The following is a 42,922-nucleotide window of genomic DNA, read 5'->3' on the forward strand; positions in this document are numbered from 1 at the left end:
AGGAGCAATTAACGACCTTGCCTACAGCATGTTGAATTCCCGCTGAAAGATCACTTATATAATAGAATTGGTATAAAACGGTATAGAGCTAAATGGGAGCTGTGATCGCCCATTTTTCAACTGGCATTCCCAAAACCCCATGGGATCATCACTTTACAGTTTAATTCTTTTCCTTTGCCTTTTTCTTGTTGATGGAGCAAAAAGAGGGGGACTCAAGCATGTGTCTTTTATGTTAACACCTATAATCAATGGAGTCGCTCATTGTTAAGTGAAATAACATGCTTGATATTCATCACCTTGCTCGTAGTGGTTTTATTTTGGCTCTGCTTGCCTTGGCTCTTCTTATTTTGGCTTTTTGCTGTGTGCCAGTGGCTCAGGGGGCATGGATCAGTTTTTTTGCCGTTTCCGATCCCCAATTTACCTTTGGTAATGATCGTCGTGCATTTCGCACATTAGCCGATGTGGCTATGTTAACTAAGCAGTGCCAAGATTGCTCAAAAGTGTTACCCATAGCGGGGGATTTAACCATGGATGGTCATGGCAAGGCATTGTATGCTAAGGCTTATCAGTTTATTGAACAGCAAGGGGTCAAGCCGTTAGATGGGCTAGGAAATCATGATACTCAATTCTTTTCAGCAGATACCACTAGTTTTAATGGACTATCAAACCTATTGAAAGGTGAAAGTCTCACCCAAAAAGGGTGGAATATTTTTCATTTTTCTAAAAAAATGATGAAATTGGATGGTGGGGATTGCGATATTCATAATGCGTATTGCCAGCAAGCAAAAGCCTATTATTATACGGTAAGGCTACAAAACCCAATGGATCCCAGTGGTGAGGTTTTTTTAGTGCAATTGCATAATCATCTTTACTCAAACAGTGTCATAGATTATCTGACGGCGTTATTAAAAGATAAAGGTGATGAAATAGGCCAAAGCCCGATAATATTTGTTGTCCATCAGCTGAGTGAACCTCCCTTAGAGAAGAAGATGATAGACAGGAAAAAGATGAGCTTACAATCCACAATTAAGAATAGGCTTATTGAATGGGTGCGTCAGCGCAATGTGGTGGCCGTTATTCATGGTCATTATGCCTGCCAACCAGTAGATAAACAATATTATCATTGTAATGCTAAACACAATGAGCTTTTGCAAACGGTGAATGCTCAAGGTGATAAACTGATGAACCGATATGGTGCTGCGGTGCCAAGGTTTAATGTGAGCGCCGCCTTTAATGGAATATTTTGGGCATTCCGCATTAATACGCAAACGGATCAATTGTGTTACAAGCGGATGGATCAAGCCTATCTTGACAATGTGCAAGATTATCGAGGAAAACTTGACGATATGCTCGCCACGTTTCCTCCTTTAGTGAACAACATGCCTTTTAAACATTCATCGTTCTTATGCTATGAAGATTTTTCAACGCAGAAGACACGTTTGACTCATAATGAGTGATTTATGATTAAGTGCTAATTTATGCTGGATTTTATTGTGTTAATATTCATTGATGCGCTGTTTGCTGTAATCAATGAGGAATGAATGAACAGCTTGAGCTCTGCTCATTTGGTTGGACATTGATGATATGCCCGCCACGGTTCCTCCTTTTGTGAATAAACACTGAAAGTAAATTTTTATTATTGCAGCATTTATTTGAAAACCATCAGGCAATAGCTGTGGAGTTTAGAACTCACTTTTTTAACCATGACTCAAGAAAAGCCATTGAGCGACTCGGCGCAAAACAAGATGGTATTTTACGTTGTGATCAAATTATGCAAGATGGCTCCATAAGAGATACTGTAGTGTATTCCATTTTAGGAACAGAATGGCCTGCGGTGAGAAATCACTTGTGCAGTAAGCTCAATCGATAATCTTATTGGATGAGATCAGCTATGCATTTCTTTATATTGTATTCGACGTGAGCACTATTCATTTAAGGATATGCTAGCATATTCTTCCCATGAGGCGACGCAGGTATAAGTTTCATTAGCGCAGTCTGACATGAGCCTGATTTGATTAAAGGTGAGGCTATTTAAATGAGGCGCTGCGAGGACTTTATTCTCTGGAATGTCGCTGTCATTGCCATAAAATAAACTGATATGGGGATCAAAACTGTATGTCGCGTCGCTATCTAAGGTACTTTTTGATGTATTTGACAAGTTTTGAAGCTGAGTATTGTTCTCCATTTGGTAATAAAAACGTTTGAAGAAGTCAGTGCCCCATTGCGTGCCAATAATGTCTGCTTGAGTTGAGTCATTGTTAGCAAAGGCAGTAGTAAATTGATTTATGAGAGCTTGCTTGGGTAAATGGGTATTGCCGCAAAAAAGGGTGATATGGGCATCGAAAAAGGGGCAACTCGTTTCCTCAATGTTTTCTTTGACTATGGCATCGAGTGTGGCTTGACCTTCAGTATCGGGTGACAGCCAGACACAAAAAGGCAAAGCTGTTTCAGTGGGGAAAAACTCAGGATGATTTAAATAACGGCTAATTCTTGTTCCACTAAATAAAGTGAGCTGTGTTGAGCCAGCGCTGGCTAAGGTTTTAGCCGTTAGTGTGGGGGTAAAATACTGAGATTCAGTTTCCTGAATTTTATCAATAGGTGAAGTGCTACTTTCGCCACAGGATGTCACACAGATGAATATCAAAAATAGGCAATAATATTGAATGATTTTGATTAACTTCTTTATGTTAGCGCAAATAACGTGAGCGATTTTTGGGTTTATAAAAAGCGTTATAGGCATATGCGTGTCTTTGAAGGTGAAATATTCATAATAAAATGAGTATAGTGAAGGCAATTAAAACGAGAGATAAATTTTAGAAATTACATTCACTTTTAAGTGATTTAGTTGCTTGAATAAATGAATGAGATATGATGCTTGTTTAGTGATATAAAGAACTTTTATTGGAGCACTAATATCTATCATGTATTAGTGATTATTAAGGAAAAGAATGCAATATTTATTTAAGATTTTATTGGTGACAGTAAGCCTTTTTTCAACACTGAGTTACTCTGCCCAGACTCACACTGATTTATCATTGACAGCCCCTAAGAAAATATTAATTATCACATCTAATCGACTTGATATGGGGGATAAGGAGAAACACGATGCCCGTAATAATTTATGGGAAGTGGCGCCGCCTTTTCATGTTTTTAATAGCCATGGTATTGAAGTCGTTTTTGTTTCGCCTAAAGGTGGAAAAGTGGAGTTTATGATGGATCCCGTCGGGATCAGCAGTTATGCCATTAAGTATGAAGGTTTTTTGGATAAAACGGCGGTGACGTTTTCACCCCATTTGATTAACCCTAATGATTATTGGGGTGTGTATATTGGTGGAGGTTATGGCCCTTTATTTGATGTCGCATTCAATCAAAAGTTGCAACATATCATTCGCGACATTTATGAGTCTGGAGGCATTATAGGTGCTGGTGGCCATGGCGCTGGCGCCTTTGCTAATGTGAAATTGTCTAATAATACTTTTCTTGTAAAAGGCAAGAAAGTCGCTGGTTTTCCTAATAGCACAGAAGTGAGTAAGTCATGGGCTAAGCAAGGAACTTTGTTGCCTTTTATGGTTGAAGATCAACTGAATAAAAATGGTGCGCTTGCACAAAATAAGCAGACGTTAACGGACAAACATCAAGTCGTGATTGATGAGCGGATCGTCTCGACAATGTTTTTACCATCAGCGGCATTAGTCGCAAAAGAAATGATCTTACTTCATGTTCAAAACTTAATACCTCAAACTTCAACGCTTAAATAATATAATCGTTGAACTTTATTTAAGTGTTCATTATTCAAGCGTTCATTTCATCCTTTTTTATATATTAAAACTCAATGATATGGGCATTCATTTTAAGCTATGAATGCCTATCTTCTATTGTTTGCTCTTGATGTTTTCCACTCTTTAGCTGGGTTATACTGCTTTATGCTTAGTAATAGTTATTGGTGTTCTTGGTGATAGCTCTTTGCTATTACTCTTTAATAATGCCGTTAAGCTTGTGTAATGCTTTGGTGTGAAATACTGCAAAAAAAATGAGTGATGACATTTTATTGTGCACTGAATGTGTTGGTGTGTAAGTCGCTGGTTTTTTTTATGGTATGAAAGTGTATTGCAATAACAAGATGATAATAATATATAGAAGGAATGATGTGTGAAACAATTCAAATATTCCCTGTTTAGCTGTTTGATTCTACTTTTGACAGCTTGTGGTGATACCTCTGATCCTGAGCTTAGCGCGAGCGACACGACCGAATCTCAATCTGGTACCACTCAACCGAATCCTGATCCTATTGGTGATGAAGAGGATGAGTCAAATTCCGCCTCGCTAACGGTACCCAGACAATTAATTGCTAATGCTTTTTCTGGCACGAGTATTGGACTGTCTTGGTTATCAACGGGAGGAAGTGTCACAATTTATCGTGATAATAAGAAAATCGCTGAGACCATGGAACATTTCTATGTAGATGAAAATTTAGAAGTGAATACACGCTATCGTTACAAAGTGACGACAGGAAATGTAAGAGATCCGCAAGAAACGGCTCATGTTGTGGCCAAAACATTAGTCAATGAGACCAATGAGGGCATGACAAATGGCGCTGGCACAGAGATCCTTAATGATCTCTTGATGAACTTCCCTGCTTGTCATATCAATAATGATCAACAAACGGCTATGGATGTTGCCGACAGTGATTTAGATGCATGTTTGAGTGAAATGCTCACTTTTAATAATATGGCGATACAATTAGAAGACTTAAAAGCATTTGCAGCTCGCGTGAGAAGTGAGCAGTCGCCAGAGCTGGTCGAGTTAGGGAAGCGCTTATTCCATAATAAATCCTTAAGTGCCAATAAAGATACGGCTTGCTCTTCTTGCCATCATCCGGCCATTGGCTGTGGTAGTGATAATTTGTCCATGCCTATCGGGGTTAACGCGGTTATGTCAGATTTATTGGGTATTGGCCGTCAGGATGTGAGTAATGCAATCCCCATTGTTGCTCGTAACTCGCCTGCGACTTGTAATACTGGGCTGTGGAGTAAAGGTTTGTTCTGGGATAGTCGAGTCGCGATGGTTGAAGGCGCTTTACAGACAGATTCACAAGATGTGACCGATAAAACGATAGCAAGAGTTGGGAATAATAATACGTTAACCTTATTAATGGCTCAGGCACATTTTCCGGTGACTAATGCCGAAGAAATGGGCAATATCGCTGATTTTGGTTATGATGAAACGGATCTTGCTCAGCACACTGCTTACAGAGAGAGTGAGCTGGTTTCAGCATTAGATCCTCAAGCATGGGGGACATTATTTACCTCTGCTTTTGGTGATCCTAGCATTGATTTTTCCCGTGTGTCAGCAGCGTTAGCCGCTTATCAATCTGTTCAACTGTTTATCGATAATCCTTTTTTTGATTATGTGGAAGGTGACTTATCGGCGATAGACAATGATGAGAAGCGTGGTGCAATTACTTTTATGTCAAATCGTTCCGGTTGTACATTTTGTCATTCAGGCGCGCTATTTAGTAATGAAGAAGTGTCGGCGGGAAATTACCCACAGATCGGTGTTGGCATTGAATCGACTGGGGCGGATCTTGGTGCTGAAGGGCCAATTCCCAGTGCTGATTTAGCGGTAGAACCTAATAATGTAGGCTTCTTTCGAACGCCTTCGCTATTAAACGTGGCAATCACAGGCCCTTGGGGACACAATGGGCAATTTGGTTCGTTAAAGCGCAATATCGAGCATTATCGGAATAATGCAGCCTCTATTACACAATACTTTGACAATGAAGAAATGTGTCAACTAGAGCAATTTAAAACATTAGCCAATTGCGCTGAACGATTGGCACCCAATGGTTTGATGCATTCGATGGCCATTTTTAATGGTAATGAGAGCTTCATTCAGGAGATTGATGATGCTGAAGTGGCGTTGATAGTGAAATTTTTAAAGACCTTAACGGATCCCGACGCAGCCAATACACAGTCTAATGCTATTCAAGGATTAATTCCTGTTCGTGATGGTGGGCCGGATGGTCACCAACTCGATGCCATTGATATCAATGGTAATGCACTATGAGTGTGTGAATGCCAATAATAATGCTTGAATTTGGCTGTGATGCCTAATCAATACCGTAATGCATGTATTGAATATGTTTACGGTATTGATGTCATCTAATAGACTTATAGCCATATATATTGACAAAGAAAGAGGCAGTTTTCATTTGGCTTATTTAAAAGAAACTATCATTGGCTCGAAACAAGCCTGTATTAGGCCGAGTACTCGCGGTTCAAGAGGCAAGTTAGATGCTCTGCTTTATGATGAACTTTTTGAAATACCCACCACTGCGTTTGATATTGAAAAGGGAAATGAATGATGAAGCTTTATCAAATCAGTGATTGCCATTTAAGCCTTACAGATAAACAGATTGAAGCGAATTTAATACGTGTATTACAGCACATAGAAGGTCAAGGTGACGGTGATATGCTGCTGATCACCGGGGATCTTGTGTCTGAACCCTCGGTTGAAGTGTATATGAAATTTAAAGCTGTCATCGAAGCCCATGTCACGATAGACCAAATTTATGCCATTGCCGGAAATCATGATGATTTATCACTCATGCAACGAGTGTTTCATCACAGCAAGATTCGAATTCAACCTAAGGTGAAATTGATTAATGGCATTTGGCTGTTAATGCTTGATTCGAGTTTAAAACCGATAACTGGTATGCCTTTGGGAGCAGGTCGAGTATCAAAACAAGCTTTAGCTCAGCTTAAAAAAGAGACCCGCAAGCATCCAAGTGTGGTTATTGTTCATCACCCAGTACTCAATGTGGGGGCACAGTGGTTTGCTCACATCGGCATTGAAAACCACCAAGCTGTCATTGATGCGGTACACCCGCAAACATTGGCAGTGATCAGTGGTCATGCGCATCGCTATTTTCTTGAAAATATCAAAGGCTCAGTGCCACAAATTGTCTGCCCAGCAACCTCATATGGGTTTAATCATGATTGTGATGAGTATGAAAGAGAAGCTGTGATTGGTTATATGGGTTATCGATTTGATCCCATAAGTTGTCAATTGAATAGCCAAGTGTATATTGTCGACTGATTGTACTCGATGATTCTACAAGTGTTTATACTATGTTTATAACAGGCTGATTTTGACATTTGAGCTTCATTCATATCCTAATTTGAATCACTTTTTACATTTTTCAGGCATGTTTCTCATGCCGCCCTACTAATTTTACCTATACTTGTTTTTTGTCTTTCTTTTTAAGGATTGATTGACAGTATGAATGATTTTCGAGTTGAAAAAGACAGTATGGGAGAGGTGAGAGTCAATAAAACGGCACTTTATGGTGCGCAAACCCAAAGAGCCATCGATAATTTTCAAATCAGCGATTTAATGATGCCCCGTGCTTTTATTCGTAGTATGGCCCTCATCAAGCAGATCAGCGCGCAGACTAATCTCACATTAAAGCTCATTGAACCTCACATTGCGAAGGCGATAGTGGAAGCGAGCCAAATGATCATTGATGGGCAATATGATGCTTCTGATACCCATTTTCCTGTGGATGTGTTTCAAACCGGCTCAGGTACCAGCTCAAATATGAACGTGAATGAGGTGATTGCGGCATTGGCCAGTCAACAGGCTCATTGTCCTGTGGATCCGAACGATCATGTTAATATGAGTCAAAGCAGTAATGATGTTGTTCCAACGGCAATTCATATCAGTGCTGCGCTTGCAATCAATAATGATTTATTACCCGCTTTAGCGCATTTAGATTCCTGTATTATCAATAAAGCTCAGAGTGTGAAGGAACATATTAAAACGGGACGAACCCATTTAATGGATGCGATGCCTGTGAGTTTAAATCAGTCGCTTTTATCTTGGTCGGGGCAATTACAGCATGGTAAAAGGGGATTGGCTTCGGGGCTCATTGAATTATTGCAATTGGCGCAAGGTGGAACCGCTGTGGGAACAGGCGTTAATGCCCATGTTGATTTTGCGCCGCTATTTTGCCAGCTTTTGACAAAAAAAACGTCTTTAGATTTTATGCCCAGTGCTAATAAATTTGCGTTAATGGCAAGCCAAGATGTGGCGGTCACTGTCTCTGGCCATTTAAAAACCTTAGCGGTGGCCTTATTGAAAATTGCCAATGATTTACGTTGGATGAATTCAGGTCCTTTATCGGGCCTGGGAGAGATCTCGCTAACAGCAGTACAACCGGGTTCGTCCATTATGCCGGGAAAAGTCAATCCTGTGATCCCAGAATCGGTGGCAATGGTGGCAGCGCAGGTGATAGGTAATGACACGAGTATTACAATTGGTGGGCAATCGGGTAATTTTGAACTGAATGTAATGTTACCTATGATTGCATATAACTTATTGCAAAGTATAGGGCTATTGAGTAATGGCATGCGCTCTTTAGCCGATAAAGCCATTGCCGATTTTACTGTTAACAGTGGCAGGCTCAATGAGCAATTGGCAAAGAACCCCATTTTGGTAACGGCATTAAACCCTATTATTGGTTATCAAAAAGCGGCCAATATCGCCAAGAAAGCTTATGCTGAAAAAAGGCCTATTATTGATGTTGCTGAAGAAGAAACCAGTTTGTCACGCACTGAACTAGAGAAGTTACTCGATCCAGCTAAGCTGATACGAGGTGGCCTTTAGACAAGTAGTGACCATACCTCAAGAAATACCTCAAGAAATACCTCAATAAGAGCGTACGTAAAAAGGATTGAATATGAAATTACAACGTATTTATGATCCCGAGATTGAAGCAATTGCAAAAACGCTACCTTGTTTTGACTTTTCTGATCCTAAAAAGGTCAGGGAAATGTATTCTCAAATGAAGCAAATGCTTCAAGATCAAGGTATAGAGCGGCCGACAGATGAAAATATTGAGGAAATAGAACGCACTATTCCTGGGGCTAAAGGCGCACCTGACATACCTATTCGTTTATATCGACCAAAGGCGGTACAAGCCCCTATGCCAGTGTTGATTCATTTTCACGGTGGAGGCTTTATATTAGGTGATTTGGAATCCGATCATCCTCGCAGTTTAGTCATGGCCGCTAAAACACAATCTATGGGGGTGCTGGTGGATTATCGACTTGCGCCAGAGCATCCTTTTCCAGCTGCGGTTGAAGATTGTTATGCCACTCTAGAATGGGTATTTAACAATGCCAAATCATTAAATATCGATCCCAATCGCATTGTCATTAGCGGCGGGAGTGCGGGAGGAACGCTAGCAACTGCTGTGTCCTTAATGGCACGAGATAGAAAAGGGCCTAATATATTATTGCAAATGTTGCTGTATCCAGCGTTAGATAATCAAGCAGAAACCGAGTCGATGAAAAAGGGAGAAGGACTGTATATTTGTGATAATAGCAGTGTGCGAGCCGTTTGGGAGCATTATTTGGGAATGTCACATTTAAAAGCCGATAGATTAGAGAAAACTCATAATGGTGTTAATTATAATGGAGTGAGTGGTCATTGCTTAGGTGGAAGAGATTTAGAAGATGATTTAACGCATATATCGCCTTATGCCGCGCCAGCCAAGGCGAAAGATCTGTCAAATCTGCCTCCTGTTTATATGATGACTTGTGAGCATGATGCGTTAAGAGATGAAGCCATCTTATATGCCATGCGGTTAATGAATGCCGGAGTGCCCGTTGAGTTACACAATTATGCTGGAACGGTACATGGATTCGATTTTCTCACGCCATCATCTTTATCCGATGAAGCGATCGAGGATTGTGTGAGGGCATTTAAGCGTGCGTGTCAATAAGGAATGAGCGAGTGCTGAGTAAGCATTGAGTGGTATAATCTTGAGTTGATGAATATTATTGATGGTTAAGGAGGGGGCTGTTTACTTTCCTTTTTTATTCGATAATTCGTCGCTGTTCACATGTGTGCGATTGAGATAATATATTGTTTTATAAATAAACTACTTAGATTATAAAGAGTTGATTATAAAAAGCTGATTATAAATTGCCCGCAAGCATTTTTCATACCTTCTATTGTCGAATGAGAGGTATTTAAAATGGGCACAATAGACACTGATTTTTGTTGTTTTAGAAATTGCACATGGCTGTGAAAGATTTTGAATTCATTGTTGATGGCTGGGCATCTAAAAGTGTGTAAGTTAGTGTGACAGTCAATATTAGGCTGGTTACTGGTAAGATTAAGTTGCATTAATTGATGCTTATTTTTATGGAGAGATCCAGTAGGTGTGCGTGCCGTGTTTTTGATGGTTTGATTATCATAAGTGGCACAATTTAATGCTGATTGCTTTATATTATGCGGTGTAAAGTGTCCCTTTCGTATTATTTGTTCCATCTCGCTATGCTCTTTACTGGGCCTTCTTTTAAAGTCATAGCAAAGTCCTGTAAACATGATGGTAATCGACAGATTAACAATAGCATAACGACTTTGTTTGAGATCCACACTGAGTGCTGGAAATAACTCTCTTCCTCCACCTTTTAAAGTATTAAGCTGTTGATTAGTGATGATTGGCATAATATTGTCCAACTGATTTATTCAATAAATTTTATAGGGTAAAAATGGATGACGATGCTTTACCAAGGTACTTGTTCAGAGCCAATGTCGAAAGTTATTAATCTTCATTAGATAGGAGAAAGTTAATGTTTGTGTTAACCATAACTCTTTTTATTCAATAAAAATATTACACTCTATTACAGAGATATAAGTAAAGAGATATAAGCAAGGTGTTATTTAACAATAGGCCGTTCAGCTTTTGGCGTGGCGTACCAGTATCCCAGTCCCATAAAGATAACGCCTGATAGCAGATTCCCGAGGGAGACCCAAAATAAGTTTCGCACTATGCCGAAAAGTGTAAAACCGGTTTGATGCTCACCAAAATACGATAGGGCAAAGAGACTCATATTGGCAATGGAATGTTCATATCCACAGCTGATAAAGGCCAGTAAGCACCACCAGATGGCAATAAACTTGCCAGTGCCTTCGGTGCGTTGACACATCCAAATGGCCAGGCAGACCAGCCAATTACATAAAATGCCTTTAAAAAAGAGCACTGTGATAGGAGAAGTGGTTTTTGTCAGTGCGACATGGTGAATGAGGCTTTCTGAATTGACGAGTAACTCCCCTCCGCCAGATAAGTAAAATAGCCCTGCTACTGCAATCGATCCCAGTAAATTATAAATCCAAGTTTTTGGTAAAATGCGAATACTATCTTTCCAATGGATAGCACCCGTTTTTACTCCAAAGGTTAAAAACATGGTATGGCCAGTAAAAAGTTCAGAGCCTGCAATAATGACTAAGGTTAATGCCAGCCCAAAAGTGGCCCCCATGACAAGCGGCCGAAGGGGTGGGGAAAGGGGATCGCCTAAAGTAAATACTAAGATAATTGCGAGCCCAATGTAGGCACCTGCCATGGCGCTACTTACCATGAAACTAAAGGGAGACGTCTTGTTTAATGCCACAATACGAACGGCATTGGTTGAACATTTTTCTATCGTGTTGGCGTACATACGCAAGATCCGTCATTAAAATGCAGCGGGTTAATGATTTAATTATATACCCCTATTTTGCAATGTATGGGGAGCTGGAAAGTCTGCCGGAACGTTTGCCAAATAATGATGATATTAATCAACGTCTCATTAGATACTATGAGCAAAAACGGTGCGCTAAAATGTCATGTTTATTCACTTATTGTGACTCTGGTACCGCAGTTATTGTGGTGTGACTTTGTAAATGTGTTAACTGCCTGACTAACAAATATAAGACAGCGAATAAGGATAAATAAATCCAGCCTAGTGAATGCAGTGATGACCATTGTAGCTTAGCCAAGGTGGCAGTAATGATAGCGGTACCCACCATTTGAAACATTCCCGATAGTGCAGCCGCCGCGCCAGCTTGATGTGAAAATAACGCCAGCGCTCCTGCCATTGCATTGATGAAAATGAGAGAAACGGCGAGTCCATTTAATGCCAAGGTTAATAATATGGCACTCAGCGACTGGATATGAAAGGTATTTTGTAATAACAATGACAAGCCAACCATGGCTAAAATGATCATGCCGACTTGAATGAATGTGTTACCTCTTACATGGGTGGATAATCTATTTTGAATAAGATTACCCACTAAGAAAAAACTGGGCTGAACCAGCATGAAATAACCGACGGCTTTGGGGCTGAAACCAAATTCATTAGTGAGTAAAAAGGGCGTGTTTGCCAAGCAGAGTATCATGGCAAGATAGCCGATAAGCGTGGTGATAGCATAGCAAATGAAAGGTTTATTTTTTAACACATGCGCATAATCGGCCAGTATAGTCCACAAGGAGAGTGTCGATTTGGGTTTACATTTGGCTTGTGGGGTATGATGGGGGGGAACATTTTTGTTGGTTTCTGCCATTTTAAAAAAAATGAGCAGTAATAAAATACCGCTATATAAGGTGAGAAGCATGAAATTACTGCGCCAGTCAAAGGCTTCTTGCATATATCCACCCAATGTTGGTGCAATGACAGGGGTAAAAGAAGCGGCAATGGCCAGCATATTGATGGCTTTTCGTAATGCTAGCCCTTGAAAAAGATCCCTTAATATTGCACGGCCGAGTACTGAAAGCCCACCACCTCCAAGCCCTTGTAATAATCTAGCAAGCAGTAATTGATCGAAATGATCTGCACAGACGGCGAGAATACTACCACAAGTTAAAATACTGATACTCACTAGCAACAATGGCTTTCGACCAATGTGATCGGATAAGGATCCGTAAAATAACTGTGATAGACCAAAGGTTAAAAAGAAAACGCTCAATGTGAGTTGAGTGTTACCCACGCTTAAATGCCATTGGCTTGAGATGGCAGGTAGGGAAGGAAGGTAAAGGCTCACGGCAAGCTGTGAGGCGACAACGCCTAATATGACTAAGATAAAGTTGAGGTTTCCAAAAGTTTGCTTCACATTGCGAACCTTATGTTGGGCCTGTTTTTACGTTAATAAAGGAAAGTGCGTATGCTAGAAAACGAAAGAACAGGTTTAATGTTTTTGAAGATGGGGTTATTATAATTTATTTCCTTTTGGATGATAATAAGGTGTTTAGGAAACTCATTGCGTCTTACTGGGAATTAATAATTCAAGAGTTATATCTTAATTGAGTTAATATTTGGCATAGGGTGATGAAATGGATTGGCACAAGTGTTCACAGAGTTTTATTCAAATTGTAGATGATCAAAGCTTTACCAAAGCGGCGAGCCATCTCTACACTTCTAGCTCCGCATTAAGTAAGCATATTAATTGGTTAGAAGAGCAACTTGGCGTACAACTTTTACAGCGAACGACACGGCGATTGGATCTAACCCTTGAAGGGGAATATTTTTATGAGCAAGCTAAGTCCTTATTAAATGACTGGCAAGCGTTAAAAGAAACAGTACGTAACCAAAGTGATGAACCTCGTGGAGTATTAACTATAGGTATTTCAGTTATCTTTAGTAGCTTATACATTGCCCCTTTATTACCTAGGTTACTGGAGCAATATCCAGATCTGACGATCAATGTCAAAACATTAACTTATCCCTTGCTATATCAAGTCGAAAACCTTGATTTATATTTTAGTCATAAATCCCCTGATTTTTTTTCGGTGAACATGGATCATCATGTGATAGGTCAGGCACATTTAAAGCTGTTTGCTGCACCGAGTTATTTACAGAAAAATGGAGCGCCGAAAACCTTAGCTGATTTATCTGAGCATAATTGTTTGATGAGTATGGGCAATGATACTCCTCAAGTTTGGGAATTTGACAATGGTGAAACGGTCGCCATAGGGGGGAATTTAATTTCCGATAATAGTACGACGTTAATTAAGGCAGCTGTTGCGGGCTTAGGGATAGTGTTTGCCAGTCCCATGGCATTTAATGATGAAGTGAAAGGGTCTTTAGTGCCAGTATTAGCGGATCATCAGTCCAAAACTTGGACGATTTATGCATATTATCCAAAATTAAAGGTATTGCCTTTTAAAACCCAATCTTTTTTAGATTACGTAGAAGATAAATTGAGAAGTGTTTTAAGCTAGGCTTGTCCTTATGTTAATGTCTAATCTTATTGGCATACTGAGTCAAAGAATTAAAAAGGAAGCAGCAAAATGGAATTAATACACTATCTCAACACTCACTTTTTAACGGAGGAAGTCCTGTTAGAAAAGGTGAATGTGAATTATTCAGTGCTGGAACAGTACCAATTAATGGGGGTTATGCCTAAGGCGTCATATCAATTGAAACTTGCTATACAGTGTGATTCATTTTTTGGTCAACGGGATGAAACACGCACTTTGCGTTATTACGCCAAAGGGTATGTTTCTTGGTTTCAGTTAGTGCAGACACTATTAAATAGTGAGGGAGGTGATAAAGAGGCGGTATATAGCGTCTTTTTTAAACGTTATGTGCAAGCCATTGATAAACTAAAGGGCTTAGGTCATGGCTTGGAACAGGGCAAAGTCGCACAGGATCTTCATTTGCACGTGGAACAAGAGTGGGTTCATTTCTTAGAGGGGACTTATGGTTTATGTACGCTTTCTGGTTTACCGGAAGATATTGCGGCAAAAGAGTTAGCCATAAGCCAAATCAATGGGTTGTCTCAATTAACATCACTCACCTCAGAGCAGCGTATTCAACTGACCAGAGCGGTTAATTTATTAGATGATGTCAGCGCACTCTTTGCGCCTCATGAAAGAGCAAGCAGCTCACGTAAGCGGTTAGTGGATGATATTCGAGAGGCCTATCAATTATCTGCTTAAGTTTACAGCTTGACCGACTCGCTTAAGAGAAGGCTTTTTTATTAATTTAAAACTTGTTGATACAAGAAGCTAAGAGAAACCTTTATCGGCAATATCAACAAAGTATGCTTATGTTTGTCCTTTTATCTTTTAAAAACGAGTCCTTCAAGTATCGGTGGCATTAGTGACGATATTGTGCAACGTTTGACTCAATAACTGGGGGTTTGACAGCATGACACAATGATCTGTGTCTAAGGTATGGATCTGACCCTTAGTGCGACTGGCAAAGCGTTTAGCTTGTTCTTCAAGGAGTCGTTGATCATATTTGCAAATAATGTAGTCTTGCTTGACAGACAATTGACTGGGGCTCATTTTGACTTTTTCTTCATAGGGCCCAATGGGTTCTGGAGTGATTTTCTGATAGTAAAATTGGGCTTGAGTCAGACTTAAGTTATTGAAATAGTATTTATACATAGTATCAAAATCCAGAGCAATACAGCGGGTGCTAGATGTTGAAGCCATGGTTTGATATTGAATTTGCCTGTCAGGTGGTAGTTGATCTAGCATAGACTCATTTTGATTTGGAATATAGGCCGCGAGATAGATGAGCCGATGGATCTCAGCGTGTTTTGCACTTAAATCCGCCAATAGTATTCCCGCTGCTGAATGCCCAACAAGGGTAATGTTTTCCCATTCTAATGCTTCTATGGCATGAGAAACGGCATTGAGATAATCTTGCCGAGTAATTCGCGCTCTAGGGGTTTGATCATTGCCATGGCCAGGCAGATCGATGCTGTAGCATTCATGTCCCAGTTGGCAGAGGAGTGAGGTGACTTGTTGCCAACACCATGCGCCGTGACAAGCGCCGTGAATGAACAAGAAATGAGCCATGTTACCCCCCTTAAACTATTGTGGCCGTCTAAGTTTAAGCGTTTAGGTTTAAGTGCTTAGGCTGAAGCGCTTTTTAAGTGACGGCCAACTCTTTGATTAAGCATAAGCCTTAGCGAGCAAAATGCCAATTGACTTCACTGGCTAAAATGCGCTCTGACGCGATATAGTGAATAAAGTGTCCAGATGCGAGTTGTCTTTCTGCGGGGGGATTGAGCTCGACGTCATCCCCTGAGAGCATAGTTGAAATGGCGATGAGCGTCGCATTATTGTCATTTTTCATTTGTTGCCAGAGTTGCCCAACGGTAAAAGGGGGAACATTATCGGGGATCATCAATGAAAATTGTGTGGCGCCTGTTTGTGGGCTGAGTAGGTGATTAATGACTCTAGAGGAGCCTGGATCTTGCATTGAGCGAGCAAGTAACTCAGCTGAACGATTGCTGCCAGATTCAATATTTGGACAGTGTTTATTGAGTAAGACAGCATTTTGTTCATCATTGAAATACGCCACAATATGACAATCTGGTTTGACTCTAGGAGAAATGGCTAAGGCTGCCATTAACGTTTGATCGTCACTTTCGCCATAAATAATCACTCGATTCGCACCATTAACGCTGATCCGATTAAGTGCATCGTCATTAGAGAATGAGGACAGTTTGGCAAAATCTACTTGATCATTGTCTGGATAAGGATGGGTTTGTTCATCATCATTGACACAAATTAAGATTTGTCCATTTTGTCTGCGTTTATCTGATAAAATACAATCGACGAGCTTTCTTGTCCCTTTAGGGTGCCAACCGATAATAATGACATGATTGCTATAATGTGAAAAATTTCTCATACCTTTGATATTCCGTTCAATGAGTGTTTTTGTTGTGGCGATGATTTTGGCCAAAACGGAACCAAAAATGCCAATGCTTGCAGGAATTTGGTACCAAGCAACAAATTGTTGTCCGCCTAAGGTAACAGGTGACATATCGCCGAACCCTACTGTGCTGCCAACAACTGACATAAAGTAGAAAAATTGAGGTAATTGTACTAGCTGTGTTTCGCCTAATGCACTGAGCGCTAACCAACAAATAGCATAATGTGCAATGGAACCCAATAACAGTGACGGCCAACTGATTTTATGTAAATGCACTGAGCATAAGAGGTAGATCCGCCTAAATAAGTACATAGCGAATGTTCCCTATGGCATGTATTGAAAATCTAATATCCATTATTCTTGAGTATCCTTTTAGCTTAGATAGGCGAGCAGTTTAAATAAATTTCATTGAGATTGAAAGGGTTATAAAATAGCCTAGCAGCAGATGATATTAGCACCAAAGTATAAGGCCACCTTTGCTGATTTTTGATAAAGACCAACATTTTCGGAAGTCTAGCCTGATCCTGATTTGTTAATCTAGTCCTATTATAGAAAGTGAATAGGAGTTATAACGTGGGATTTGCCGATTTAGCATTAACATCAGGTGGCAATATCAGTGCCAGCGCATTGGATTGGGCCGCAAGTGACAGTAGCTTAAAACAAAATGTTCAAACGCTGGTATATAAAATGGATAAATTATTATTGAGCATATGTCCAGCCTTTGCTTGGCATACTCAAGAGTTTCATGAGACCATGGATGCCTTTAAGACTATGGTGCAATTTAAGCACTCAAATCCAGAACAGCTCGCTCAACAACAGCTTACTGATGCCGACTTAGTGAAAGCGTCGTTAACTTTCATGAAAAATATTCACTTTTTTGATTTACAAGCACAAGCGCCTGCTTTGATGAAGAATGGTGAAATGAGGGAGCTAGAAGAAGCGGGTAAGCAAGGACAAACTCAACATAAGTCACAAATGGCGATGGCGGTTAAGGCCAATGAGATGAGTGAGGATAATAAACTGACCTTTAGTTTAACCTTAGTGCCGGGAAAGGGTTCTGAGGAAGGGTTTGAATTTGCTGTCACCACAAAAGCGGCGTATTTGCTGATGCCTTCTCAATTAACCCAGTTAAAATCGCTCTCTTGTGACGATAATTCTAATGGCAGCGTTAATCTTATATTGGATCAGAGCTATGAACAGGCATGCCACCGACAAGAAGCCGATACACGAGCAGAGGCAGCGTTTGCCAAGCAAGCAATGGTACATGAGAATGGTGCCAAACTCGCTCAGCGAAAAAATGAGTTTGCTCAACTAAAAAATGAGCTTGCGCAACCTAGACAGGAAACTCAAGCAGAGCCTGCGATATTAAATCAACAAAGACAACAAGCCCAAACGGTGCAATATAGAGTGGCACCGATTGAAATGGATGATCAATTTGATGAGCCATTTGATGCGCCAGTCGCCAAGCCCGTGGGATTAACTCAGCCAATGCAGCATACCAGCATGAAAGATCTTATTGCTCCCGGCTGGGATGATGAGCCTGATGGTGATGACGATCTAGACAGTTTAGATGGCGAAATGCGCCAATCACCAATATCAAAGATGGATAGTTTGGATCGGGCTGGCTCTCCATTTGCGTTTAATGTGCTAAGTGAAGAAAATTTAACGACTCAGGTCAAGTTTGCTACTGGAAGCCATGTGTTAGGTCAAGGCAGTCTTGATGAGAGGGTAGAGCGCCATGATGTTAATCAGCCTGCTAATGGATTGAGTATGAATGCCAATGCAGGTTTTGTTCAGTTAAATACACAAAAAAGTGTCGCTTCACACACTGAGCCATCCATTGAGCTGAATATGGGCAGTAAGGTTAACCTTGAAATGAACGAAATGGATGATGAAAATAGTGCCGATTTCTCATTTGCTAATAATCAAGCAATTTCAAATTCGTCTCAATCTGTTTCCATCGGTGATCGGGTTAACGCTCATCCAGAAATGGTAGAAATCGAAAAAGCGCCATCTCCTAAGTCCATAGATATGGATATTTTTTATCAAACTGAGGCTTTTTTAAATTCAAAAGCGTCATGATACAAAGGGCATAACACGAGATCACTCTGATAATGCTTGTGCATATGAGTGATGATTAAGTATGCCGCCTTATGAATGGTTAACTATTGGCCGAGCTTAGCTCGGCCTTTTTTATGTTTATATTGCTCATAGAAAGCGATATTGATTAACATCTTGTGGTTGTATCTTGACTTTATCTGGATTTTGATTGGTAGCCAGAGTCATATTGATCGGCGTTAAAGAGCGAGAATATTTGATAGACAAGTTTGCTAATGCTTAAAAACACAGGTAAAGTCAGTGGTTTTGCAAAGATAAAATATCATAAAAAAAAATGGGCTGGTGCCTGTTTATTCCTAAGTGAAAGGTAAAAGGTGAAAGTGCGGCTTTTATTTAGGAATAGGCGTGCTAATGGCTATTGCTCTTTTGACTAAAGCGCGAATGACTTGCTAGTACGCCAAATCATTTTACTTAAAGTATAAGGAATTTTACGTGTTACATACTTTGATGGAGTCTAAAGACTTTTTGGCTTTTACACTTGCCCAACCTAGTACAGATCCAGTGACATCATTTTCTTTTGAGTTAGGGCAACATACTCAGGTTGAGGTATGGGATCGCGGCGTGATAGTGTTTGAACCGCTTGAATCTTCTGGTAAAGACATTGTGCTTTCCTGCGCTGTTCATGGTAATGAAACGGCGCCGATTGAGCTATGTAATACATTGATTAATCGTTTGTTATCTCAAGAGATCCAAGCGAAGCAGCGTGTCATGTTTCTCATCGCTAATCCCGAAGCGATTAAGTTAGCGCGGCGTTTTGTGGATGAAAATTTAAACCGTTTATTTAATGGTGGCCACGCTAAAGGGGATAAAGTGAACCCTGAGCGAGAAAGAGCAAAAAAGCTTGAGGGCTATGTGGCGCGTTTTTATACGCAAACATTAAAGGGTCTAAGGTTAGATGAAAAGGGGAAGGATGAGTCGTCTAGGCCTCGTATTCACTATGACTTGCACACAGCTATTCGCGCCTCTAAACATGAAAAATTTGCTATCTATCCCTATTCGCCAAATAAAGCATACAGTAGCGAGCAAATCATGTTTCTCGCTCAATCTGGCATAGAGACTATCTTGTTTCATAATGAACCGACGACGACATTCAGTTATTTCTCGGCTCATCATTTTGAGGCCCATGCTTTTACCATTGAATTAGGCAAAGTGTATCCTTTTGGACAAAATGATATGTCACGTTTTTCCCAATTAAATGCACGTTTAATCGGCTTAATTACGGCCCAGGATTTACCAATTCCGCCGCTGAACATGGCTGAGGTCAATTTATACCGTGTTGCCCGTTCAATTAATAAAGGCTTTGAAGATTTTCAATTTTCCTTTGATGACAATGTGGAAAACTTTACGGCTTTTGCAAAAGGGCAAGTACTGGCAACAGAAGGTGGCCAAAATATTGTCGTGGAACATGAAGTTGAGACCATTGTGTTTCCAAATGCTAAGGTGCCTGTGGGTCAACGTACCTTGTTATGCTTAGTGCCTGCTCAAGCGGATAAGATTGAGTAAAAAGTGTTCATTGTAAACCATTATATACATAGTAAGAGGAGCTCAGTTATTCCTTTTACTGTGATAAGTATTGATACACAGTTTACGTTAACGTAATGTTCTTATGGCGTATGATAATAGACTGGCATTTTGAGTGATTCGATGAAGCTGCCAGCAAATAACAAGAGCACAATATGAGCAACGCAAAAACCCAAACAGAAACGATCCATCGTGTCAGTTTTCTTGATAAAGATGCGATGTCGATCCCTATTCTTAAAATTCTTCAAGCCGATGGTACGGTTTATGATAAAGCGGTATTGCCTTCCATTGATCAAGCATTAGCGAGAAAAGTCCATGATACTTGTGTGTTTACTCGCGTCTTAGATGAGCGAATGCTAGGCGCTCAGCGTCAAGGCAGAATTAGTTTTTATATGACTTGTACAGGTGAAGAGGCGGCAGTGATTGGCAGTGCGGCGGCATTGGATGATGAAGATGTGATCTTAGCCCAATATCGAGAGCATGCTGCGCTGCGCTATCGCGGTTTTACCACTGAGCAGTTTATGGATCAAATGTTCAGCAATGGACGGGATCTCGGTAAGGGTCGTCAAATGCCCATTCATTATGGCAGTGCAGAGCTACATTATCAGACCATCTCTTCGCCATTGGCAACGCAAATTCCACAAGCATCGGGTGTGGCTTATGCTCTTAAAATGCAAAAAAAGCGTAATGTCGCCATTTGTTATTTTGGTGAGGGCGCGGCATCGGAAGGGGATTTTCATGCTGGCCTCAACATGGCGGCAGTGTTAAATGCACCCGTGATTTTCTTTTGCCGTAACAATGGCTATGCCATTTCAACACCAACGGAAGAACAATACAAAGGCAATGGTATTGCCAGTCGAGGCGTTGGTTATGGCATACATACTATCCGTGTGGATGGTAATGACATGTTAGCGGTAATGGCGGCAACCCAGCAAGCACGAGCCCATGCCATTAAGCATAATGCGCCTGTGCTCATTGAAGCCATGACCTATCGATTAGGGGCGCATTCTTCATCAGATGATCCTTCTGGTTATCGCTCTAAAGAAGAAGAAGCCAAATGGCAACAACATGATCCCGTTCAGCGGTTCAAGTTATGGCTTATCAATAAAGGTTGGCTCAATAGCGATGAAGACACGCAATTGTATGAGCAATATCGTCAAGAAGTCTTGAGTGAGTTGAAGTTGGCCGAAAAACGCCCTCAAATGCCGTTGGATGCCATCATTGACGATGTGTTTGATACGCCTACGCCCTTGCTGAAAAAACAGCTTGCTCATTTGAAGCAACACGTTAAGCAATACCCTAAAGCCTATCCAAAAAGTGCGAAGGAGCAATCATAATGGCGAAAATGAATATGCTACAAGCCATTAATTCAGCACTGATGGCTGAAATGGAAGCCGACCCTAAAATGTTGATCTTCGGTGAAGATGTGGGACATTTCGGTGGCGTGTTTAGAGCGACATCAGGTCTGCAAGAAAAATTTGGTAAAGAAAGGTGCTTCAATACGCCGTTAACGGAACAAGGTATTGCTGGCTTTGCTAATGGATTAGCCTCAAACGGTATGACAGCTGTGGCTGAAATTCAATTTGCCGATTATATTTTTCCAGCCTTTGATCAAATCGTGAATGAAACCGCCAAGTTTCGCTATCGCAGTGGTTCGCAATTTAATGTTGGTGGACTCACCTTTAGAACCCCTTATGGGGGAGGAATTGCCGGTGGGCATTACCATTCACAGTCTCCTGAAGCCTACTTTACCCAAACTGCCGGATTAAAAGTGGTGATCCCACGGGATCCTTATCAGGCAAAAGGGCTTTTATTGGCTGCTATTCGTGATAATAATCCGGTGATTTTCTTTGAGCCAAAACGCTTATACCGCGCCTCTGTGGGAGAAGTGCCCAGTGAAGATTATGAGATAGAACTGGGTAAGGCCGATGTGATGCAGACGGGGACGGATATCACCTTATTGGCTTGGGGAGCGCAAATTGAGATCCTTGAAAATGCGGCGCAGTTAGCCGCAAAAGAAGGGGTGTCATGTGAGATCATTGATTTACGCACTCTATCCCCTTGGGATGTGGAAACCGTTGCAAGCTCAGTGAAGAAAACCGGCCGATTACTCATCAATCATGAAGCGCCACTGACTGGGGGATTTGCGGGTGAAATTGCCGCCACTATTCAAGAAGAGTGCTTTTTATATTTAGAGTCCCCAATTGCCCGTGTGTGTGGCTTGGATACGCCTTATCCGCTTAATCATGAAAAAGAATATATGCCGGATGCGTTAAAGACCTTTGAAGCCATTATGGCGTCAGTGAAGTTTTAGGAGCTTGCAATGATTAAAGAATTTATTCTGCCGGATATTGGCGAAGGCGTGGTTGAATGCGAGCTGGTTGAGTGGTTGGTGAAAGAAGGTGACAGAGTGGTTGAAGATCAACCGGTTGCCGATGTCATGACAGATAAGGCTTTAGTGCAAATTCCAGCGCCTCATGGTGGGATCATTAAACAATTACATTATGCCAAAGGGGAGATTGCCAAAGTGCATGCACCTTTGTACTCAGTGGAGGTGAGTGATGGCGAAGCCAGCCATGAGGTTAGTGAGGTTGGTGAGATTAGTGAGGTCAGTCCGGCCCAGAATGAGTCTCTATCAATGACGGCTCATGTTGCTGAGGGATCTGATCCTGTGATACCCGTTTCTGTGAGCACAGAGCCCGTAAATACATCGCATTCTACGGGTGTCGTTTGGCAGGTTGAAGAGTTTTTATTGCCAGATATTGGCGAAGGCATTGTCGAATGTGAGCTGGTTGAATGGCTGGTGAAAGAAGGCGATATGGTGGTTGAAGATCAAGCCGTTGCCGATGTTATGACAGATAAAGCTTTAGTGCAAATTCCCGCCATAAAAAGTGGCCGTATTGCCAAGTTGCATTATCGTAAGGGTCAACTGGCCAAAGTGCATGCGCCGCTATTTTCCATAGAGGTGGCGGTTGAATCGACCAATGACAATCTTGCAGCCACTGAAACGAGTGCTGTTAGCACGACGAAAACCGCTCCTTCGTCTCAAGCCGTATCATCTGCCAATGTCGCACCTGAAAATGTCGCATCTGAAAACAGTTCTGAGCCCATATCCCAAGGTAAAGCCTTAGCCAGCCCAGCTGTTAGGCGCATGGCGCGCAGTTTAAATATTGATATTGCGAGCGTGTCAGGCAGTGGTAAAAATGGTCGTGTGTATAAAGAAGATATTAGTCGTCATCAAGCGGGAGAGGTGGCATCAATGGCTTCGCCTTCAGTGTTACCTGGTGCAGTACAACTGCCTACGTCAACGATTGCTAATGACACTGTGGCCCAAAATCGCGTCGAGCCTATTCGCGGTGTGCGAGCTGTGATGGCAAAAATGATGACAGAGTCGGTTTCCACCATTCCGCATTTTACCTATTGTGATGAATTTGATCTTACTGAATTAGTGGCGCTACGTGAAAGCATGAAAAAGCAACATTCAACGGATGAGGTCAAACTCACTATGATGCCCTTTTTCATGAAAGCTCTGTCTTTAGCCTTAAAAGAGTACCCAGATTTAAACAGCCAAGTGAACAGTGATTGTACAGAGCAAAGGTTTTTTACTCGTCACAATATTGGCATGGCGGTGGACTCAAAGGTGGGCTTACTGGTGCCGAATGTAAAAGATGTTCAGAATAAATCGATTTTAGCCATTGCAGCAGATATTAGTCGTTTAACAGCAGCGGCCCGCAGTGGCAGAGTCAGTCCCGATGATTTGAAACAAGGGACTATTTCTATCTCTAATATTGGTGCCTTAGGCGGTACCATAGCGACACCTATCATCAATAAACCGGAAGTGGCCATTGTAGCCTTAGGTAAGTTACAACACTTACCGCGTTTTAATGCGCAAGGTGAAGTGGAAGGACGGCAAATCATGCAAGTGAGTTGGTCTGGTGATCATCGAGTGATCGATGGCGGCACCATTGCCCGTTTCTGTAATCTATGGAAGCACTATTTAGAGCAGCCACAAGAAATGTTACTGGCCATGCACTAAGGCTTAATGTTTTTTGACAACCTGTTTTACATAAGCCCAAAGTGTCCTGAATGGCATTTTGGGCTTATTGCTAAGATCGAACTTTTATCTCCTTGTTGATTTTTTCTTCTGCTTTCGCTTCTCACTTAAAAAGAGTGTAAAATAGATAAAGTATTCCGTATAATCCCGCTAATTAGTTAAGTACGTTGGATCTTTCATGAACTCCTTTGATTCGCAATTAGACTCGGAATTAGTCGCGCAATTAGTGCCAAACGCTGAACCTATTCAGTATCCTTTTCCCCCAAAACCTGCGCCGTTATCAGATCTTGAACGAGCTGCGGCTAAAGCAAGAATTAAAGCCCTGCTGATTGAAAAAGAAGCGGTGTTGGTTGCCCATTATTACACCGATCCTGAAATTCAAGCCTTAGCCGAAGAGACTGGTGGCTGTGTATCAGACTCTCTAGAAATGGCGCGTTTTGGTCGGGATCACCCCGCTCAAACGTTAATTGTGGCGGGAGTGAAATTCATGGGAGAAACGGCGAAAATTCTCAGCCCTGAAAAGACCATTCTCATGCCAACGCTTGAGGCCACTTGCTCATTAGATTTAGGCTGCCCCATAGATACCTTTAGTGCCTTTTGTGATGCGCACCCTGATCATACTGTGGTGGTGTATGCCAATACCTCAGCGGCAGTGAAAGCCCGCGCCGATTGGGTGGTGACCTCCAGTATTGCCCTTGAAATCGTTGAGCATTTAGACAGCGAAGGGAAAAAAATAATTTGGGGCCCGGATCGCCACTTAGGCAGTTATATCGCCAAAGAAACCGGCGCCGATATGTTAATGTGGCAAGGTGAGTGTATTGTTCATGATGAATTTAAGGCTAAGGCGCTACGTGAACTGAAAATCCAGTACCCTAATGCGGCTATATTGGTGCATCCTGAATCGCCGGCCAGCGTTGTGGCTCTTGCCGATGCTGTGGGTTCAACCAGTCAGTTGATTAAAGCGGCTCAGACCATGGATAATGACACTTTCATTGTGGCCACCGATAAAGGCATTTTTTATAAAATGCAGCAAGCCGCGCCAAATAAAAACCTTATTGAGGCGCCAACAGGCGGCAATGGAGCCACTTGTCGAAGCTGTGCTCATTGCCCTTGGATGGCGATGAATGGTCTTGTTGCCATCGAAAATGCGCTTAAAGATGCCCCAGCTTTCAAAGAGCGCACAGTGAATGACGAAGGAGCAGAGCAGCAGCTTGCTATTGAGTCGCAGGTGTCACCCCATGAAATCTTTGTGGATGAAAGTTTGCGCCTTGATGCATTAAAGCCTTTGGATCGTATGCTGGATTTTGCCCAAACCCTAAATATGAAAGTCAAAGGAAACGCATAAAGGCGAGTATTAGCATGATCATAAATGCCTTTATTTCGGCTTTTATGGTCAATAATTCACTTGTTTGATTAGCAAATGCGCAACCGTTTGAAAACCGTATTTTTTAGCTTGACCCAAGCCAGGCTTTTGCGTAAAGTACGGCTCCGTTAACAGGGAAAAGCACACAGAAAGCGAAAGCACACAAAAAAAGTGCGATAGATGATGTGCGATAAAAATGCACTGCTAACAAAAGATATGAATAAAAAATGGTGAGGTGTCCGAGTGGCCGAAGGAGCACGCCTGGAAAGTGTGTATACGGAAACGTATCGAGGGTTCGAATCCCTCCCTCACCGCCATTTTTGTAAACTCTTTTATAAAAGAGTGATAAAAAACTTAGAAATGTAAAGAGTTTAGAGAAAGCGACCTAAGGGTCGCTTTTTTGCGTTTTCATGATACAACGTTTTTAGTGACTGCCCGTTTCGATCGCGATTTTCCTAAATGAATGAAGTCATACCAATATGATTGATTACGTAATACCGCATCACTTGATGATGAAGATGCAAATAGATCTTTAGCAGATATAAGCCATTGGTTATACCCTTAGCTGTAGGCATGTGGGATTGATTAATGGCTTTTTAATCGAGAGGAAGTCAAAGTTAGGTGCAGTATCATTGGGCTGGTTTTTATTGAGTTTGATAGGCACCGACATTAATCATAGGGTGATCGTCAGTGCCTTATCAGATTGAATAAATTTAAATTAGAAGTGATTAATTCGATTCATCATAGTCACCATAAACGGCTTGGTATTCATCGTAAATGATTAACTCATTGTCATCGTTATAGTAGCCGACATTTGTCCACTCGACATCGGCGCGCAGCACGTGTTCACCAGTGATCTCAGCTTTAACGGTAAAGGTTTTATCATCATAGCTATTACGGTAGGTAACAGTGTAGGGATAGGTGACCTTATTAGAAACAATGGTGATTTCCGCTGCGGTAGCGGTTTTGGCTTCAACGACTATAGGGGTTGACACCGTTTGGATTTTCGCCGTTGATTCACCACTGGATTTACCTATGGTGGTGGAGAAGGCATCAGAAATGACTTCATTATAGCTGTTTGACACACCAATGAAGGCATCAAATTTGACATCTGCGCTGATGGAATAGCCCATACTTTTAGTGATCCCCGCAGTTTCACTATAAGTGTCGGTATAACTGGCGGTCTCATTATATTGAAAACCGAGTGTGAGCGACTGATTGATGTTAGTGTTATTTCTGCCAATACCCGTTTGTTCGGTAACGAAAGTTGGCTCAGAATAAGTGACTTCACTGATATAGTTAGGGTCAAAGTCTACACTGACTAGCTCTAAATCGATCAATCTGTCTGAGACTACACCCAGTTTATTAATGGAGTCTTTGAAGTAGCCATAAAAGCCAATCACACCGCGGTTATCTGGGGTTGACCAGCTTGTGACTTTGCTTCTGCTGTCGCTGCGGCCTTTTCCTATGCCTTTGCCTTTATTAGTGGTCAAGTTGATGCGAGTGAGGCGTTTCATGCTTTTATTGCTCAGCTTATCTGGCGTCGCATAAAAGGTGCCGCTGGTGATGTATTCATCGTCATCCAATGTGGCTGTGGTTTTTTTACTGGTTTTTTTACCGATTAAGCTAGAGCCGCCAAGGCTGTACTCAAGTTCAATGCCATCGATATTCCAGCCATCTTCATAGATAGTAATTGAGCGGATTTTATTACCAGGAATATTGGCAGGATCATTTTTAGTGTTAAAGTAGCTGCCGTATTGTGTGCCAACAGAAGAGCTACTCATTGATTTTCTTAGCTTTTTATAATCATCTACACTGTCAATGACGACTGGAGTGCTATTACACAGGTTGCCAAATGGACACGTAGGAAACAAGGACTCTATTCCTGCACTGGCAGGTTGGCTGATGGTCAGTAAAGATAAGCCCAACAGGCTCGATGTGATTATATTTTTTTTCATCTTCATTCATCCCCGGAGTGTTCGTTCATCAAGCAAATAACAATATTGTTAATTTTTTGAACGAGCAAAAGTTTAATATATTGTTTTAAAAGTGTGTTACCTTGTTAGTGTTTTGATTAGTGTTATTGGATCACACTGTATTCAAGGCATTTTTAATTTATCGATACAGTTTTTATTTTTCAAATAAAAACTAAAAAATATTTAATATTTAACTTTTTTTTAACTATCAATGGTTTTGCTTTAATATTAACCTGGTAAATAAACATTTGTTTGAATTTTGGTTAACTCAAGGTGAACTTTGGTGTGGTTTAATGTTGTATGATTATGTTATTTATAACATAAATGAAGTCATTTGTTGTGCTGGTGATCATGAGCACAAGGGATGAAAGGCCAATTTTATTCTTTTCTTTGTTGAAATAAGGTAAGTGAACGAAAGTCTATTTAAAATTATTAATTTAACTTATGATAATACAAAGGTTAACAATTATCAACATTGATTAACTCAAATGTAAATTATTGACTTTTTACTCTATTTTCATGCCATTAGGCATAGGTTTGATGGGGAGAATGATTGAGAGAATGTCTGTATCGATTAAATTGATTGCTATGAATATAATTCAACCAATAAGGCTGGTGAGAGCAAATAACCGTTTTTATGTGTCAATAATATCCTTGGAATGAGTCATAAAATAAGCATGATGTAATAGAGTGTAATACTTCTTATGTAAAGCCACTGCTAATCTATTCTGATAATCCTTTCGATTTAATTGATTTAACTTAATAAACCGACTTTAAAGGTGAATGACTATGTGCACTAATTTTTCTATCACTGGAATGACTTTGGATCCCAATAAAAACATTCCAATTATTGGACGTTCAATGGAATTAGGCCCGAACTTAAAGTCTGAGTTGTTTTTTCGTGGAGCAGGTTTTGATTACATTCAAGGGGCAGCGAAGGAACTGACTCCTTATAGTCTTCCTAGTGATGAATTTGTTATACGAAATGATATCACTAAAATCAATGAAAAATTATATAGCTGGCAAGGTAAATATGACTTTGTTGCTATGAATGGTTTTGAGGCATCCATAGTTGAAAATATTGACGTATCAGAGCAGCTGGCAAATATCGCAACGAATGGCATGAACAAAGAAGGGTTAACCACAGGGACTATGGTTTTAGCTCAGTCTCAATATCAAGAACCGCTTAAAACAAATGGAGAGTTCGTCGATTGTAAAGGAGTGATCTATTATCCTAGCATTACGACGTGGATTTTATCGAACTGTGGGACTTGCCAAGATGTGATTGATGGCCTCGAATACGATAAGCTTGTCGTTCATGCAAATGGTTCCAAATTGCTAGAAAGTAAAGTGTCAAGTGAAGATAAGCTCTTAGTCGCCAGTCCTTTCTCTACTATGCCTAATGCGATGAAATTTCATTTCCATGTACAAGATGCTCAAGGTAACGCCATAGTATTGGAGTATGTGAAGGGCAAACTCACTATTACAGATCTCAATCCCATTGGTGTATTAACCAATGATCCCTTAATCGCCTGGCAGCAAGAAAATGTTATTTATAATTATGTCGATGTGATGCCATTTAATTTCCAAAATAATGCCAGTCATCCGGCCATGCCAAGTACAGAAAAATATCAAAATGCAGCAAGCAGATTTGAGTGTTTTTCTTATGCCCAAGGTACAGGCTTTTCTACATTACCAGGGAGCTCCACACCCCTTGACCGTTTTGTGAGGGCAGCAATGATGACAAACTTTGCTTTTCCTGTGTATCAGTTAAGTAATGAAGAAGAGATCTTAATGGCAAATTCAGAGGGGTTGAAATATAGAAAAGAAGCCCTTAGTCAGGACATTAAAGTGGGTAAAGAAGATGCCTCTACTTTAGCTTTTCATGTTTTAAATACCGTCGATATTCCTCAAGGGACTAGCCGAGATGCCTCCGGTGAGTGGGTTCATGATTATACACAATGGGTAACGGTGTCTGATTTAGTAAACAAAAAGTTCTCTATGAGAATGTATGAATCGCCTCAAGTTTTTAGCCTTGATCTTAATAAATTAGATTTTAAGAAATTGGAGCAAGAAGCACCTTACAGACTCGATATTAGAGAGAAGTCGTTAGATATCACGCATAGAGTAAACGAAGGTCGCTAAATTGTACTAAATAAAAGTCATCTGTAACTTGTTCGTTTTGTAATCTTGATTTGCTAGTGACTGTGGAAGTTTAATTCCATCGATATTTTTACCGACTATAAGTGAGTCGATTAAAGGTGAGCAGGCCATAGTGATGCATAGTGGTGATTGCTATCGCTTCACATTTAGATCTTAAATATAAAAATAATGCTTGATGTTGGTACTTATGATTAATTGTCAATACTGAACAGTGTGGTTACCTTATGGGGTTGGTTTAGTATATCGCATTATTCATCGCTAAATGGGGTTGATGGCAATGAATAGCAGTGATCCAAATCACTATACCATGTGGATAATAACTTTAAGGATAAGTGATGATTAAATATAAGTTAATGCTTATTGCTGTAATGATGATGCCATTGTCTCTTATGGCAGGCACTAACATCTGGTGGAGTCAAGTGGATTACGTGTATCAACTGGATGATCCTCTGACATTTGAATTTAATTCCAATGTCACTCATAGTTGCGGCAGTGCACTCTATCGCGTTAAAAGTCCCAACGAAGATATTGCTAATCGTAAATTTGCCATTGTGATGGCTGCATTTAGGGATGAAAAAAATCTCGCGTTTTATGATAGCAAAGTGTGTGAAGGCAGCCGTTCTGTCGTTCAATGGGTGCGGATCACCAATTAAACGGCTTACTGCGTCATAAACAAAAACCAAGCGAATGCTTGGTTTTTGTTTATGACTTTAGTGTAACAGTGGCACTTTTCAATTGATCTAGCACACAATTCGATTTTTAAACTTACGCTTTGGTAAGGTAAAAGAAACAATAACACTACCTACATTCTATTTTTTGATCTTAAAGAAAAAAGAAGGTGAGTGTCTGGGAATATAGATATTGTAAATCAATAGCTTAGTGTAAATTCCTGATGTTTGAGTGAACCTTTATTGATAGCATGATAAATGAGCATGTAAGGCGTGCCTGTTTAAAGAATAGGTATAAGTGATAAGACTTAAGAAATGAGGGCTAAAGGATTGTAATGAAAGATTTCCACTTCATCAAAGGTTTCGCTGTAATAGCGGCATTATTTGCAGCCTTGTTGTATATGCTGGGTTATCTCAATGAAACGGCTTTTTTAGAAAAAATGGGTTTAAATCAGTTAGAGCTAAGGCCACATCCCAGTACTGCTATTATGTTGGGTTTTAAACTTATTTATGTAAAAAGTATTAAAATAGCCTTAATTATCGCCATTTTTGCTCCGTATTTATATATTTTGCTTGCTGGTACATTGAGCTTGTTGATGAAACAGGTCGCCTAATTCTTAATAATAAGCGAGATGATAAGCGTGGTGTTATTAATGGAGCAGTAATGCCTATTCTAGGTAGACTAAATATTCCTAAAGACAATTGGATTAAGATAGTCAATGAATTTGGTCAATTGTTTCATGGTCCTGTTGGTACGCTACAGGAGTTAAGTCATTATTGTGAGCATTTAGAGAAAAGGCGTCGGCATTTTTCTAAATGTTGTCAATCTATGCCGCTGGGCTAGAATCCCGTTGTATTTTGAGATTAAGAGGGCTCAGTTACAACTGAGTCGATAGCCTACATTTCAAGATCCACTCATGTCACCGATATCCCTCCATTTTACGATATTTTTATCAGTCACAATGTTAAAAGTAGCTTAGATTATGATTTGATGGACTCAGCGCGTTTAACCTTGATAAAATATTAGTTACCTCATTGATTTATTATCGATTAATCATGGCTGGCTTTGCTTTTTCTTTAAAGCAACGAAATTGCCGTAACCAATTAAGTCTAAGCTCACCAAACTGCTGTATTTCAGCCCAACCATCTTGGCAACTAGTTACGGCTGAGAACACAAGGAATAACACATCGACTAAATTATGGCGCTGGTTCACATGAGAACGAGGATCGTTAAGAAGTGACAAATGATCGAATAAGGACATAATGCTAAAAAGTGAGTTAATTTCATGATCTGATTATTATTATCGCAAAAAGTTCACTTCTTTTTAAGAGTATGATCCCGCCTTGGTGCGACTGATTGATGCTGAACATTCAGGGGAAATTGATCTCTTTTATTTTGATGAGTCAGGCTTTAGCCAGCAATCACATCTCCCCTACGCTTGGTCTCCAAAAGGTGAGCCATTAGCCCTGCCTTGTTACTCACGAAGCAAAAGGCTTAATGTGCTTGGCTTTTTAAGCCGAAAAGGCACGCTGCTCCATCACACGACAGAAAGCAGAGTGAATACCGATGTCGTTATAGAGGCGTTCGAACATTTTATCGATGTGCAGCCACTGGATAAATTGACTGTGATATATCTTGATAATGCGTCATTTCATCGCGCCAAGCGTTTTCAAGAAAAGTGTCATGAATGGCTATTAAAAGGGTTAGTCGTGATGTACTTACCCGCTTATTCTCCTGAACTCAATATCATTGAAATACTGTGGAAAAAGATCAAATATGAATGGTTATCTTGCCATGACTATATCACTTTTGATGCGCTTAAAAAGAGTGTAAAAAGCATCATGGATAATTACTCATCAAAATATACGATAACTTTTAGTTAAGCACTTAGAGCCGATTTTTGAGGTGTAAATCTTGAGTGATTGTATAAAAAATTAATTATGGATGTCTTGATAAGTATTTTATCAAAAAATAAATGGGTTATAAAAGTAATAATAAACAGGCTGCTCTTAGGCAAGAGGGTAAGATATTCATGGAAAAATAAAAAGCAGCGCATATCATCTATATGCGCTGCTTTTTGAAAAGGTGAGTATCACCCTATTAATTTTTGCTAAAGTTCATGGCCGGAATATCTCCAGTGATTTTCATGGGTTGACCCTTTGAATTATATTCAATATGTGAGGATAAATTGACTGTGTCATTGTAGACAAGACTTGCTTGGTTATCACCCGAATACGGGTTGTTAAAATCCAAGACATAAAGGCCACCACCTTCAGCAGCAATATTAAAAGAACCTGTCACACCATATGCTGCGCCAGTTTGTTTGGTGGCTTTAAAGGTTAGCGATTGTCCGGGTTCAATTAACTTATTAGGCTCTTCAGTATAACGTCCGTGCTTTAACTTTGTGTCGTTTATGTTCAGTACTAGACCAGTATTGTTGATAAGACTGACTTCGATAACTCTTTTCATCATAAAATCCTTATTATGTCATTGAAATACATAGAATGCTAGTTGTTATTTCGATTCGCGGTATTGCGACGATATAAGGATAGTAGGAAGTTAACTTAAAACCTATTACAGCTTATTACAGCATGTGAGCCATGCCCCAAACGATCTTGGAACAGCTATTATCTATTTATGAACGTGATGATGGCGATGAGATAACACGGCTAACGCACACATTCAGCTTCGCGATGTTGCTCAACCTTGTTATTTGAATAGCGGCCATCGGGAAGTATTTCAAAAATTGATATCAAGCAGTTGTTAGCAAATGATGATATATCAATTGAGTAATGCTTGTTTGCTTCAGCCTTAAAAGAGATAGGGCCGACGTTGCATGAGGAGAGTTTACTGCCGGATGCAAGGGAATAGTAGCCCATTAGCGATACTTGAGTGTCTTTAGGGACAAAATAGTCTCTGGTTTTAGGATTAATACCCATCCAGTGATTGGACACACTGCCTGCATTATGATAATCGGCACATTGGTCAGTGCCGGCGGTGTTGATGCTAAAGCGTCTTATTGGGCTGTAGAAGACGGAGCCGCCCCCTAATCTGTCACCAAAAGTGATGACGGGATCTTCTGATGAAGTGCTCTGATAGTGATATTGGGTAGCACACCCACTAAGGGCTCCTACCGCACATAACAAAAAACATTTCAACTTCATAATGTCAGTTTACCTTTTGTTCTATTTTATCTGTGAATATTGCCTCTTATCATACTATATTATTAATAATGTTGACCTTTTCAGGTGATTAAACGATGGAAATAACAACGATTTGAACCATTTGAAGCCTTGAATGCGTAACAAGTACTCGATGTTGTGGAAAGGGGGGATATACGCTTGATAAGCGTATTCCTCATATCGCTTCTTCTTCCCTTACTTTTCAATAAATATCGATAATGAAACCCATGGACCCCTTTATTTATGCTTCATTAATGCCATTGTCTATATGAGTAGTAAAGCACCTGTTAATTGATAAATTCAAAGAGTTGAGTTTAGGACTAAAGATGGAGTGAGTTGAAAAGGTCACTGTTGATCAGGATTGTTTTTTGGGTCTTCTGCTAATGGTTGTCATTCATACAAATGTAGAGCGTTTGAAGAGATGGCGATGAAAGTAATACTGGACTATGATTACCCATTAATAAGCGGTAGGTTTCACTTTCACTCACTTTCATTTTTACTTTCACTTTCATTTGGGCATGGAGCGCCAATGTAATATGAACCGGATCCTTTTGGTATGCTTGCTGAATATGTTAATGCTTCCTTTATCACAAGCCAATATATTTGATGAATTTGTGATGATTGATGAGCAGGCCACATTTATTAATGGCAAAGATCATCTTGTCTCTCCCGATGTCGATAATCATCCGTTAGATCATTCCTACGTTTTAAATGAGCGTGCAGCGGCACTGAGTGCGATGGCGGTGACCGTGGATGGCACTCAATATCAAGCTCAAATTTTACCGAAAGCGTTGGCGTTATTTGAGCAGGCTATTGCTGTGCTTGAGCGTCAGAATTTAAGACATTTGCTATTTAATCGTGAGCATCAAGGCCCTTTATTAGCATCTAAACAGGTTATTAATCACATTCCTAATGTTGTCATTGGTGATGATAATCGCATACAGATCACTGACACATTAATACGGCCACATGTGTATAACGGCCGTATTGATACGGGTTGTACGGGGACCTTGATTGATACTAAGCATGTTCTTACCGCAGGGCATTGTGTGTCTGATGGAGAAGGACATTGGTACAGTGACCTAAATTTTACTGTGGCGCAAAATGGTAATATTAAACCTTGGGGCACAACAAAATGGCAGAAGGTTTTGACAACGACAGCATGGCATAAATCGGGAAATTATGATTTTGATTTTGCTATTATTGTATTAGATCAAGCGCCTCATAGTGGTCATGCTGGCTGGGGAACATACCGCGAGGGGATATACAGTGTGACAGGTTACCCTGCTGATAAACTTTGGCGCACCATGTGGACGGATTCGGGAGAGATAGTCTCATCGACTTATCGTCTGTGTTATACACTGGATACTTCAGCAGGGCAAAGTGGCAGTGGGATCAAAGATGAAGCAGGCTATGTTCGTGGTGTTCATTCGACGGGATCAAGCAGTCAAAATTGTGGTATTCGCTTAACCAGTACAGTGTTTGCATTGCTTCAAAGCTGGATTGCCGCTAACCCTTAAAGGAAAATCATTCTCCATGTTGATGTAAGGCGAATGTAAACCGAGTTTAAATAAGGATTTATTGTGATATTTTGATAGAAATGTTCTTTTTTGGCAGCACAATCGTATTGTTTTTATTAGGATTGTGATTTTTCTGCTGAAAGGAGTTTTTATTATGTCGGAATTAGTGCTTCGAGGAGGAATACTCGGGCTCAATACCATTAGTGCCGCGACCATGGATAGAATACAGCATGGCGAAGCCGAACCTAAGGTGGTGCAAGCACTCGATTATTTGTCTGATCTGATTTTTCATACCGATCGTCTTAAAGCTAAAGCCGCATTGACGGTATTGTATTCAACGGCTGATATGACCTCAAAACAAGTGGCTTTTTCTGAGTTAAAAGCCTGCTGTAGAGCGCCAAATGCCTTTAGTTGTAGCGTTATTTCACGCAATGATGACACCTTTACAAAGGGAAATGATAGGTCTTCAGGGGAGAGTGATGCCATTATTTTGTTGCAAATTGAGATCGGCTTTGGTGAATATTTAACTTGGGTAAAAAAAGAAGGTGAAGATAACTATCAAGCCGCTGGCATTATGCATGCGAGCTTTAAAGAGAGTGACAACATGACGTTAGCCTTTCGTGCTTTTGGTAATGACCTATCGATACCCAGCAATCCAACAAGCATTAACATGAGTGTGTAATAATACGATTCAGAACTCCCTGAATGATGTGGATTGACCTTAAATCGTACCAATGATTATGAAATAGAAAAGAATGCAATGGCGAAGCGTGTCGCTGCCATTGCTATTCTTTTTGTGTGATTGAACTTCTTTGGTATGTGATTGGTATTAATGAAGTGTAGGAAAGACGATAACCAGATAAGCTGTTTTATTCATAGGCGTTGATAATTTTGCCAACTTTAGCGCCTTTGGCGATGTCTAACTGAACGGCTTGCTTGAGAATGATGTTTCCTTTGACGACTGAATCGGCGGAAATACGGATCATGTGCTCCGATCGCTCATGGCGTCGACCATGGCCAATAATGATGTCGCCTTCTATTAGCGAGGCATTATCTAAGGTGATATTGCCATTGTTTAATTCTGCATTGCCGCCTATGGTGCCATGGAACAAGTGTAGATCCCCATTATCTAAGCCGACGTTACCACTTACAACCGCGGCATCCCCCAGCTCTATATTCCCATTATTGCTATCGACATTGCCTCTGACTCTTACTCCTTTCTCAAGAATAATATGGCCATTTCTTGCTTCAATGCTTTTGGATGAGGCGCCATTTTTTAATCTGATCCTGCCATTATCTGCGGTAATATAGCCTGATTTTGCTTGCTCCCCTAAGATCACTTTGCCATTATAGGCGGTAATATTCCTGACTTCTTCTTTGGCTGGGATCTCAACGCTACCATTGTATTTATGGATATTCTGGGCAACCACATGAGTTGAAAAAAGACATAATCCTATTAAATTAATGAGTATTGTTGACATAGCTCGCATGTTCATTGGCGTTATTCCTTCAAGTGTGGAGTGAAAGCTGAGTATTGAGTTAGCTGGGTATAAGGCGTCAATCAGATATTTAATCGACTCATATGTGCTTGATCAGAATGTGACATGAGTTTACTGATTTTATACTTGTGGCTCAGTATAGTTAATCTTGAATGAGCTTGCTTTGTGTATCACAGGTATAGCGCCAAGCAATAGCGTCAGTTTGTTAAAGAGAATATAAAATTTTTATGGGACTTTTCAATTGCTTCTTGTTAATCAAGGTCATGGCTGATTGGATTTTGATATTCTACACAAAAAGCCATAGCGCAGAATGGCTAAGCGATTGAGAAAAAGCGACCTCAAAGTCGCTTTTTGGCTGCTTATTAGCTGAGTGTTATCAGCCTGAGTTTAGGTGTATTTGTCTCAGTGTTTACTCATCTTCTTACTCATTTTCTACAATGAGCTCCAGCGGTGTCACATAGAGATGAGTGAGATCACCGATTGGAGTGACATTAATATACTCTAAAGGGAGCCTCGCTTGAATATTAGAAGGTGAGTCTTGGGGAGTGGTCAATGTGTTAGTTGTGACAGTGACAGCATTGTATTCTCCTTCACCTTGACTAATAGTGGCAATGTCATCAATGTTGCACCAATTATCCGCCTCTTCTTGGGTACTTTCTTGGGAACTGACACACCACTGTGTGACGTCACTGACATTATGGATCGCCCCACTTTTCAAGCTAACATAGGCATATAATGTGGTTTCAGAATGAGTTGACATTGAGATAGTTTTCGCGACAGTGTCTTTATCATAGATCTCACCTTCGATATTCGTGATCCAATAAGCCGATAGAGTATCTTCAAGGACTGAGAGTGTGATTGATGCGGTTAAGGGCGTGGTACTTGCTGGCAGGAAGAAGGTGAGCTTGATTGTAATATCCTCACTCACGGCTACACCATAAGCTAAGCCTTTGGCATTGGGTTGATTACTGATCGTTATCATGTCAGTGTCGCTACTGCTCCAATAGCTGCTGCTGTGGTGAGTGATATCCTGCTCAGGTGTGTTAGCGTCCTCAAAGGTGGCATAGGCGCTTAATTGTAATCGACTCCCTTCATAAAGTTCCGCTTCATCGCTGATTGCGATGCGTATGCTTGTCGGTATGCTATCATTCACGGTTAAGGCGCTATCATCGAATAGCTCGATTGATTCAGAGCCCTGATAGAAGGCATTGGTGCTGCTATTACCGGCCGTTTGTGTATAAACCTTGTTATCAGAACTGATGGCCACGTCTTGTTTATCCTTTTCGGTAAACCAAGCCAGCTTGTTACTATTCGTCACATCTATGCTTGTATCATCATCAAATGTGAGTATTGCAGTGTAGCTTTGTTCGATGAAGGTACCTAGAATGAGTTCATCACTATTGACGTCGATGCTATTGCTGGTTAATGGGTCAGCTTCTGTAGTGTTTTCGTTCGGTGAAATGGCAATGGATGAGGGGGAGGCGGATGATACAGTGAGCTCAGTGCTGGCTTTAAAAGTCGTTGTTTCATCATCTTGATAGAAAACCGTTATGGTCGTTGGGCCACTGCTGAGTGCATTGACATAACCATCTTGGACTGTGGCAACATCCATATTGCTGCTATGCCAATGGACATCAGAATGATGCGTGACATCGACGCTCTCGCCTTCTGAATACCAGAGTGTGGCGGTATATTGAAATTCGCTAGTAAGGCCAACTGTTTGTGCTTCATCTGTGAGGGTGAGTTCATAAGGAATGACGTCAAGGATCGTGATGTCAGTGGTATCAGAAAGCGTGGTGTTTTCATCCAACTCATAAGTGGTGTTGATTTGGGCTGTGCCCGCCATTTTGGCTGTGATCATGCCTTGGTCTACATTGGCAATCGTTTGATCTTCACTGTGCCAAAACAGATCAGCATCCTTGGTGACATCGATGACGGTACCGTCACTGAAGGTTAGTTCTGCGCTAAGCTGTGTTTCACTGCCTAAGGGAAGATTCTGATTTTTTTCAACTATGCTGAGAGTGAGTGGTGTTGCATTGGTTGCAAGAAGGGGGCTGCTATGAGTGAGTGTGGTATTTTCGTCAATGCGATAAGTTGCTTGAATGTCTGCTTCGCCTTCGGTTAATACGCTGGCATTCCCCGTATCGTCCATTCTAGCTATATCACTATTTGAACTTGACCAAGAAAGGTTAGGATCTGTTGTGATATCTTTTGTCCAGCCATTGGAATAGGTAAGCTTTGCTGTATAAGCTTGTGTGGTATCGATGCCTCGATGTAAATTTTGTGGGGTGACCGTGATATAGTCAGGGGTTGCTGAATTAACTGTAACGCTAGCACTGGTCTGTAAAGGATCTTCAGTATCCATATATTGATAGGTGACAGTAATATTGGCGGTGCCCTCACTGACGGCAGTGACCATGCCATTGTCATTGACACTGGCTATATCTGTTGCATCAGATGTCCAGTAAGCATTGTTGTTATGGCTAATGTCTTGAGTGAATCCATTTTCATAAAAGAGTGTGGCTAGGTATTGTTGTTTGTCATTGACAGATAAAATCTGATTTTGTGGGCTGATATTAATACTCATTGCTGCGCTTGAGATCACAGATAAATCGGCTGTTACGGGATCGAGTTCGCCAAAGGTGGCACGGATCTGTGTTTCACCCACGCTCAGAGCCTGTACCACTCCAGGGATTTCACTGTCATTATTGATGCTGGCAATGGTGTCATTCATGCTAGTCAACTGAGTCTTAGTGTCTTGTGTGGCATCATAAACCGTACCATCATGGTAAGTGATGAGCACTGTGTAAGCCTGCTGGGCATAAATAGGTAAGGTTTTAGTATAAGGCAATAAACTGATGCTTTGCGCAGGGGTGTCCGTGACGGTGAGGGTTGCAGAGGCGGTTTGATCATGCAATGCAGCACTGATTGTGGTAGTCCCACTGGTAAGGGTTGAAACTAACCCTGATGTTGAGATGGTGGCGATACTAGGATCACTGCTTGTCCAGCTAATATTGGTATCTGAGCTTGCATCATAAATTTCGTTGCTTTCATATCTTATTAACGCTTGATACTGTATTTCAGTGCCAGTTGGCGTGTTTTGCTGGTAGGGAAGCAGGCTAAAGTCTGCGATCGTATTGGGAATGTATTGAATGGTGATGGTATCTTTGAGATAGTTCAGATCTCTGTATATTGCTGTAATTTCAGCCTGGCAAGGTTCAGATCCCGTCGGCGCTTGAAGCCTGTCTGTCGACTCTTGAGTATTGACAATGGAAATATCGCATATATTTTCACTAACTTCAAAAGCTAAGCCACTCCCAGTAGCCAGATTTGCAGTGGTTAAATCTTCTTGTTCGAGTCTTGTCGTAATGTCACTTTGGGAAAATGTGTGTATAAATGCACTGTTTGTTCCTAATGTCAGGCCTGTTGGCATAGTGTCGGACACATAAAGGTTAGCCGAGACACTCAGGCCATCGAGACTGGCGCTAATCGTGGTGGTGCCTTCGCTGAGTCCGCTAGCCTCCCCTAACTGTACCGTGGCGATGTCACTATCACTGCTGCTCCATGTGGCATATTGGGCTGCCGCGATTGTGGTGCCATCACTATAGTTGGCCAAGAGATCATAGGTCTGAGTTGAGTCTGGATAAATATAAGAAGAGGTGGGTGAAAGTGTGAGTGACATGAGTTCATTTCGTTGTGAATCTGCGTCATCGCAAGCACTCAGCATAAAAATAGATAAAAAGAAAATGAACCATTTAGCGATAGAAGTCATCAACTTATCCTTTAATGTATGAAACCCGTCATTGGGTACGGCTGATGTGAGGGAGATTAATATTAAGATTCGAGTGTTTTTTAATGTCAAAACGACATAAAGATGCCGAGCATCACACTTAATGAGCCAAAATCTTGGATTGTGTCTTTACCTGCATAATCTGTCACATTAAGATTTAAATTGTACAGATCATAGCGAGCCCTGAAATCCAGACCCATAAGTTCAAAGATCTGATAAGACATACCCATGGCAAAAGAGCCATTTAAGCTCGTGGCACTCTTAGATTCTATGTCAAATCCCATAATTGGGCTTTCTTTCCAATCGGCATAGGCCATACCTATCCCCGCAGAAAGGTGTAGGGATAACGCGTTTTGATCAAAGGTAAAGTCGTGTCTTATCCCTGTGGTAAAGAGATGAATATTTCTGTCCTTGTGTTCAAGTAAGGCATAATCAAGATAAGCTTGATAGCGATCGGCTAACATCTTCGCTGACAATAGGTTGATATTGTATGCGGCGCCACTGTTGTCATAGCGATATGAGCCATCAACCGTGCCATAACGTTGATCTTTACTGTTATAGGCCTTGCTATATCCTGCAGCGAGAGTGAGTTTATCAAGGGAAAACAGGCTGGTGGAGTTTTGGGCCATTTGTTGATCTGTTTGGGCGATGGCTTGACTCGACATGAACAGTATTGGGAGCATCCAAGTTGCTTGCATCATTCGTCACCTTTCTATTAATTTATATGAAGTATAGAAAGGGAAAAATTGAATGCTAATTTTTTATTAAAAAATGCTTTTAAACGGTGGATTTGAATAAAAATACTAGAGTAAAGAAAGCCCATTATGAAGGGGTAAGTTGATTTTCACCTATGGATGAATACGCTTATTTTTACAACAGTGGACTGAACTGATAAAAGAATTGCTCGATAATACGTTTCCACAGTGCGCGCTTTTCCCATGATGTCACATCAATTTGTATTGAATCATCAATATAGTTTTGCTGTAATTTGACCAAGTCTTTAGTGAAGTGGGGTTCTTCTACCGCTAAAGTGACTTCAAAATTGAGCCATAAACTGCGCATATCGAGATTGACTGTGCCGATTAAACTGAGTTTTTCGTCAATGACAACGGATTTAGTATGCAACAGCCCTTGTTGAAAGCGGTAGAGTTTAACGCCTGCATGAAGTAATTCAGTAAAAAAAGAGCGGCTGGCCCATTCTACCATCATAGAGTTTGTGCGAGCAGGGATGATGATACAGACATTAACGCCTTTTTGTGCTGCACTGATCAGCGCAAAGATGAGTTGTTCACTGGGAATGAAATAAGGAGTGGTAATGGTGATTCGGCTCTGGGCCTGATAAATACTCTGTAACAGCACTTGATGGATGATCTCTTCTCGCATACCTGGACCTGATGGAATGACCTGAATACAGTTCGGTGACTGGTATGGCGGTGTGGGAATACTGATGGGCAAGCTGGGTAATTCTCTGAGTTGAGTTTCAACTTCCCAATCCCAAGCATGAATACAATTTAAAATGGGGACACTGCTACCTTTTATTCGTACCATAACATCAACCCATTTTCCGACACCTGCATGAATATTAAAATGTTCAGGATCCACTAAGTTCATGGAACCGGTGTAACCAATTTTGTTATCAATAACAATAAGTTTTCTGTGCATTCTCAGATCAATACGTCGAATGAAAGCCCTAAAAGGCGTAACAGGTAATACTTTGACTAATTGGATCCCTGCTTTTTTCATTAATTGAGGCCAAGATGTTTTAAAGAAGGCGATACTGCCCGCCGAGTCGAGTAATATTTTAACGGCGACGCCTTTATTGGCCGCATGGATGAGTGCGCGAGCCACATCGTTTGCCAGTCCGCCTGGATGCCAAATATAGAATTCAAAATGGATGGTGTGTTTTGCTTGTTTGATGTCTTGAATAATAGCGTTGAGAATGACTTGAGGATCGGACAAAAGGCTTAAGGTATTATTATAGAGGGAGGGGATACTGAGTCGATGACTGCAAAGTGCATTAATGCTTCGGCTGTAGCTACTCATGTATTGTGGCTTGTATTGTTCCAAATGAAAGAGGTGATTAAACCAGCTTAAATAGGGCTTGAACATTTCTTGCGTTCTTGCTGCTCGCTTACTGCCTATGTTGTGCTCACCAAAAAGGAGATAGGCAAGAATGCCGCCAAAGGGAAGGATATAAATCACCATTAACCAAGCAAACGAGACACCAATTGCACGACGTTGAAAGATAATTCTGGCTGTCACCGCAGCAATTAAAACCCAGTAAGCCAATACAGCAATGATAGTTAAAATATAATGAAATCGTTCCATTGGCTACACTAATCGTCATGTTGAAAGTCATAATAAGAAGTGTGGATTCTTTTTTGATAAAAAGATAGTGGTAAAAAGAGTCCCAGACTTTATTTACCTTTATGAATGAATATTATCTTCATTTATCGCCTTTTAGGTTGGAAGCTAATGGGTATGCTTTATGTTTATACCAATTCTATTATATAGATGATCAATTCAGAGCTTCTCAGGCTTTTCAATTCAAGGCGCATTTATGCTGTA

The 42,922-nt window shown here is 40.8% G+C and carries 34 protein-coding genes, 1 tRNA gene and 3 pseudogenes; 24 read left to right on the plus strand and 14 right to left on the minus strand.

Features of this window, described 5'->3' with window-relative positions:
• Positions 1-278: 278 nt before the first annotated feature.
• Both Q0791_RS12605 and Q0791_RS12610 read left to right on the plus strand, forming a co-directional pair.
• Positions 279-1,457 (plus strand): hypothetical protein, encoded by a 1,179-nt coding sequence (locus Q0791_RS12605; RefSeq protein ID WP_299006783.1) that lies wholly within the window; start codon positions 279-281, stop codon positions 1,455-1,457.
• 155 nt (positions 1,458-1,612) lie between these two features.
• Positions 1,613-1,870: pseudogene (locus tag Q0791_RS12610) on the plus strand (GNAT family protein); the annotation flags it as partial.
• A 54-nt stretch (positions 1,871-1,924) separates the two neighbouring features.
• Here the strand turns inward: Q0791_RS12610 and Q0791_RS12615 are convergent.
• Positions 1,925-2,644, minus strand: a complete 720-nt coding sequence (locus tag Q0791_RS12615) for a hypothetical protein (protein WP_299006786.1) — start codon at positions 2,642-2,644, stop codon at positions 1,925-1,927.
• Between the two features lie 304 nt (positions 2,645-2,948).
• Here Q0791_RS12615 and Q0791_RS12620 point away from each other — a divergent pair, with 304 nt between their 5' ends.
• The 6 genes from Q0791_RS12620 (at position 2,949) to Q0791_RS12645 (ending at position 9,787) form a co-directional block, all read left to right on the plus strand.
• Complete coding sequence (locus tag Q0791_RS12620) at positions 2,949-3,758, plus strand: type 1 glutamine amidotransferase domain-containing protein (RefSeq protein WP_299006788.1); 810 nt, start codon at positions 2,949-2,951, stop codon at positions 3,756-3,758.
• Positions 3,759-4,149: 391 nt separating this feature from the next.
• The gene (locus Q0791_RS12625; RefSeq protein WP_299006790.1) at positions 4,150-6,066 is read left to right on the plus strand and encodes a cytochrome c peroxidase; all 1,917 of its coding nucleotides are present in this window, start codon (positions 4,150-4,152) and stop codon (positions 6,064-6,066) included.
• Between the two features lie 88 nt (positions 6,067-6,154).
• Complete coding sequence (locus tag Q0791_RS12630) at positions 6,155-6,364, plus strand: hypothetical protein (protein ID WP_299006793.1); 210 nt, start codon at positions 6,155-6,157, stop codon at positions 6,362-6,364.
• Entirely contained in the window at positions 6,361-7,098 is a 738-nt protein-coding gene (locus tag Q0791_RS12635) for a metallophosphoesterase (RefSeq protein ID WP_299006795.1), read from the plus strand. Before Q0791_RS12630 ends, Q0791_RS12635 begins: the two co-directional genes overlap by 4 nt.
• Before the next feature lie 183 nt (positions 7,099-7,281).
• A complete protein-coding gene (locus Q0791_RS12640; RefSeq protein ID WP_299006797.1) occupies positions 7,282-8,667 on the plus strand; it encodes a lyase family protein in 1,386 nt (461 codons plus the stop codon).
• Positions 8,668-8,740: 73 nt separating this feature from the next.
• A complete protein-coding gene (locus Q0791_RS12645) occupies positions 8,741-9,787 on the plus strand; it encodes an alpha/beta hydrolase (RefSeq protein ID WP_299006799.1) in 1,047 nt (348 codons plus the stop codon).
• Between the two features lie 182 nt (positions 9,788-9,969).
• Here the strand turns inward: Q0791_RS12645 and Q0791_RS12650 are convergent, their stop codons facing one another.
• The 3 genes from Q0791_RS12650 to Q0791_RS12660 all read right to left on the minus strand — a co-directional run bounded on the left by Q0791_RS12650 (position 9,970) and on the right by Q0791_RS12660 (position 12,939).
• Entirely contained in the window at positions 9,970-10,518 is a 549-nt protein-coding gene (locus Q0791_RS12650; RefSeq protein ID WP_299006802.1) for a hypothetical protein, read from the minus strand.
• A 212-nt stretch (positions 10,519-10,730) separates the two neighbouring features.
• Positions 10,731-11,510, minus strand: a complete 780-nt coding sequence (gene nirC / locus Q0791_RS12655; protein WP_299006805.1) for a nitrite transporter NirC — start codon at positions 11,508-11,510, stop codon at positions 10,731-10,733.
• A gap of 178 nt (positions 11,511-11,688) precedes the next feature.
• Entirely contained in the window at positions 11,689-12,939 is a 1,251-nt protein-coding gene (locus Q0791_RS12660) for a multidrug effflux MFS transporter (protein WP_299006808.1), read from the minus strand.
• A 220-nt stretch (positions 12,940-13,159) separates the two neighbouring features.
• Here Q0791_RS12660 and Q0791_RS12665 point away from each other — a divergent pair, with 220 nt between their 5' ends.
• Complete coding sequence (locus Q0791_RS12665) at positions 13,160-14,047, plus strand: LysR family transcriptional regulator (protein ID WP_299006811.1); 888 nt, start codon at positions 13,160-13,162, stop codon at positions 14,045-14,047.
• 69 nt (positions 14,048-14,116) lie between these two features.
• Positions 14,117-14,767 (plus strand): DUF6058 family natural product biosynthesis protein, encoded by a 651-nt coding sequence (locus Q0791_RS12670; protein WP_299006813.1) that lies wholly within the window; start codon positions 14,117-14,119, stop codon positions 14,765-14,767.
• 144 nt (positions 14,768-14,911) lie between these two features.
• Here the strand turns inward: Q0791_RS12670 and Q0791_RS12675 are convergent, their stop codons facing one another.
• Both Q0791_RS12675 and Q0791_RS12680 read right to left on the minus strand, forming a co-directional pair.
• Positions 14,912-15,637 (minus strand): alpha/beta fold hydrolase, encoded by a 726-nt coding sequence (locus tag Q0791_RS12675; protein WP_299006816.1) that lies wholly within the window; start codon positions 15,635-15,637, stop codon positions 14,912-14,914.
• Positions 15,638-15,746: 109 nt separating this feature from the next.
• Entirely contained in the window at positions 15,747-16,811 is a 1,065-nt protein-coding gene (locus Q0791_RS12680; protein WP_299006819.1) for a potassium channel family protein, read from the minus strand.
• A gap of 261 nt (positions 16,812-17,072) precedes the next feature.
• Between Q0791_RS12680 and Q0791_RS12685 the strand changes: the two genes are divergently transcribed.
• From Q0791_RS12685 to Q0791_RS12715, 7 genes are all read left to right on the plus strand, one after another.
• Positions 17,073-18,581 carry a hypothetical protein gene (locus Q0791_RS12685; protein WP_299006821.1) on the plus strand — a complete coding sequence of 503 codons (1,509 nt, stop codon included), beginning with the start codon at positions 17,073-17,075 and terminating at the stop codon, positions 18,579-18,581.
• A 468-nt stretch (positions 18,582-19,049) separates the two neighbouring features.
• On the plus strand, positions 19,050-20,120 hold the full coding sequence (gene astE, locus Q0791_RS12690; RefSeq protein ID WP_299006824.1) for a succinylglutamate desuccinylase: 1,071 nt from the start codon (positions 19,050-19,052) through the stop codon (positions 20,118-20,120).
• Between the two features lie 173 nt (positions 20,121-20,293).
• A complete protein-coding gene (locus Q0791_RS12695) occupies positions 20,294-21,475 on the plus strand; it encodes a thiamine pyrophosphate-dependent dehydrogenase E1 component subunit alpha (RefSeq protein ID WP_299006826.1) in 1,182 nt (393 codons plus the stop codon).
• A complete protein-coding gene (locus tag Q0791_RS12700; protein WP_299006829.1) occupies positions 21,475-22,452 on the plus strand; it encodes an alpha-ketoacid dehydrogenase subunit beta in 978 nt (325 codons plus the stop codon). The genes Q0791_RS12695 and Q0791_RS12700 overlap by 1 nt, the downstream gene beginning before the upstream one ends.
• 9 nt (positions 22,453-22,461) lie before the next feature.
• Positions 22,462-24,174: a dihydrolipoyllysine-residue acetyltransferase gene (locus Q0791_RS12705; RefSeq protein WP_299006832.1), complete on the plus strand. Its 1,713-nt coding sequence runs from the start codon at positions 22,462-22,464 to the stop codon at positions 24,172-24,174.
• A gap of 196 nt (positions 24,175-24,370) precedes the next feature.
• Positions 24,371-25,537, plus strand: coding sequence for a quinolinate synthase NadA (gene nadA, locus Q0791_RS12710; RefSeq protein WP_299006835.1), 1,167 nt, complete (start codon positions 24,371-24,373; stop codon positions 25,535-25,537).
• A 247-nt stretch (positions 25,538-25,784) separates the two neighbouring features.
• A tRNA-Ser gene (locus Q0791_RS12715) sits at positions 25,785-25,872 on the plus strand.
• A gap of 411 nt (positions 25,873-26,283) precedes the next feature.
• On the opposite strand, the gene Q0791_RS12720 is transcribed toward Q0791_RS12715, so the two are convergent.
• A complete protein-coding gene (locus Q0791_RS12720; RefSeq protein WP_299006837.1) occupies positions 26,284-27,513 on the minus strand; it encodes a jacalin-like lectin in 1,230 nt (409 codons plus the stop codon).
• Between the two features lie 807 nt (positions 27,514-28,320).
• Between Q0791_RS12720 and Q0791_RS12725 the strand changes: the two genes are divergently transcribed.
• The 4 genes and pseudogenes from Q0791_RS12725 to Q0791_RS12740 form a co-directional block, all read left to right on the plus strand.
• Positions 28,321-29,676: a linear amide C-N hydrolase gene (locus Q0791_RS12725; RefSeq protein ID WP_299006840.1), complete on the plus strand. Its 1,356-nt coding sequence runs from the start codon at positions 28,321-28,323 to the stop codon at positions 29,674-29,676.
• Positions 29,677-30,029: 353 nt separating this feature from the next.
• Positions 30,030-30,347, plus strand: a complete 318-nt coding sequence (locus Q0791_RS12730) for a hypothetical protein (RefSeq protein ID WP_299006843.1) — start codon at positions 30,030-30,032, stop codon at positions 30,345-30,347.
• 350 nt (positions 30,348-30,697) lie between these two features.
• Positions 30,698-30,976, plus strand: coding sequence for a hypothetical protein (locus tag Q0791_RS12735; RefSeq protein ID WP_299006845.1), 279 nt, complete (start codon positions 30,698-30,700; stop codon positions 30,974-30,976).
• Positions 30,943-31,206: pseudogene (locus tag Q0791_RS12740) on the plus strand (transposase); the annotation flags it as partial. The gene Q0791_RS12735 and the pseudogene Q0791_RS12740, both read left to right, overlap by 34 nt.
• A 235-nt stretch (positions 31,207-31,441) precedes the next feature.
• Here Q0791_RS12740 and Q0791_RS12745 read toward each other — a convergent pair.
• Positions 31,442-31,624, minus strand: a pseudogene (locus Q0791_RS12745) (transposase family protein); the annotation flags it as partial.
• An 85-nt stretch (positions 31,625-31,709) separates the two neighbouring features.
• Between Q0791_RS12745 and Q0791_RS12750 the strand changes: the two are divergent.
• The gene (locus Q0791_RS12750) at positions 31,710-32,246 is read left to right on the plus strand and encodes an IS630 family transposase (RefSeq protein ID WP_299006869.1); all 537 of its coding nucleotides are present in this window, start codon (positions 31,710-31,712) and stop codon (positions 32,244-32,246) included.
• Positions 32,247-32,463: 217 nt separating this feature from the next.
• Here Q0791_RS12750 and Q0791_RS12755 read toward each other — a convergent pair whose 3' ends face one another.
• Positions 32,464-32,835: a hypothetical protein gene (locus Q0791_RS12755; RefSeq protein ID WP_299006847.1), complete on the minus strand. Its 372-nt coding sequence runs from the start codon at positions 32,833-32,835 to the stop codon at positions 32,464-32,466.
• Positions 32,836-33,032: 197 nt separating this feature from the next.
• Positions 33,033-33,527: a hypothetical protein gene (locus Q0791_RS12760; RefSeq protein WP_299006850.1), complete on the minus strand. Its 495-nt coding sequence runs from the start codon at positions 33,525-33,527 to the stop codon at positions 33,033-33,035.
• 554 nt (positions 33,528-34,081) lie between these two features.
• Between Q0791_RS12760 and Q0791_RS12765 the strand changes: the two genes are divergently transcribed.
• Positions 34,082-35,065 (plus strand): trypsin-like peptidase domain-containing protein, encoded by a 984-nt coding sequence (locus Q0791_RS12765; protein ID WP_299006853.1) that lies wholly within the window; start codon positions 34,082-34,084, stop codon positions 35,063-35,065.
• Positions 35,066-35,219: 154 nt separating this feature from the next.
• The gene (locus Q0791_RS12770) at positions 35,220-35,747 is read left to right on the plus strand and encodes a hypothetical protein (protein ID WP_299006856.1); all 528 of its coding nucleotides are present in this window, start codon (positions 35,220-35,222) and stop codon (positions 35,745-35,747) included.
• A gap of 187 nt (positions 35,748-35,934) precedes the next feature.
• On the opposite strand, the gene Q0791_RS12775 is transcribed toward Q0791_RS12770, so the two are convergent.
• The 4 genes from Q0791_RS12775 to cls form a co-directional block, all read right to left on the minus strand.
• Complete coding sequence (locus Q0791_RS12775; RefSeq protein WP_299006859.1) at positions 35,935-36,561, minus strand: hypothetical protein; 627 nt, start codon at positions 36,559-36,561, stop codon at positions 35,935-35,937.
• 424 nt (positions 36,562-36,985) lie between these two features.
• A complete protein-coding gene (locus Q0791_RS12780; protein ID WP_299006862.1) occupies positions 36,986-40,336 on the minus strand; it encodes an Ig-like domain-containing protein in 3,351 nt (1,116 codons plus the stop codon).
• A gap of 86 nt (positions 40,337-40,422) precedes the next feature.
• Positions 40,423-41,055, minus strand: coding sequence for a hypothetical protein (locus Q0791_RS12785; protein ID WP_299006863.1), 633 nt, complete (start codon positions 41,053-41,055; stop codon positions 40,423-40,425).
• Between the two features lie 169 nt (positions 41,056-41,224).
• A complete protein-coding gene (gene cls, locus Q0791_RS12790) occupies positions 41,225-42,682 on the minus strand; it encodes a cardiolipin synthase (protein WP_299006866.1) in 1,458 nt (485 codons plus the stop codon).
• Between the last annotated feature and the right edge of the window lie 240 nt (positions 42,683-42,922).

The organism is uncultured Shewanella sp., from assembly GCF_947495455.1.
GTDB lineage: Bacteria > Pseudomonadota > Gammaproteobacteria > Enterobacterales > Shewanellaceae > Shewanella.

Coding starts and splice junctions, on each gene's coding strand:
- Q0791_RS12605 (WP_299006783.1), top strand. CDS start 279: ATGCTTGATATTCATCACCTTGCTCGTAGTGGTTTTATTTTGGCTCTG.
- Q0791_RS12620 (WP_299006788.1), top strand. CDS start 2,949: ATGCAATATTTATTTAAGATTTTATTGGTGACAGTAAGCCTTTTTTCA.
- Q0791_RS12630 (WP_299006793.1), top strand. CDS start 6,155: ATGTCATCTAATAGACTTATAGCCATATATATTGACAAAGAAAGAGGC.
- Q0791_RS12635 (WP_299006795.1), top strand. CDS start 6,361: ATGATGAAGCTTTATCAAATCAGTGATTGCCATTTAAGCCTTACAGAT.
- Q0791_RS12640 (WP_299006797.1), top strand. CDS start 7,282: ATGAATGATTTTCGAGTTGAAAAAGACAGTATGGGAGAGGTGAGAGTC.
- Q0791_RS12645 (WP_299006799.1), top strand. CDS start 8,741: ATGAAATTACAACGTATTTATGATCCCGAGATTGAAGCAATTGCAAAA.
- Q0791_RS12650 (WP_299006802.1), bottom strand. CDS start 10,518: ATGCCAATCATCACTAATCAACAGCTTAATACTTTAAAAGGTGGAGGA.
- nirC (WP_299006805.1), bottom strand. CDS start 11,510: ATGTACGCCAACACGATAGAAAAATGTTCAACCAATGCCGTTCGTATT.
- Q0791_RS12665 (WP_299006811.1), top strand. CDS start 13,160: ATGGATTGGCACAAGTGTTCACAGAGTTTTATTCAAATTGTAGATGAT.
- Q0791_RS12670 (WP_299006813.1), top strand. CDS start 14,117: ATGGAATTAATACACTATCTCAACACTCACTTTTTAACGGAGGAAGTC.
- Q0791_RS12675 (WP_299006816.1), bottom strand. CDS start 15,637: ATGGCTCATTTCTTGTTCATTCACGGCGCTTGTCACGGCGCATGGTGT.
- Q0791_RS12680 (WP_299006819.1), bottom strand. CDS start 16,811: ATGTACTTATTTAGGCGGATCTACCTCTTATGCTCAGTGCATTTACAT.
- Q0791_RS12695 (WP_299006826.1), top strand. CDS start 20,294: ATGAGCAACGCAAAAACCCAAACAGAAACGATCCATCGTGTCAGTTTT.
- Q0791_RS12700 (WP_299006829.1), top strand. CDS start 21,475: ATGGCGAAAATGAATATGCTACAAGCCATTAATTCAGCACTGATGGCT.
- Q0791_RS12705 (WP_299006832.1), top strand. CDS start 22,462: ATGATTAAAGAATTTATTCTGCCGGATATTGGCGAAGGCGTGGTTGAA.
- nadA (WP_299006835.1), top strand. CDS start 24,371: ATGAACTCCTTTGATTCGCAATTAGACTCGGAATTAGTCGCGCAATTA.
- Q0791_RS12720 (WP_299006837.1), bottom strand. CDS start 27,513: ATGAAAAAAAATATAATCACATCGAGCCTGTTGGGCTTATCTTTACTG.
- Q0791_RS12725 (WP_299006840.1), top strand. CDS start 28,321: ATGTGCACTAATTTTTCTATCACTGGAATGACTTTGGATCCCAATAAA.
- Q0791_RS12730 (WP_299006843.1), top strand. CDS start 30,030: ATGATTAAATATAAGTTAATGCTTATTGCTGTAATGATGATGCCATTG.
- Q0791_RS12735 (WP_299006845.1), top strand. CDS start 30,698: ATGAAAGATTTCCACTTCATCAAAGGTTTCGCTGTAATAGCGGCATTA.
- Q0791_RS12755 (WP_299006847.1), bottom strand. CDS start 32,835: ATGATGAAAAGAGTTATCGAAGTCAGTCTTATCAACAATACTGGTCTA.
- Q0791_RS12760 (WP_299006850.1), bottom strand. CDS start 33,527: ATGAAGTTGAAATGTTTTTTGTTATGTGCGGTAGGAGCCCTTAGTGGG.
- Q0791_RS12765 (WP_299006853.1), top strand. CDS start 34,082: ATGAACCGGATCCTTTTGGTATGCTTGCTGAATATGTTAATGCTTCCT.
- Q0791_RS12770 (WP_299006856.1), top strand. CDS start 35,220: ATGTCGGAATTAGTGCTTCGAGGAGGAATACTCGGGCTCAATACCATT.
- Q0791_RS12775 (WP_299006859.1), bottom strand. CDS start 36,561: ATGAACATGCGAGCTATGTCAACAATACTCATTAATTTAATAGGATTA.
- Q0791_RS12780 (WP_299006862.1), bottom strand. CDS start 40,336: ATGACTTCTATCGCTAAATGGTTCATTTTCTTTTTATCTATTTTTATG.
- Q0791_RS12785 (WP_299006863.1), bottom strand. CDS start 41,055: ATGATGCAAGCAACTTGGATGCTCCCAATACTGTTCATGTCGAGTCAA.
- cls (WP_299006866.1), bottom strand. CDS start 42,682: ATGGAACGATTTCATTATATTTTAACTATCATTGCTGTATTGGCTTAC.